This window comes from Catellatospora sp. TT07R-123 (assembly GCF_018327705.1).
Classification (GTDB): Bacteria; Actinomycetota; Actinomycetes; order Mycobacteriales; family Micromonosporaceae; genus Catellatospora.
This window is the reverse complement of the sequence record NZ_BNEM01000001.1, coordinates 3033739-3090197: the sequence shown is the minus strand read 5'-3', so window position 1 is coordinate 3090197 and position 56459 is coordinate 3033739. Positions and strand designations below refer to the sequence as shown.

The 56459-nt window shown below is 72.6% G+C and carries 51 protein-coding genes (2 of these 51 only partly in view); 18 read left to right on the top strand and 33 right to left on the bottom strand.

Translation table 11 applies throughout. The features are described from left to right. On the bottom strand, window positions 1–125 hold the start of the coding sequence (locus Cs7R123_RS13155; RefSeq protein ID WP_212826461.1) for a hypothetical protein. The gene continues 1150 nt to the left of window position 1, outside the view; 125 of the gene's 1275 nt are visible here — the first part of the coding sequence; its start codon is at window positions 123–125; the stop codon falls past the left edge of the window. Window positions 126–182: 57 nt separating this feature from the next. Between Cs7R123_RS13155 and Cs7R123_RS13150 the strand changes: the two genes are divergently transcribed. Together Cs7R123_RS13150 and Cs7R123_RS13145 are read left to right on the top strand one after the other, a co-directional pair. Then, the gene (locus tag Cs7R123_RS13150; RefSeq protein WP_212826459.1) at window positions 183–1832 is read left to right on the top strand and encodes a hypothetical protein; all 1650 of its coding nucleotides are present in this window, start codon (window positions 183–185) and stop codon (window positions 1830–1832) included. 181 nt (window positions 1833–2013) lie between these two features. Further along, window positions 2014–3555, top strand: coding sequence for an AMP-binding protein (locus Cs7R123_RS13145; protein WP_212826458.1), 1542 nt, complete (start codon window positions 2014–2016; stop codon window positions 3553–3555). A 46-nt stretch (window positions 3556–3601) separates the two neighbouring features. Here Cs7R123_RS13145 and Cs7R123_RS13140 read toward each other — a convergent pair whose 3' ends face one another. The 3 genes from Cs7R123_RS13140 to Cs7R123_RS13130 form a co-directional block, all read right to left on the bottom strand. Then, window positions 3602–4792: a macrolide family glycosyltransferase gene (locus Cs7R123_RS13140; protein ID WP_212826456.1), complete on the bottom strand. Its 1191-nt coding sequence runs from the start codon at window positions 4790–4792 to the stop codon at window positions 3602–3604. A 2-nt stretch (window positions 4793–4794) separates the two neighbouring features. After that, the gene (locus tag Cs7R123_RS13135; protein ID WP_212826454.1) at window positions 4795–6030 is read right to left on the bottom strand and encodes a cytochrome P450; all 1236 of its coding nucleotides are present in this window, start codon (window positions 6028–6030) and stop codon (window positions 4795–4797) included. Between the two features lie 78 nt (window positions 6031–6108). Next, window positions 6109–6717: a GNAT family N-acetyltransferase gene (locus tag Cs7R123_RS13130; RefSeq protein ID WP_212826452.1), complete on the bottom strand. Its 609-nt coding sequence runs from the start codon at window positions 6715–6717 to the stop codon at window positions 6109–6111. Between the two features lie 94 nt (window positions 6718–6811). On the opposite strand from Cs7R123_RS13130, the gene Cs7R123_RS13125 reads away from it, so the two are divergent. The 4 genes from Cs7R123_RS13125 to Cs7R123_RS13115 all read left to right on the top strand — a co-directional run bounded on the left by Cs7R123_RS13125 (window position 6812) and on the right by Cs7R123_RS13115 (window position 9685). Further along, window positions 6812–8194, top strand: a complete 1383-nt coding sequence (locus Cs7R123_RS13125) for a pyridoxal-dependent decarboxylase (RefSeq protein ID WP_212826450.1) — start codon at window positions 6812–6814, stop codon at window positions 8192–8194. Between the two features lie 9 nt (window positions 8195–8203). Then, complete coding sequence (gene ppgK, locus Cs7R123_RS13120) at window positions 8204–8938, top strand: polyphosphate--glucose phosphotransferase (RefSeq protein ID WP_212826448.1); 735 nt, start codon at window positions 8204–8206, stop codon at window positions 8936–8938. A gap of 167 nt (window positions 8939–9105) precedes the next feature. Further along, complete coding sequence (locus Cs7R123_RS40720; RefSeq protein ID WP_280517292.1) at window positions 9106–9228, top strand: hypothetical protein; 123 nt, start codon at window positions 9106–9108, stop codon at window positions 9226–9228. A gap of 94 nt (window positions 9229–9322) precedes the next feature. Then, window positions 9323–9685, top strand: a complete 363-nt coding sequence (locus Cs7R123_RS13115; RefSeq protein WP_212826446.1) for a hypothetical protein — start codon at window positions 9323–9325, stop codon at window positions 9683–9685. Between the two features lie 120 nt (window positions 9686–9805). Here Cs7R123_RS13115 and Cs7R123_RS13110 read toward each other — a convergent pair whose 3' ends face one another. Both Cs7R123_RS13110 and Cs7R123_RS13105 read right to left on the bottom strand, forming a co-directional pair. Continuing rightward, window positions 9806–11032 carry a cytochrome P450 gene (locus tag Cs7R123_RS13110; RefSeq protein WP_212826444.1) on the bottom strand — a complete coding sequence of 409 codons (1227 nt, stop codon included), beginning with the start codon at window positions 11030–11032 and terminating at the stop codon, window positions 9806–9808. A 1-nt stretch (window position 11033) separates the two neighbouring features. Beyond that, a complete protein-coding gene (locus Cs7R123_RS13105; RefSeq protein WP_212826442.1) occupies window positions 11034–12275 on the bottom strand; it encodes a GDSL-type esterase/lipase family protein in 1242 nt (413 codons plus the stop codon). Between the two features lie 390 nt (window positions 12276–12665). Between Cs7R123_RS13105 and Cs7R123_RS13100 the strand changes: the two genes are divergently transcribed. The 4 genes from Cs7R123_RS13100 to Cs7R123_RS13085 all read left to right on the top strand — a co-directional run bounded on the left by Cs7R123_RS13100 (window position 12666) and on the right by Cs7R123_RS13085 (window position 18248). Further along, window positions 12666–14222, top strand: a complete 1557-nt coding sequence (locus Cs7R123_RS13100; protein ID WP_212829133.1) for an AMP-binding protein — start codon at window positions 12666–12668, stop codon at window positions 14220–14222. After that, the gene (locus tag Cs7R123_RS13095) at window positions 14222–16096 is read left to right on the top strand and encodes an MFS transporter (RefSeq protein WP_212826440.1); all 1875 of its coding nucleotides are present in this window, start codon (window positions 14222–14224) and stop codon (window positions 16094–16096) included. Before Cs7R123_RS13100 ends, Cs7R123_RS13095 begins: the two co-directional genes overlap by 1 nt. Beyond that, window positions 16086–16787 (top strand): SGNH/GDSL hydrolase family protein, encoded by a 702-nt coding sequence (locus tag Cs7R123_RS13090; protein WP_212826438.1) that lies wholly within the window; start codon window positions 16086–16088, stop codon window positions 16785–16787. The genes Cs7R123_RS13095 and Cs7R123_RS13090 overlap by 11 nt, the downstream gene beginning before the upstream one ends. A 414-nt stretch (window positions 16788–17201) precedes the next feature. Next, the gene (locus Cs7R123_RS13085) at window positions 17202–18248 is read left to right on the top strand and encodes a S1 family peptidase (RefSeq protein WP_374706940.1); all 1047 of its coding nucleotides are present in this window, start codon (window positions 17202–17204) and stop codon (window positions 18246–18248) included. On the opposite strand, the gene Cs7R123_RS13080 is transcribed toward Cs7R123_RS13085, so the two are convergent. The 15 genes from Cs7R123_RS13080 to Cs7R123_RS13010 all read right to left on the bottom strand — a co-directional run bounded on the left by Cs7R123_RS13080 (window position 18242) and on the right by Cs7R123_RS13010 (window position 33062). Then, the gene (locus Cs7R123_RS13080) at window positions 18242–18418 is read right to left on the bottom strand and encodes a hypothetical protein (protein ID WP_212826436.1); all 177 of its coding nucleotides are present in this window, start codon (window positions 18416–18418) and stop codon (window positions 18242–18244) included. The two genes, Cs7R123_RS13085 and Cs7R123_RS13080, sit on opposite strands and share 7 nt — an antisense overlap. A 22-nt stretch (window positions 18419–18440) precedes the next feature. Next, window positions 18441–19418, bottom strand: coding sequence for an alpha-ketoacid dehydrogenase subunit beta (locus tag Cs7R123_RS13075; RefSeq protein ID WP_212826434.1), 978 nt, complete (start codon window positions 19416–19418; stop codon window positions 18441–18443). After that, window positions 19418–20395 (bottom strand): thiamine pyrophosphate-dependent dehydrogenase E1 component subunit alpha, encoded by a 978-nt coding sequence (locus Cs7R123_RS13070; protein WP_212826432.1) that lies wholly within the window; start codon window positions 20393–20395, stop codon window positions 19418–19420. Before Cs7R123_RS13070 ends, Cs7R123_RS13075 begins: the two co-directional genes overlap by 1 nt. Further along, window positions 20392–21402 carry a methyltransferase gene (locus Cs7R123_RS13065; protein WP_212826430.1) on the bottom strand — a complete coding sequence of 337 codons (1011 nt, stop codon included), beginning with the start codon at window positions 21400–21402 and terminating at the stop codon, window positions 20392–20394. The genes Cs7R123_RS13070 and Cs7R123_RS13065 overlap by 4 nt, the downstream gene beginning before the upstream one ends. A gap of 81 nt (window positions 21403–21483) precedes the next feature. Next, window positions 21484–22272: a DUF3050 domain-containing protein gene (locus Cs7R123_RS13060; RefSeq protein ID WP_212826428.1), complete on the bottom strand. Its 789-nt coding sequence runs from the start codon at window positions 22270–22272 to the stop codon at window positions 21484–21486. 36 nt (window positions 22273–22308) lie between these two features. Continuing rightward, entirely contained in the window at window positions 22309–23211 is a 903-nt protein-coding gene (locus Cs7R123_RS13055; protein WP_212826426.1) for a phytanoyl-CoA dioxygenase family protein, read from the bottom strand. 41 nt (window positions 23212–23252) lie between these two features. Further along, a complete protein-coding gene (gene hppD / locus Cs7R123_RS13050) occupies window positions 23253–24362 on the bottom strand; it encodes a 4-hydroxyphenylpyruvate dioxygenase (protein ID WP_212826424.1) in 1110 nt (369 codons plus the stop codon). A 335-nt stretch (window positions 24363–24697) separates the two neighbouring features. Then, window positions 24698–25963, bottom strand: a complete 1266-nt coding sequence (locus Cs7R123_RS13045) for a beta-ketoacyl synthase (RefSeq protein ID WP_212826422.1) — start codon at window positions 25961–25963, stop codon at window positions 24698–24700. After that, window positions 25963–27579, bottom strand: a complete 1617-nt coding sequence (locus tag Cs7R123_RS13040) for a class I adenylate-forming enzyme family protein (protein WP_212829131.1) — start codon at window positions 27577–27579, stop codon at window positions 25963–25965. The genes Cs7R123_RS13045 and Cs7R123_RS13040 overlap by 1 nt, the downstream gene beginning before the upstream one ends. Next, the gene (locus tag Cs7R123_RS13035; protein ID WP_244871797.1) at window positions 27576–28190 is read right to left on the bottom strand and encodes a hypothetical protein; all 615 of its coding nucleotides are present in this window, start codon (window positions 28188–28190) and stop codon (window positions 27576–27578) included. The genes Cs7R123_RS13040 and Cs7R123_RS13035 overlap by 4 nt, the downstream gene beginning before the upstream one ends. Further along, complete coding sequence (locus tag Cs7R123_RS13030; protein WP_244871796.1) at window positions 28187–29338, bottom strand: beta-ketoacyl synthase N-terminal-like domain-containing protein; 1152 nt, start codon at window positions 29336–29338, stop codon at window positions 28187–28189. The genes Cs7R123_RS13035 and Cs7R123_RS13030 overlap by 4 nt, the downstream gene beginning before the upstream one ends. Then, window positions 29331–29573 carry a hypothetical protein gene (locus Cs7R123_RS13025; RefSeq protein ID WP_212826421.1) on the bottom strand — a complete coding sequence of 81 codons (243 nt, stop codon included), beginning with the start codon at window positions 29571–29573 and terminating at the stop codon, window positions 29331–29333. Before Cs7R123_RS13025 ends, Cs7R123_RS13030 begins: the two co-directional genes overlap by 8 nt. Further along, a complete protein-coding gene (locus Cs7R123_RS13020; protein ID WP_212826419.1) occupies window positions 29573–29830 on the bottom strand; it encodes an acyl carrier protein in 258 nt (85 codons plus the stop codon). The genes Cs7R123_RS13025 and Cs7R123_RS13020 overlap by 1 nt, the downstream gene beginning before the upstream one ends. A gap of 82 nt (window positions 29831–29912) precedes the next feature. Next, complete coding sequence (locus Cs7R123_RS13015) at window positions 29913–31313, bottom strand: class I adenylate-forming enzyme family protein (RefSeq protein ID WP_212826417.1); 1401 nt, start codon at window positions 31311–31313, stop codon at window positions 29913–29915. Window positions 31314–31472: 159 nt separating this feature from the next. Continuing rightward, a complete protein-coding gene (locus Cs7R123_RS13010) occupies window positions 31473–33062 on the bottom strand; it encodes an MFS transporter (RefSeq protein WP_212826415.1) in 1590 nt (529 codons plus the stop codon). Between the two features lie 275 nt (window positions 33063–33337). Here Cs7R123_RS13010 and Cs7R123_RS13005 point away from each other — a divergent pair, with 275 nt between their 5' ends. Beyond that, window positions 33338–34636 carry an acetyl-CoA carboxylase biotin carboxylase subunit family protein gene (locus Cs7R123_RS13005; protein WP_212826413.1) on the top strand — a complete coding sequence of 433 codons (1299 nt, stop codon included), beginning with the start codon at window positions 33338–33340 and terminating at the stop codon, window positions 34634–34636. A gap of 57 nt (window positions 34637–34693) precedes the next feature. Beyond that, entirely contained in the window at window positions 34694–35599 is a 906-nt protein-coding gene (locus Cs7R123_RS13000; protein WP_212829128.1) for an alpha/beta hydrolase, read from the top strand. Window positions 35600–35626: 27 nt separating this feature from the next. Here the strand turns inward: Cs7R123_RS13000 and Cs7R123_RS12995 are convergent, their stop codons facing one another. Then, window positions 35627–36343, bottom strand: coding sequence for an SRPBCC domain-containing protein (locus Cs7R123_RS12995; RefSeq protein ID WP_212826411.1), 717 nt, complete (start codon window positions 36341–36343; stop codon window positions 35627–35629). Window positions 36344–36347: 4 nt separating this feature from the next. Next, window positions 36348–36998 (bottom strand): helix-turn-helix domain-containing protein, encoded by a 651-nt coding sequence (locus Cs7R123_RS12990; protein ID WP_212826409.1) that lies wholly within the window; start codon window positions 36996–36998, stop codon window positions 36348–36350. A gap of 321 nt (window positions 36999–37319) precedes the next feature. On the opposite strand from Cs7R123_RS12990, the gene Cs7R123_RS12985 reads away from it, so the two are divergent. After that, window positions 37320–37952, top strand: a complete 633-nt coding sequence (locus tag Cs7R123_RS12985) for a hypothetical protein (RefSeq protein WP_212826407.1) — start codon at window positions 37320–37322, stop codon at window positions 37950–37952. Here Cs7R123_RS12985 and Cs7R123_RS12980 read toward each other — a convergent pair. From Cs7R123_RS12980 to Cs7R123_RS12965, 4 genes are all read right to left on the bottom strand, one after another. Further along, window positions 37949–39244 (bottom strand): PLP-dependent aminotransferase family protein, encoded by a 1296-nt coding sequence (locus tag Cs7R123_RS12980; RefSeq protein ID WP_244871794.1) that lies wholly within the window; start codon window positions 39242–39244, stop codon window positions 37949–37951. The two genes, Cs7R123_RS12985 and Cs7R123_RS12980, sit on opposite strands and share 4 nt — an antisense overlap. Window positions 39245–39262: 18 nt before the next feature. Then, a complete protein-coding gene (locus Cs7R123_RS12975) occupies window positions 39263–40381 on the bottom strand; it encodes an alpha-hydroxy acid oxidase (protein WP_244871793.1) in 1119 nt (372 codons plus the stop codon). A 423-nt stretch (window positions 40382–40804) separates the two neighbouring features. Next, window positions 40805–41470 (bottom strand): ABC transporter ATP-binding protein, encoded by a 666-nt coding sequence (locus tag Cs7R123_RS12970; RefSeq protein WP_212826405.1) that lies wholly within the window; start codon window positions 41468–41470, stop codon window positions 40805–40807. 40 nt (window positions 41471–41510) lie between these two features. Continuing rightward, the gene (locus Cs7R123_RS12965; protein ID WP_212826403.1) at window positions 41511–42533 is read right to left on the bottom strand and encodes an FtsX-like permease family protein; all 1023 of its coding nucleotides are present in this window, start codon (window positions 42531–42533) and stop codon (window positions 41511–41513) included. Between the two features lie 151 nt (window positions 42534–42684). Between Cs7R123_RS12965 and Cs7R123_RS12960 the strand changes: the two genes are divergently transcribed. Together Cs7R123_RS12960 and Cs7R123_RS12955 are read left to right on the top strand one after the other, a co-directional pair. Next, entirely contained in the window at window positions 42685–43863 is a 1179-nt protein-coding gene (locus tag Cs7R123_RS12960; RefSeq protein ID WP_212826401.1) for a sensor histidine kinase, read from the top strand. Then, window positions 43860–44480 (top strand): response regulator transcription factor, encoded by a 621-nt coding sequence (locus Cs7R123_RS12955; protein WP_212826399.1) that lies wholly within the window; start codon window positions 43860–43862, stop codon window positions 44478–44480. The genes Cs7R123_RS12960 and Cs7R123_RS12955 overlap by 4 nt, the downstream gene beginning before the upstream one ends. A gap of 21 nt (window positions 44481–44501) precedes the next feature. Here the strand turns inward: Cs7R123_RS12955 and Cs7R123_RS12950 are convergent, their stop codons facing one another. The 5 genes from Cs7R123_RS12950 to Cs7R123_RS12930 all read right to left on the bottom strand — a co-directional run bounded on the left by Cs7R123_RS12950 (window position 44502) and on the right by Cs7R123_RS12930 (window position 50258). Beyond that, complete coding sequence (locus Cs7R123_RS12950; RefSeq protein ID WP_212826397.1) at window positions 44502–45752, bottom strand: sugar ABC transporter permease; 1251 nt, start codon at window positions 45750–45752, stop codon at window positions 44502–44504. Then, entirely contained in the window at window positions 45749–46579 is an 831-nt protein-coding gene (locus tag Cs7R123_RS12945; protein ID WP_212826395.1) for an ATP-binding cassette domain-containing protein, read from the bottom strand. Before Cs7R123_RS12945 ends, Cs7R123_RS12950 begins: the two co-directional genes overlap by 4 nt. Window positions 46580–46606: 27 nt before the next feature. Then, entirely contained in the window at window positions 46607–47692 is a 1086-nt protein-coding gene (locus Cs7R123_RS12940) for a sugar ABC transporter substrate-binding protein (RefSeq protein WP_212826393.1), read from the bottom strand. Between the two features lie 137 nt (window positions 47693–47829). Next, a complete protein-coding gene (locus tag Cs7R123_RS12935; protein WP_244871792.1) occupies window positions 47830–48768 on the bottom strand; it encodes a M23 family metallopeptidase in 939 nt (312 codons plus the stop codon). A gap of 305 nt (window positions 48769–49073) precedes the next feature. Continuing rightward, window positions 49074–50258 carry a cytochrome P450 gene (locus Cs7R123_RS12930; RefSeq protein WP_212826391.1) on the bottom strand — a complete coding sequence of 395 codons (1185 nt, stop codon included), beginning with the start codon at window positions 50256–50258 and terminating at the stop codon, window positions 49074–49076. A gap of 257 nt (window positions 50259–50515) precedes the next feature. Here Cs7R123_RS12930 and ppdK point away from each other — a divergent pair, with 257 nt between their 5' ends. Beyond that, window positions 50516–53143: a pyruvate, phosphate dikinase gene (gene ppdK / locus Cs7R123_RS12925; protein WP_212826389.1), complete on the top strand. Its 2628-nt coding sequence runs from the start codon at window positions 50516–50518 to the stop codon at window positions 53141–53143. A gap of 92 nt (window positions 53144–53235) precedes the next feature. Next, window positions 53236–53583 (top strand): VOC family protein, encoded by a 348-nt coding sequence (locus tag Cs7R123_RS12920; RefSeq protein WP_212826388.1) that lies wholly within the window; start codon window positions 53236–53238, stop codon window positions 53581–53583. A 177-nt stretch (window positions 53584–53760) separates the two neighbouring features. Here the strand turns inward: Cs7R123_RS12920 and Cs7R123_RS12915 are convergent, their stop codons facing one another. Further along, a complete protein-coding gene (locus Cs7R123_RS12915) occupies window positions 53761–55146 on the bottom strand; it encodes a carbohydrate-binding protein (protein ID WP_212826386.1) in 1386 nt (461 codons plus the stop codon). Window positions 55147–55438: 292 nt separating this feature from the next. Here Cs7R123_RS12915 and Cs7R123_RS12910 point away from each other — a divergent pair, with 292 nt between their 5' ends. Next, window positions 55439–56459: the 5' portion of a deoxyguanosinetriphosphate triphosphohydrolase gene (locus Cs7R123_RS12910; protein ID WP_212826384.1), read on the top strand. 197 nt of this gene lie beyond the right edge of the window; only the first 1021 of its 1218 coding nucleotides appear in the window; the start codon lies at window positions 55439–55441; the stop codon falls past the right edge of the window.

Sequence of the window (56459 nt, the reverse complement as noted above, 5' to 3'; positions counted from 1 at the left end):
GCGACGACCTCGGCGTCGGTGCGGTCCAGCGGTCCGGCCGAATGCGACCGTACGAACTGGACTCCGGTCAGCGCGGTCAGCAGCAGCGCGAACAGGATGATCGACACACGCAGGACCCGGCGCACGCTGGGATGCTATGCGACCGGGTGCTTCCGGTGGGGGCGGATGCCTACTATCAGCCGGTGACCGGTGGCGTGGACTCTGTGGATCTGCTGGGCCTGATCAGGTTGGCCGCCAGCGACTACGACAGCATGGATCGGCTGGAGGCGGTGCTGCTGCCGCCCGACGGCGGGGTGCACCCGCAGGCGCCGATGCTGGTGGCACCGATCATCGCGTACGCCGCGGACCCGGCCGCGCTGCTGCCCGACCAGCTGCTGCGCCTGCTCGTCGACGTCGTGACCCACGAAGGGGGCGAGGCCGCGCACGGTCAGCTGCGCTTCTTCGCGGTCAACCTGCGGGCGCTGTCCGACGTGGACGACTACTGGGTCGCCGAGACCGCGACCGCGCTGCTCGGCTTCTGCGGCCCCGATCCGGCACTCGCCGCCATGCTGCGCGAACACGCCGACGACGAGCTCGACCTGTACCGCCGCGTCACCCCGCTGGTCGCCGCCGCCCGGCTGGACCCGGCCGCGGCCGCGGGCTGGCTGCCCGCGCTGCTGGCCCCGGGACAGCCCGCCACGGTGCGCGTCGCCGCCGTGTTCGCGCTGCGGGAGGCCGGGCTGGCGCCGGCCGACGGGGTGCCGGAGGCGCTGGCTGAGGGCTGGGCCGCCGACCCCGACGCGCTGCGCTGGGCGACCCTGCGGGCCTCGCTGCGCGGGCTGCTGGCGTACGCGGTCGGCGGCGACCCCGGCCGGACCGCCGCCGTGCTGACCACCATCGCGCGCACCGGCACCGAGCAGGCCCGCTGCGACGTGGTCGACGCCGTCGCGGCGCTGCCGGGCGAGCTGCCCGCCGCCGTGGCCGACCTGGTCGCGGTGCTGCTCGACGACGAGGGCGAACGGGTGCGCAAGCGGGCGTACGCGCTGGTCGCCGACGACGACACGCTGACCATGCGGCACGCCGACTGGCTGGTGCAGGCGATCGAGCGCGGCCGCAACCGCCGCTCGGCGCTGGGCGCGCTGATCCGGGTCGGCGACAAGCGCTGGCGCGACTGGGCGGTGGAGTCGCTGCGCGGCGGCTGGACCCCGCACAACCTGCCCGAGGCCCTGGCCGCGCTGCCGCCGGAGCCGGCCCTGCACGAGGCGGCGCTCGGCCGGGTGGTGCACCTGGCCACCGCGATCGACGCCCGCCACACCACCAAGTACGTGGCCCAGCAGCGGGAACTGCGCGGGCTGCTCGCCCTGCTCCCGCCCGCGATGACGGTGGCGCCGCTGGCCCGGCACCTGCCGCAGACGACGTTCCCGGCCCGGCTGTGGCTCGCCCAGCACCTGGCCGTGGCGGGCCAGGACGACCCGGTCGCGATCGCGGCGCTGGCCGCGATCGCCAACGGCGAGGTGATGTACCTGCGGCTGCTGTGGCTGGCCGGCGGCGACGCCGAGCCGCTGCGCGACGCGCTGGCGGTGGCGCCGCGCCTGGACGTGTTCGCCGCGGTGGTGGCCGCCGAGGTGTTCGGCGACGCCGACCCGGATGTGGCGCAGCGGCTGCGCGAGATCCGCGACGGCGGCGGCGACGTCCGCGACCGGTTCGCCGCGGCCGGGGCGCTGTGGGAGCTGACCGGCGACGCCGCCGAGGTCGTGGCGACGGTGCGGGAGGCCCTGGACGCGCCCTCCCGGCGGACCCGGGAGAAGGCCGCCGAGCTGGCGGCACAGGTCGGGCTGCCGCCGGGCGTATAGTTCGAGAGCGCTCCATACCACATATGTCGATGTTGTGGCGTCCACTGAGGAGCCAGCCGTATCGCCATTGTCGATCCATGGCCGCGATCTCGTTACCGGAGTAAGTTGCCGGATCGAGCGCGCGCCTCGCCAGCGTCGACAGGCTGCGCGGCCAGGTCGAGGCGAGACGGGAGGCTCCGTCGTGGAGCTGGACAACTATGCCGCCCAGGCACTGGTGGTCTTCGACGGATACGGCGAGGCCGAGGCGGTCGTCCACGGCGGGCGGCGGCTGACGTACGCCGAGCTCGCCGCCGGGACCCGCGCCATGGCCGCGCTGCTGTACGATCACGGTGTGCGCTCGTCCACGGCGGTGGCGGTCCTGGCGGGCAACCCGCCGGAGTCGGTGCAGGCCCAGCTCGCGCTGCACCTGCTGGGAGCACGCTCGGTGTGGATCGCGCCGAACGCCCCGCCGCGCCTGTGCGCCGACTACCTGAACCTGGCCGACGTCGACGCGTTCGTCTACGACCCCCGCACCCACGCGGCGCTGGGCGAGGAACTGGCCGAGCACGCCGGTGACCTGCACATCTTCAGCTTCGGCGCGGGTGTCGGGCTGGACCTGACCGCCGCGCCGCCGGCGGGCGCCCCGCCGACCGTGCCGCCGCCGGGGCGGGAGCCGCAGTCGCTGTTCCAGACCGGCGGCACCACCGGCCGCCCGAAGCTGGTGCACCACCGGCACGCCTTCTTCCAGGCGGTGCGCGCCGCCGCCGACGGCTACCAGGCCGCGGGCGGCCCGGCGCTGCGCCACCTGGCCGTGGGCGGGTTCTGGCACTCCAGCCAGCAGGCCGCCGCGATGATCACGCTGTGGACCGGCGGGCTGCTGGTGCTGCACGACCGGTTCGAGCCCGGCTCGTTCCTGGACACCGTCGAGCGGGAGCGGATCAGCAGTGCGATCCTGCCGCCGCCGATGCTGGCGCGGGTGCTCGACGACCCTCGCCTGGCCACCGCCGACACCAGCAGCCTGGTCACGCTGTCGTGCGCGGGCAGCGCGGTCTCGCCGGTGCGGCTGGCGCAGGCGATCGAGCGGTTCGGCCCGGTGGTGCGCCCGGTGTACGGCATGAGCGAGGCCACCTTCATCACCGCGTACCCCAACGTGACGGCCGATCCGGCGCGCCCGGACCGGCTGGCCTCCTGCGGGCGGCCCTATCCGGGGGTGCGGGTCGAGGTGCGGGACGACCGGGGCCGCCCCGTCGACACCGACACCGTCGGCGAGGTGTGGGTGTCGGCGCAGCTGATGACGGCCGGATACTGGGGCCAGCCCGAGCTGACCCGGCAGACCATCGTCGACGGCTGGCTGCGCACCGGCGACCTGGGCCGCTTCGACACCGACGGCTACCTGTACCTCGTCGACCGGGCCAAAGACATGATCGTCACGGGGGAGACCTCGACGAACGTGTACTCCCGGACGGTCGAGGACACGCTGAGCCGCCACCCGCAGGTGCGCGCCGCGGCCGTGATCGGCGTGCCGCACGAGCGGATGGGCGAGGCGGTGTACGCCTTCGTCGTGCCCGCCCCCGGCGCCGGGATCACCCCGGCCGAACTGCGCGAGTGGGCGGTGGCCGAGCTGAACGAGCTGTGGGCGCCGCACGTGGTGGAGTTCCTGGACGACCTGCCGCTCACCGAGGTCGGCAAGGTCGACAAGAAGGCGTTGCGCGCGCGGCGGGCGCCGTCGACCGCCGCGCGCTGACCCGGCGGCCCTGTCGCCGGCCGGTAAAAGTAAGGAATCCTTACAGTCAAGCGACCGGGACCGGCAGCTCCGCCTCGATCAGGTCCGCGGCCAGGGTCGCCCCGCCGCAGGCGCGCACCTCGTGGCTGAGCCGGTGCAGCTTGTGCCGCATCGCCGCGTCGCCCGCGACCGCGTCGGCCGCCCCGCGCAGGTAGGCCGGGGTGAGCAGGGCCGGGTCCAGCGGCCGGGCTGCGCCCAGCTCCGCCAGCCGCAGCGCGTTGACCTGCTGCTCCGGCGTCTGCGGCAGGGTCAGCATCGGCACGCCCGCCCGCAGCGCCTCCAGGGACCCGCCCATGCCGGCGTGCGTGACGAAGACCCGCGCGTGCCGCAGCACCTGCAACTGCGGCACGCTCTCCGCCACGTGCACGTTGGGCGGCACCGGGCCGACCTCGGCCGGGTCGGTGCGCGACCCCAGCGACAGCACCACCTGCCAGTCCGTGCCCGCGAACGCGTCGACGCAGGTGCGGTAGAAGCCCGGCAGCCGGTTGTAGACGGTGCCCAGCGACACCAGCGCCACCGGGCGGTCCGGCTCCGGCGGCTGCCACGGCTGCTGGAACGGCCGCTCCCCGACGCACGGCCCGACGAAGCGGTAGCGCCCGTCGAAGTTCAGGTGCCGGAACTGCATCAGGCGCGGGTACAGCATCAGGTGCCGGCGCGGCTCGTACGCGCGGACCTCTTCGGGGTCGCAGCCCTGCTCGGTCGCGAGGGCGTCCAGGCGCCGCTGGTGCTCGTCCAGCCCGGCCTGCCCGGCGGCGGCCAGGCCCAGGTGCTTGCCGATGGACCACTGCGGGTTGGCCGCCATGAACGTCCACAGCTGCACCGCCGGGATGCGGTGCTTGACCGCCAGCATGCGGGCCGCGAACGCCTGCGTGTGGTAGACCAGCAGGTCCGGCCGGTCGGCCAGGCAGAGGCATTCGAACTGCGGGAAGGTGGTCCGCGCCTCGCGCAGGAAGCCGCCGCGCATCGTGTTGAAGTAGTCGACCGGCCGCGGCGGCAGCAGCCCCGGGTCCGACTCGTCGGGCAGGCTCGACTCGTACGGCACCACGGTGGCACCCATCGCGGTGACCACCTCGGCCCGCGCCTGCCCGGTGGCGTAGCTGACCCGGTGCCCGCGTCGCACCAGCTCCGCCACGATGGCCAGCGTCGGGAACACCTCGCCGATGGTGGGTGCGTTGAGGAACGCGATGTGCCAGGTCATCATCAGTCCTTGCCGCTGCCCACGGTCACGGGCAGGGTGTCGTAGCCCAGCAGCATCAGCGCGCGCCGGTCGCCGGGCGGGGCGGCCAGGGCCAGGTCCGGCAGTCGCCGCAGCAGGTGCGGGAACACCAGTTGCCCCTCGATGCGGCTCAGCGCCGCGCCCAGGCAGAAGTGGGCGCCCGCGCCGAAGCTGGCGGGCTGGCTGTCGATGCGGGACGGGTCGAAGGCGTCCGGGTCGGGGTAGCGGCGCGGGTCGCGGTTGGCGGCCCCGAGCAGCACCAGCATCATCGCGTCCGCGGGGATGCGCACCCCCTCGATCTCCGCCTCGCGCGCGGCCCAGCGCACCACGAAGTGCACCGGCGGCTCGAAGCGCAGGATCTCCTCGACGTATCCGGCGGCCAGGGCCGGGTCGTCGCGCAGCGCGGCCAGCAGGTCCGGCCGCTGGAGCAGCAGGACCAGGCCGTTGCCGAACAGGTGGGTGGTGGTGACGAAGCCGGCGTTGAACACCGTGATCAGGTTGGCCAGCAGCTCGGTCTCGTTGAGCAGGTCCGCGTCCTCGTCGGCGATCAGCGCGCTGACCAGGTCCTCGCGGGGTTCGGCGCGGCGCGCGGCGACCAGGTCCGCGAAGTACGCCATCAGCTCGCCCGCGGCGGTGTCGGCCCGGCGCAGGTTCTCCTCGGTGCGCCCGCCCAGCTCCAGCACGGCGCCGAAGTCCAGCACCCGCTGGCGGAACCAGGACCGGTCCAGCTCGGGGACCCCGAGCAGCTCCCCGACGACGTTGCTGGGCAGCGGGAACGCGAACTCGGCCATGAAGTCCACCGCCGTGCCGTCCGCGCTGCGGGCCAGCATCCGGTCGATCAAGTCGTCGGTCATCCGGGTGATGGCCGGGCCCATGCTGTGCAGGCTGCGCGCGGTGAAGGCGCGGCTGAACCGGCGGCGCACCCGGGTGTGGTCGGGCGCGTTGGTGAAGAACATCGAGGCGCGCAGCGTGGTCAGCGACGGGTGCGCGCGCCACTCGGGCATGCTCCGGTCGAGGTGGCGCGCGTCCACGGTCAGGAAGTCCGGCGAGCGCAGCACCTGCTGCACCGCGTCGTAGCCGTGCACCACGACGTCGTAGCGCTCGTCCTCGCCGCCGACCAGGGCCAGGCCGCCGAGGGTGTGCAGGTGCGCGTAGAAGGGGTAGGGGTTTGCCCGCCCCTGCGCCGAGCGCAGGGGCTGCAACGAGATGCCGCCGGTCATGATGTAGGACAGTTTTTAGATGTATCGCTGAGGTAACAAGCGACCATCGGACCGTCTACAGTGGCGGAAAGTGCGAATTCAGCTCAGCTTCAGGCCGAGGTAGGTCAGCACCCCCGCGTCCGGGACGTCGATGACGTGCAGGCCGATCCGGTCGTAGAAGGCCCGCGCGGCCGTGTTCTCGGTGACCATGCCCAGGTGCACCGCGGGCACCCCGGCGGCGGCCAGCGCCCCGGCCAGCGTGTCGACGAACCGGCGGCCCCAGCCCTGCCGCTGGTACTCCGGCAGCAGGTCGATGTGCAGGTGCGCCGGGTAGCCGGCCAGCGCGTCCACGACCATCCGCTCCGGCCAGTGCAGCAGCCACCGCATGACCTCGTCCGGCGTGGCCGGTTCGCCGTCCAGCGGCGGGTAGCGGTCGGCCACCAGCGGCAGCCACTCGTCGCGGAAGCGCTCGGTGAACCGCTTCGTGTCGCCGGTGGCGATGATGTAGCCGACGGCCCGGTCCTGCTCGTCGGCCAGGACGAAGGCGAACTGCGGGTCGAGGTGGACGTACGGGCCCGCGAAGATCTCGGGCAGGATGCCCGGGTCCGCGTAGTGCGGGCGGGCGTCGCCGCCGTTGTGGGCGGTCAGGATGCAGATCTCGTAGACGGCGTCGCGATCGGAGGAACGGTACGGGCGGATCTTCGGCATGATCGCGACGCTAGCGTGAGAGCGCTCCCAGTCGCAGCCACGAATCGCGAAGTGGCGCTCGGCGGGCCGTCCGGGACGCGGCAGACTGGGACCCATGACCGCTCGCCCGGAGCAGTACCAGGCCGCACTGGCCCGCGCCGCCGCCCACGCCCACGACTGGCTCGCGGCCGTGCCCGACCGGCCCATCCCGCCCCGCGCCGACGCCGACGAGCTGCGCGAGCGCCTCGGCGGCCCGCTGCCCGCCGCCCCCACCGACCCGGCCGAGGTCGTCGACCTGCTGGCCCGCGAGATCGAGCCCGGCCTGATGACGATGCCGTCCGGCCGCTTCTACGGCTGGGTCATCGGCGGCACGCTGCCCGCCGCGCTCGGCGCCGACTGGCTGGTCAGCACCTGGGACCAGAACAGCGGCATGCGGTACGCCACCCCCGGCACCGCCGCGGCCGAGGAGGTGGCGGGGGACTGGCTGCTCGACCTGCTCGGCCTGCCCGCCGGGTCCGACGTCGGCTTCGTCACCGGCGGCACCATGGCCAACTTCACCGGCCTGGCCGCCGGGCGCCAGCAGGTGCTCACCGACGCGGGCTGGGACCTCGACCGCGACGGCCTCACCGGTGCGCCCCGCGTCCGGGTGCTGGTCGGCGCCGAGCGCCACGCCACCGTCGACCTCGCCCTGCGCTACCTGGGCCTGGGCGCCCCGACCCCGGTCGAGGCCGACGAGCAGGGACGGCTGCGCCTGGACGCCCTCGAACGCGAACTGGCCGCCGGGTCCGGGCCGACGATCGTCTGCCTCCAGGCGGGCAACGTCCACTCCGGGGCGTACGACCCGATCGGCGCCGCCTGCGAACTCGCCCGCCGCCACGGTGCCTGGGTGCACGTCGACGGCGCGTTCGGACTGTGGGCGGCCGCCGCCCCGTCGACCCGGCACCTGCTCGACGGCCACCACCTGGCCGACTCCTGGGCCACCGACGCGCACAAGACCCTCAACGTGCCGTACGACTGCGGCATCGCCGTCGTGGCCCGGCCCGCCGCGCTGCGCGCCGCCTTCGGCACCCGGGCCAGCTACCTGGTCCACGCGGGCACCGAGGGCCCCGGTGACCCGCACGAGCGCGTCCCCGAGCTCTCCCGGCGCGCCCGGGGCGTGCCCGTATGGGCCGCGCTGCGCTCGCTCGGCCGCGACGGCGTCGCCGACCTGGTGGACCGGCTCGCCCGCAACGCCCGTGCCCTGGCCGCCGGACTCGGCGCGATCGAGGGTGCCCGCGTCTGCAACGACGTCGTGTTCACCCAGGTCTGCGTGAGCTTCGGCAGCGACGAGCGCACCCGCGCGGTGACCGGGCGGCTGCTCGCCGACGGCACCGCCTGGATGTCCGGTTCGCACTGGCAGGGCTGTGACGTGCTGCGCGTGTCGGTCAGCAACTGGTCCACCGACGACGCCGACGTCGCCGCCTCGATCGAGGCCGTACGGCGTGCGGCGGCCGCATAGACTGGCCGCATGGCGATCCTCGGCATCGACATCGGCGGCTCCGGCATCAAGGGCGCGCCGGTCGACCTCGACCAGGGCGGCTTCGCCGAGGAGCGGGTGCGGTTGGAGACCCCGCAGCCCTCGGACGTGACCGCCGTCGTGGCCACGGTGGCGGAGGTCGCCGGGCGGTTCTCCGGCGTGGAGCGGGTCGGGGTCACCTTCCCCGGCGTGGTCCAGAACGGCGTCACGCGCACGGCGGCCAACGTCGACCACTCGTGGCTCGGCGCGCCCGCCCGCGACCTGTTCACCGAGGCCCTCGGCCTGCCCGTGGTCGTGCTCAACGACGCCGACGCGGCCGGGATCGCCGAGATGACGTACGGCGCGGGCAAGGGCCGCAAGGGCGTCACCATCATGCTCACCTTCGGCACCGGCATCGGCAGCGCCGTCTTCATCGACGACCGGCTGGTGCCCAACACCGAGCTCGGCCACATCCAGCTGCACGGCAGGGACGCGGAGCTGCACGCCTCGGCGCAGGCCCGCGAGGTCGAGGACCTGGGCTGGAAGGAGTGGGCCAAGAACGTGCAGGACTACCTGCGCGAGCTGGAGCGCCTGCTCAACCCCGATCTGATGATCATCGGCGGCGGGGTGAGCAAGAAGGCGGAGAAGTTCCTCCCGCACATCGACGTACGCACCCCGCTGGTCCCGGCCGCCCTGCTCAACGACGCCGGCATCGTCGGCGCCGCCCTGGCCGCCTCCCAAGCCTGACCCCCGCCTCCGGGTGGGTGGGTGATCGTCGTCTTCGGTCAGGATCTGCCGCTGAAGCGGGCGTTTTGACCGCTGACGGCGATCAACGGAACGTGATCGCGGGTTTCGGGCGGGATCGGGCGTGGGGACGGGCGGGGTGGGGGAGGATCGGTCGGGAGGGGGCGTGCATGCGGATCGGGAATGTCGAGGTCAGGCCGCTTGGGGGCGCCTGGGGCTGCCTGGCGATGATCGTGATCTCGCTGCTGCTGTCGGTCCTCTGCACGATCGGGCTCAACCTGATCGGCCGCTGATTCCGGCCCCGTTCCCCACGCGCGGCCGCCATCGGCGGCGGACAATGTGCGCAGGTGCCCGCCTCGCCCGGGGTGGGCTGGAAGGGGAGCGGTTATGTCCATCGGCGACCGGATGACCCTGCGCAACCTGTACCTGTACCTGGTCTGCCTGATCACCCTCATCATCTCGCTCTTCGCCGCGGTGAGCCTGGTCCGCGGCACGGTCGAGCTGCTGTACCCCGACCCCGGCTACGGGTACGGCTACATCGCGCCCGACAGCAAGATCAGCCCGGAGGAGCAGCAGCGGCTGGAACAGCAGGCCAAGGACTCGCAGCGGCGCAACTCGGTGCTCGGCCTGGTCAGCTCGGGCACGATGCTGCTGATCGCGGTGCCGGTGTACATCTACCACTGGCGCCGCATCCAGAGCGAGCTCCCGCCCCGCCCGGCGGTGACGTCGGGCGAGCCCCCGGCCGTCTGAGCCGAGCGGCAGTTTCGGGGAAAGTGCGGGAATCTTGGCCCGCATTCGTGCACTTTCCCCGAAACTGCACGATCCCGCCCGCCGTCCGCCCCGTCCGCCCCCCGGGGAGGGCGGCGGGGGTCAGGCGAGGGTGACCCAGAGCTGGTCGTGGCCGCGCAGCATCAGCTGGCGCGGGGTGCCGGGGGGTTCGGCGAGGCTGATGTCGGCGAACCGGTCGAGCAGCATGGTGAGCCCGCGCTGCCCCTCCAGCCGGGCCAGCGCCGCGCCCAGGCAGTAGTGGGCGCCGCCGCCGAAGCTGAGCGTGGAGGCCTCGGTGCGCGTCGGGTCGAAGACGTCCGGGTCCGCGTAGTGCGCCGGGTCGCGGTTGGCGGCGGCAAGCAGCACCAGCACCCAGCTTCCCTTCGGGATCTCCACGCCCGCCACCTCGGTGTCGGCGGCGGTGTATCGCACCGAGAAGTGCGTGGGCACCTCGTAGCGCAGGATCTCCTCGACGTACTGGGGGGCCAGGGCCGGGTCGGCGCGCAGGCGGGCCAGCTCGTCGGGGCGGTCGAGCAGCAGGGTCAGGCCGTTGCCCAGCAGATGCGTGGTGGTGACGAACCCGGCGTTGAACACCACGATCAGGTTGGCCAGCAGTTCGTGCTCGCTGAGCTGGTCGCCGTCGGACTCCAGGGCCTGCACCAGCGCGGTGATCATGTCGTCGCGCGGGTCGGCCCGCCGCGCCGCGGCCAGCTCCCCGAAGTACGCGGTGATCTCCTCCGAGGCGGTGTTGGCGGCGGCGACGTTGGCCGGGGTGCTGCCGCCGAGCTCCAGGATCGCGCCCAGGGCCATCGCCCGGGGCCGGTACCAGGCGCGCCGCTCCTCGGGCACCCCGAGCAGCTCCCCGAGCACGTTGGCGGGCAGCGGGAACGCGAACTCCGCCATGAAATCCACCTTGCTGCCCCCGGCCGCCTGCGCGGCCAGGTGGTCGAGCAGGTCCGCGGTGAGCCGGTCGATCGCCGGCTCCAGCGCGTTGATCCGGCGCGGGGTGAACGCCTGGTTGAACATCTTGCGCATCCGGGTGTGCCGGGGCGCGTTGGTGAAGAACACCGAGTTCATGAAGACGGCCAGCGCCCGGTCGTCCGCCCAGGTCGGCGGCGTGCCCATGAGGGTCTCGTCCATCACCTTGAACGTGGCCGAGTCCCGCAGCACGTGCGCCGACGCGTCGTATCCGTGCACGACGAAGGCGTACCGGTCGCCGGGCGCGACCCGGCAGACCGGGCCGCGGGCGTGCAGTGCGGCGTAGAACGGGTACGGATCGCGCCGCACCTCGTCGGTGTGCAGCGATGCCAGCGAGACCTCGGCGGCCATGTCAGCGCAGGTCCTCGTCCTCGTCGAGCAGGAGCAGGTCGAGCGGGACGGCGTTGGCCATCGCCTCGTTGCCCTTGTCGTTGGGGTGGATGTGGTCGCCGCTGTCCCACTCGGGGCGCAGCTTCGACGGGTCGGCCGGGTTGCGCAGCACCGCGTCGAAGTCGATGACCGCGTCGAAGTCGGTGGTGGTGCGGATGTAGGAGTTCACCGTCAGCCGCACCGAGTCCAGCGTCGGCGTGTAGGCCACCACGCCGGGCGCCGACTCGAACGCGTTCCAGGGGCTCAGCGTACACATGATGATCTTCAGGCCGGACTGGTGCGCGAGCTGGGACATCGCCTGGAGGCGGGCGATGATGTTGTCGGCGTTGTCCTGGCTGAGCCAGACGTCGTTGATGCCCAGCTCCAGGATCACGGTGCGGACCCCGGTCTGCCCGAGCACGTCGAAGTGGAACCGCGCCGAGCCGTTCATGCCGAGCTCGTTGAAGCCGCCGTCGCTGCCGTTGAGGGTGAGCCGGTTGCCCGCCAGGCCCGAATTCAGGACGCCGGGGGCCTTGCCGCCCGGCGCCTCCTTGTTGAGCCGCCACCCGAGGTAGTCGGTCCAGCGGTGGTCGGCGTTGACGGTCGACCGGAACCCGTCGGTGATGGAGTCGCCCAGCACCACGATCGAGCCCTGGCCGGAGCGGTTGAGCACGTCGAGACCGGTCAGGTAGTACCAGTTGTTGCGGGTCTCGGGCAGCTTGGCGCCGCTGGCGTCGTTGGCGTGGTCGCCCTGGCCGATGAAGGACGTCTCGCGGGCGTACACGTGCCAGGTGGCCGGACCGGACGCGACCGGGACGTACAGGCTGACCGCGACGTCCTGCGACTTCGGCACCTCCATGTGCACCGGGTCGCTGACCGCGCTGCCGCCGGCCGGGATGGTGATGGAACGCTGCCCGCTGAACGTGGCGTCGATCGCCGAGCCGGGCTTGATGTCGCCGGGGCCCGCCTCGGGCCAGGGCAGCGCGACGGTGGCGTGCCCGATGGTCAGCGGCGCGGTGCCGAACCGGTTGGACAGCCGGATGCGCGCGGCGGTGCCGCCGACGGAGGTGTGCACGAACATCCGGATCGTCTGGTCGGCGAAGCCGTCCTTCGACTTGCCCGCCCCCGCGGCGGTCAGCGCGGCCGACCACGAACCGGTCCACCGCTCCGGTTCGGGTGCCACGGCCTTGCTGTTGGCGGTCGCGACCAGCAGGGTCGAGCCCACTGCCACGATCGTGACCAGGGCCATCAGGAGTTGGCGTTGCCGGGGGCTGTTCATGGTGGGCAGGCCTCTCGGTCACTGGGGGACAGTGCGAACGGCGGGCCGGTGCGATACGGGGGTCCATGCCCGTCGATCACCGGTGGGGCGCCAGACCGGCAGTGTAAGCCGCTTCGGGCGCAGGGGGGAACGGCCGGTCGGCCTGCCGATCCACACCAGACGTTTGCGTTGTCAAATGTCCCGATTGCAGATTAGATCGATGCGAAGTGCCAGTAGCCGATCCACCGACGCCCCGGTATCGTCCCCGCGTAGGCCGCGCCCCTACCGCGGGAAGTGGCTGCCACCAGCGAATCCGCTGGAAACCTGACCAAACAGGGGTGACGTCGCGTGGGCGAGCTGACCTTTGATCCCGCATCCAACTACGCCCGCCGGGCGTTGACGCTGTTCGCGCAGTACGGCGACGCCGAGGCGCTGGTAGGCGTCGACGGACACAGATACACCTATGCGGAGCTGCATGCCGAGGTGGTCGCGATGGCCGCCGCGCTGTGGCGGCACGGGGTGCGGCCAGGCAGCGCCATCGGCGTGCTCGCCCGCAACCCGTCCGAGTCCGTCTTCCTCCAGCTGGCCGCGCATCTGCTCGGCTGCCGCACCGCGTGGATCGCCAACAACGCCCCCGACCGGTTCCGCCGCGGCTTCCTCGACCTGGCCGAGGTCGACTTCTTCGTGTACGACGCCGTGCTGCTGGCCAAGATGGGCGGCGAGCTGGCCGAGCTCGCGGCGCCGCGCCCGGTGCTCTGCTTCGGCCCCGGCGGCGCCGGGCCCGACCTGACCGCGGACAAGGCGACCGAGCTGCCGTTCGATCCCGCCGAGGTCATCGCCGAGCCCAGCTCGCTCTTCCAGACCGGCGGCACCACCGGCTCGCCGAAGCTGGTGCACCACCGGCACACGTTCTTCGCCGCGCTGCACCTGCTGTCGGAGTTCTACCTGGCCAGCGGCGCGCCCCTGCTGCGCCACCTGCTCATCGCCGGGACCTGGCACGTCAGCGCGCAGACCGCGCTGTTCATGACCCTGTTCAGCGGCGGCACCGCGTTCCTGCAGGACGGCCTGGAATACCCGGTGTTCTACGAGACCATCGCGCGGGAGCGCATCAACAGCACGCTGCTCGCGCCGCCGCTGATGTACGTGCTGCTCGACGACCCGGCGTCGGCCGACGCCGACTTCAGCAGCCTGCTGACGCTGACCGTCTCCGGCGCCGCGGCCGCCCCGGCCCGGCTCACCCAGGCCATCGCCCGCTTCGGCCCGGTCATGCGCATCGTGTACGGCATGAGCGAGTCCCCGTTCATCACCGCCATGCCCAATCTGGACCACGACCCCGCGCACCCGGAGCGGCTGGCCTCCTGCGGCGTGCCCTACGGCGACGTCAAGGTCGAGGTCCGCGACGAGGACGGCAGGGTGCTGCCCGCCGGCGAGGTCGGCGAGGTGTGGGTCTCCGGATCGCTGCTGATGGCCGGGTACTGGGGCATGCCGGAGCTGACCGAGCAGACGCTGGTCGGCGGCTGGCTGCGCACCGGCGACGTGGGCCGCCTCGACGAGCACGGCTACCTCTACCTGCTCGACCGGGTCAAGGACATGATCGTGACCGGTCTGAGCAGCACCAACGTCTTCTGCCGCCCGGTCGAGGACGCGCTGGCGGGCCACCCGCAGGTGCGCGCCGCAGCCGTGATCGGCGTTCCGCACGAGCTGGAGGGCGAGTCCGTCTTCGCGTACGTGGTGCCCGCCGAGGGCGCCACCGTCACCGGCGACGAGTTGCGCGCGCACGCCGCCGCCGAGCTCAACGCGATGTGGGCGCCGCAGCAGATCGAGTTCATCGACGTGTTCCCGCTCACCGAGTCGGGCAAGGTCGACAAGAAGGCGCTGCGCGAGCGCTACCTCGCGGGCGTTCAGGAGGCATGATGTCCATCCCCGATACGCTGGTCGAGCCCGAGGCCGACGAGGACGCCCAGCCAGTCGGCACGCTGGCGGTGCTGGCCGCCGACGCGGTGTCCACACTGGCCACCCGGGTGTCGTTCCTGGCCGTGGCGTGGCTGGTGCTCGCCGCGCAGGACCCCGACCGCGCCGCGCTGGTCCGCGTCGGCATCGTCGGCGCCGCGCAGCTGCTGGCATACCTGGTGGCGGGTCCGCTGGGCACCCGGCTGGCCGACCGCAGCCGCGACACCGGCCCGGCCACCGTCGTGTTCGATCTGCTGTCGGCGGCGGCGCTGGCCGGGCTCGCGTTCTTCGCGCTGCCCACCGCCCCCGTCGCGGCCGTGGCCGGGCTGGCCGCGGGCGTCGGCGCGCTGCGCGCGCTCAGCGACCGCACCAAGGACGCGCTGCGCCGGGAGTCCGGCCCGGGTGCGACCCGGGCGCCGCGGTCGGACCTGGTCACCGGCGTCCAGTGGGTGCTGCTGGTCTGCGTCGGCGTGGCCGCGGGCGGCCTGGCCGTCTGGCTCGGCCCGGCCGGCGTGCTCTGGTGCACCGCGCTGGTGTGCGCGGCCGCGGCCGCGCTGACCGTGTACGCCGCGTCGGTGCGCACCGCGCCCGCGCCCGAACCGGTGTCCGAGGCGATGGTCGGCGAGGTGCTGCCGGCCGACCCGGGCACCCGCGCGGCCGCGAGCTCGCGCGACGTGGTCACCGAGCCGGTCGAGGTGCACGACGTCGACGGCGCCGACGAGCCCGTCGAGGCGACCGTGCCCGCCCAGCGGCAGCCCCAGCAGTCCGGCGGCCCGGCTGCGGCGCAGACCGCGCCCCAGTCCACGGTGGGCGGGCAGCCGTCGGCAAACCCGTACCACCAGGCGCCGCCGATCGCGCGGACCTCGCGCCGCGACCTGCGCCGCGGCGCCCTGGCGGAACTGCGCTCCGACGGCCTGGTGCGCCGCCTGGCGGCGGTGCTGTTCTGCACCAACCTGCTGGTGCAGGCAGGTGCCGTGATCCTGGTGCTGGTCTGGGTCGGCGAGGCCCTGCGCGAACCGGCGCTGCTCGGCCTGCTCGGCGGCGCGTTCGCCCTCGGCGCCGTCACCGGCGCGGTGGTGCTGTCGGGTCTGGCCCGCGAGCCGATGCGCTACCTGCTGGTGGCGCTGGGCTTCCTGGCCGGAGGCGGCACCCTGGCCGTGCTCGACGGGCTGCGGCCGGTGCTGCTGCTGGTCGTCGTCGTGTCCTTCCTGTCCGGCGCCACCATGTCGTCGGTGACGCCCGCGCTGGGCACGCTGCTGTCGCACCGGGTGCCCGCCCCGATCCGCAGCCGCATCGGCGGCTACGCGGCGGCCGTCGCCTACCTGGGCATCCCCGTCGGCACCGTGGCCGGCGGCTGGGTCACCGGCCGATACGAACTGCGCGTCGCGCTCGCCGTCGCCGTGGGGGCGTACCTGGTGGCGCTGCTGCTGCCGGTGTTCGTGTACCGCACCTGGCGGCAGCTCAACGTGGACGCCCCGGCGGTGCTCACGGGTGCGGCGCGGCTGCCCGCCCGGCTGGCGGTCACCCTCGCGTACGCCAACGGCCAGTGGCTGGTCGAGGTGCGCAAGGGACGCAACCTGCTCGGCGCCCGCCACCTGGTGAAGAGCTCCGAGGCGCTGAGCATGCTGACTCTGCTCGACGTGCCCGGCGTGCGCCGCAGCGTCGAGGAGGCGCTGGCCGCCGACCAGACCGAGGCGACGCGCCAGGCCGAGCGGATGCGCAACGAGCTGGCCGAGCTGGAGGCGAAGCTGGCGGGGCTGTCGGAGATGGCCGAGCTGAGCGAGGTGCGCCTGCCCGCCCAGCCCGACCCGCGCGGCAAGGCCAACCATGGCGGCTGACGGCCCGCTCGCCGGGTACGACCAGCTCGCCGAGGCCGCCGATCCGTACTGCCTGGCGCCGGGGGAGTCGGCGCGGCTGCTGGCCGGGCATCCGTGGAAGCGGTTCGCGGTGCTCGGCGACAGCGTCGCCTCCGGCGTCGGCGACCCGGTGCCCGGCTACGTCGAGCTGGCCTGGTGCGACCGCATCCGCGCCGAGCTCGCCGCGCAGCAGCCCGACCTGGTCTACCTCAACCTCGGCGTGCGCGAGCTGCGCGCCGCCGAGGTCCGGGCCACGCAGCTGGAGCGGGCGCTGCGGTTCGGTCCCGACCTGGCACTGGTCGTGGCCGGTGGCAACGACGCGCTGCGCAAGTCGTACCAGCCGGAAGAGGTGGACGACGAGCTCGCCGCGATGATCACGGCGCTGCGGGCCGCCGGGGCCGACGTGATCACGGTCGGCATGTTCGACGTGTCGTTCGCACCGTCGTTCCCGATCGCGGTGAAACCGCAGGTGGGCGGGCGGATGCGGATGCTCTCCGAGCGTACCGCCGCCCTCGGCGCGCGCCTGGGCACCCTGCACGTCGACTGCACCGGGCATCCCGCCGAGCGCGACCCGGACAGCTACAGCGCCGACGGCCTGCACGGCAACCTGCGCAGCCACGGCATCTGCGCGGCCCTCACCGTCCGCCGCCTCGGCACCCACCTGGGCCGCTGACCGCCGCGCTCCGCCACGCCGCGCCGCCGCCCGGTCCCGTCCCCGCCCCGCCCCGCCCCGTGCCCCGCGTCTGCCGACGCGGGGCGCGCTCGTGATCGGTGCAGTTTCGGGGAAAGTGCTGGAATCCTGGCCCCTTTTCCTGCACTTTCCCCGAAACTGCACGATCGCCCGGCGGCCGTGCGGCGGCGTGGGCGCGGGCGCCCCATGGGCGCGGGCGTGATGGTCGAGGGACGCAGCGGGAACGGCGGCGGTTCCCGCGTCACGCAACGTTGGCACATTCATCTATCGCCGCAAATATTGAAGATACTTGCTGTATTTGGAAGCATGTTGCCTTGACCGTTCTATGCCTAACCGGGCAAAGGCGGTCAGACCTCCGGCGCGCCACCCCACGCGCCACAACCCCGAGGAGGACCAGTGCAACTGACCACCCACCCGCTGCGCCGCCGCGCCACCGTGAGCGTCGCCGCCCTCCTGCTCGCCGGCAGCATGCTGGCGACCGCCCCGGCCCACGCCGCCCCCGCCCCGCTGTCGCCCACCGCCGCGGCGGCCCTGGCCGCCGACCTCGCGTCCCCCGGCGCGTTCCTCGGCGACGACGGCCGGATGGTCGTCACCGTGACCGACGCGGCCGCCGCCGACAAGGTCCGCGCCGCCGGCGGCGTGGCCAAGGTCGTCAAGCACTCGGCCGCCCAGCTCGACGCCGCCCGCGCCGACCTGGACCGGCTGGCCCGCATCCCCGGCACCAGCTGGGCCGTCGACCCGGTGAGCAACCAGGTCGTGGTCACCGCCGACAGCACCGTGACCGGCATGAAGCTGACCCGGCTCAACGCGGTCGTGGCCCGCTTCGGCGACGCGGTCCGCGTCGTGCACGAGGCCGGCACGCTCAGCCGCCTGCTCCAGGGCGGCGACGCCATCTACGGCGGCGGCTACCGGTGCTCCCTCGGCTTCAACGTCCGCGCCGGGAACACGTACTACTTCCTCACCGCCGGCCACTGCACCAACCTGTCGGCCAGCTGGTACACCGACTCGGCCCGCACGAACCTCATCGGGGCCCGCGTCGGCACCAGCTTCCCGGGCAACGACTACGGCCTCGTCCGCTACGACAACGCCGCCATCGCCCACCCCGGCACGGTGAACCTGTACAACGGCACCTCGCAGGACATCACCAGCGCGGGCAACGCCGTGGTCAACCAGACCGTGTACCGCAGCGGCAGCACCACCGGCCTGCACAGCGGCCGGGTCACCGCCACGGGCGCGACGGTCAACTACGCCGAGGGCACCGTGACCGGCCTGATCCGCACCACGGTCTGCGCCGAGGGCGGCGACAGCGGCGGCTCGCTGTTCGCGGGCACCGTCGCGCTCGGCCTGACCTCCGGCGGCAGCGGTAACTGCACCTCGGGCGGCACGACCTACTTCCAGCCCGTCACCGAGCCCCTCGCCGTCTACGGCGTGAGCGTCTACTGATCGGAAGCAGCATCGCGGCCGTCGGGCGTCTGCCCGGCGGCCGCTCGCTGTTCCCGCAGCATGCGGCGGCGCATGCGTGCGCGACGCTCGATGCGCTCCTCGCTGTCCCAGGTGGGATCGATCTCGTGGGCTGCCGCTTTAACGACTCGCCAGTGCGATGGTGCGGTCACGGCGGTTCCTCCACTCCGGTGTTCAACGGGGCGAGGACTTGTATACCTCCTGGATGGCGGTCAGGAGCTGGTCGGCGTGGGGCTGGACGGCGAGGTCGAGTTCGCGGGCGAACGGGAGGACCGCGCCGTCGGGCCGGGTGACCCGCTTGGGCGGCACCGTCAGCCGCATCTCCTCGGCCGCGGTGGCCAGGATCTCGCCCGCGATGCCGCACATCCGGTTGGAGTCGTCGATGACGACCAGGCGCCCGGTCTTGTGCACCGACGCCGCCAGCCCCGCCCAGTCGAACGGGTACAGCGTGCGCGGGTCGAAGACCTCCACCGAGATCTGGTCGGCCAGCTGCTCGGCGACGGCCAGCGCGTCCTGCACCAGGTGCCCGACCGCCACCACGGTGACGTCGGTGCCCTCCCGGTGCACCCGGCCGACCCCGAGCGGCACCGCGTCCAGTGCCGCGATGTCCACGTCGGCGCGTACGCCCAGGGCCTGGGCCGGGGCGAACAGCACCACCGGGTCGTCGTCGCGGATCGCGCTCAGGAACAGCCCGTACGCGTCCTCGGGCGTCGCGGGGACCACGGTCTTCACGCCGACGTGCGCGAACAGGCCGTACGGGTGGTCGGAGTGCTGCCCGGCCCAGCCGCTGCGCGAGCCGGAGCCCGGCACGAAGTAGGTGACCGGCACCTTCGCCTGCCCGCCGGTCATCAGCGAGAACTTGTGCGCCTGGTTGGCGATCTGCTCGAACACCAGGAACAGCAGCGACGGGATCTGGAACTCGATGACGGGCCGCTTGCCCGCCAGCGCGGCGCCGGTGGCGAAGCTGGTGAACGCCTGCTCCGACAGCGGGGTGTCGACCACCCGCTGCGGGCCGTACTTCGCCAGCAGGCCGGTGGTGACGTTGTTGACGGCGACGCCGATGTCCTCGCCGAGCACGCAGACGTGCTCGTCGCGGGCCATCTCGTCGTTCAGCGCCCGGGACAGGGCCTTGAGGTAGGACAGCTTCGCCATCAACGCACCGCCGAGTCGAGTAGTCCGATGCCGTCGCGGGTGCGCAGGCCGGTCGCGTACAGGTGGTCCAGGGCCCCGGCCGGGTCGGGGGCGGGGCTGTCCAGGGCGAACGCGACCGCCTCGGCCAGCAGCGCCTCGATCTCGGCGTCGATCGCCCCGCGTACGTCTGCGGGCAGGTCGAGCACGTCGAGCGGGTCGCGGGAGCGGCCGGCGGCCACCTCGTCGTCGCTGCGGTAGCGGACCCGGGCCTTGTGCTCCCAGGTGTGGTGGGCGTCGAAGCGGTACGCGGTGCACTCGATGAAGCTCGGGCCGCCCCCGGCGCGGCCGCGCTCGACGGCTTCGCGGGCGGCGTCGTACACGGCACGGGCGTCGGTGCCGTCGACGCTGACCGACGGGATGCCGAACGCCTCGGCGCGGGCGGTGATGGATCCCGCCACGGCCTGGGCCACGGTGAGCGTGGTGGCGTACCCGTTGTTCTCGCAGACGAACAGCACGGGCAGGCGCCACAGGGCGGCCAGGTTGAACGCCTCCAGCAGCACGCCCTGGTTGACCGCGCCGTCGCCGAAGAAGCTGACGGTGACCCGGTCGCTGCCGTCGTTGCGGTGCGCCCAGGCCGCCCCGGCGGCGATGGCGCCGCCCGCGCCGACGATGCCGTTGGCGCCGTAGATGCCCTTGCTGAAGTCGGCGGCGTGCATCGAGCCGCCCCGGCCCTGGTTGAGGCCCGTGGCACGGCCGGTGAGCTCGGCCAGCATGCGCACCGGGTCGGCACCCTTGGCCAGCACGTGGCCGTGGCCGCGGTGGGTGCTGGTGATGATGTCGTCGCCGCGCAGCGCCGCGCACACCCCGGCCGCGATCGCCTCCTGCCCGATGTACGGGTGGATCCCGCCGACGATGTGCCCCGAATGCACCAGTTCGATGGAACGCTCCTCGAACCGGCGGATCAGCCGCATGGTGCGGTACATCGACTCGTCTGTCATACCGGCCGCGCCTCCAGTGCTCCCGAGGTCGGCGAGCTGTCGGCCCGCCGTACCGCGACGATCTCGAATCCGGCCTTGACCAGCAGCTCGCGGTATTCGCCCTCGGTGCGGTCGTGGCCCTCCTGGGTGACCAGCATCAGCAGGTCGACGAGCCCGGCCCCGGGCCGGTTCGGGGTCTCCTGCTCGGGCAGCAGCTCCTCCAGCACCACGATCCGCCCGTGCGGCGGCACCGCCGCCCGCACCCGGGCCAGGATGCGCAGCGCGTTCTCGTCGTTCCAGTTGTGCAGCACCCGGGCCAGCAGGTATGCGTCGGCCCCGGCCGGCACGCCGTCGAAGAAGCTGCCCTCGTGGAACTCGACCCGGTCGGCCAGGCCCGCCTCGGCCAGCCGCGAGCGGGCGGCGAGGACGGCCTCGGGCAGCTCGGCCAGCACCGCGCGCAGGTCCGGCTGCCGCTCCAGCAGGCGGGCGAGCAGGTTGCCGTTGCCGCCGCCGACGTCGACGACGGTCCTGGCCCAGGCCAGGTCGCAGGCGTCCAGCGACGCGGGCGGCTGCTCGTCGGCCATGGACTGGTGGAACACCGCCGCGGCCTCGGGGTCGTCGCCCAGGTAGTCGTAGAAGCCCCGGCCGTAGACCGCCTCGAAGGCGGGCCGGCCGGTGTGCATGGTGTGCATGATCTCGGCGAAGGAGCGGAACACCTGGTCGCCCTGCATCAGCGCGTTGAGCCGGACCGAGCCGGGCACGTCGGCGCGCAGCAGTTCGGTGGTGGCGGTGAGGCCGTACACGCCGGGGGAGGGCTGGGTGAACAGGCCCATCATGGTCAGCGCGCGCAGCAGGCGGCCCAGCGCGCGGGGGTCGGCGCCGCACTGGTGCGCCAGCGCCTCGACCGGCACCGGCCCGGCGGCCATCAGGTCGGGCACCCCGAGCTTGACCAGGGCGTAGACGCCCTGGGCGACCCAGGAGCCGGAGAGGATGCCCAGTAGTTTGCGGCGGGCCAGTGCTTCGTTCACGTTCGCTCCGGTGCGGTAGATCGTGGCTCACAACCGGCGGGTGCCGGTTGTGAGCCACGATCGAAAAAGGGGGGTACGACCTCAGCCCGCGTTGATCGCGGCCAGGATGCCGGTCCACAGCTGCTGGCGCGCGGCCAGCGCGGCGTTGACGGTCTCGGCGGCCTGCGCCCACTTGGTGTCGTCGTCGCCGCACAGGTCGGTGACCATCTGCATGGCCATCGGCGTGTGCTCCTCGCCGTCGACCTCGATGTGGCGGGCCAGGTAGTCGACGAACGTGTCGAGCTTGCCGCCCTCCTGGTTCACCTTGATGACCTGCTGGAACATGTCCGGGATCAGGTCCTCGCGGCCGAACGCGAACGCCGCCGCCTGGCAGTGGATCGGCAGCGTCTCGATGAACTTGAAGGTGGTGCGCACGAACTCGGCCGAGACCGGGTTGACGTTCGCCTCGGTCAGCGCCGACTCGACCGTGCTGCCGGTGCGCAGCAGGTCGATGAAGTGGTTGATGACGCTGGTGTCGGCGCCGGCCTGGTCCATGCCGCCGACGTAGAGCTCGAAGTGGCTGATGAAGCCGCCCTGCAGCTCGTCGCTCTCCTCGACCAGCACGATGTCGTTGATGAGCCGGCGGCTGCCGGTGAAGCCGCTCGGAATCCACGGCACGGTGACGCTGGTCAGGTTGCGCTGCAGCGACTTCAGCAGGGACATGAAGTCCCACACCGCGAAGACGTGGTGCTGCATGAACGTGACGATCGCCTCGTGGTTGTCGAGAGCGGCGTACAGGGGGTGGGTGACGACCCCGGTGCGGGCGTCACTCACCGCCTCTTCGAGCCGGGTGATGCCCGGGTGTGTCTGACCCCAGTCGTAACGCGACATTGCTTTCTCCCTGGATATGTGGAGGGTTGTGTTCGATCACCGGCGCCAGAGGACCGGGCAGTAATCCGGGTCGGCGTAGTCGGGACGTCCGTCGGGGGTCGTGCGTACCAGCTCGTCGTGGTTGTAGCCGACGACGGTGCCGTCGCTGAGCGCGTACGGGCGGAACTCGTTCTCGCCGTCCTGCAGGTGCAGGGAGACGGCGCGACGTGGGCGGTCGCTGTGGTTGCCCGCACTGCCGTGGTACGTGCGGCAGTGGTGGAAGCTCATGTGGCCCTTGGGGATGATCATGGGGATCTTGCGGACCGTCGTGCCGTTGTACTCCGCGTTGCGGGTCAGCAGCACCTCCAGGTCCTCCTTGTCGCGCTCGGCGAAGTGCTTGGCGGTGGAGTCGTTGTTGCCGATCTCCTCCCACCGGTGACTGCCGTCGACCATGGTGATCGTCCCCATCTCCTCGCCGCAGTCGTGGAAGGGGATGAACGCGGTCAGCATCCGCTCCGAGGTCGACGACGCCCAGTAGTGGCGGTCGAAGTGCCACGGCACGATGTTGGTCGGCTCCTCCGGGCGCGGCGGCTTGAAGATCAGCGTCGACTGGAAGACGCGGATCTCGTCGGCCTGCGCCAGGCGCGCGGCGACCGCGCCGATCAGCGGCTTGCGCAGCAGCTTGGCCAGGCCGTCGTGCTCGTAGTGCACGTAGTCGTTGTGCCGCTGCACGGCACCGTGCGTGGGCTCCCAGTACGCCAGCCGCCGCGGCCGCATCGGCAGCGACCGGCTGCGCTCCCCGGCGTAGTACCGCTCGCTGGCGTCGACCAGCTCGTCCACCTCCGCGTCGGTGAACAGCTTCTTCGACAGGTACCAGCCGTGCTCGGCGTAGAACGCGACGTCCTCGTCGGAGGGCAGCAGCTCGCGCTCCTCGTCCGTCAGCGTGAACTGTTCACCCATGATGTGCTCCTCGGCGGTCGGGGTGGAGGGGGTGGGCCGGCTCATGCGGTCGCGAGCCCGGCGTGGTCGCGGGTGGCCGCCTGTTCGGCGGAGACGCCCAGCTCGCGCTCCTTGGCCTCGTACAGAGCCTTGATGTTGCTGCTGCCGAAGGTCAGAGCGCCGTGCCGTTCGATCAGCTCGAGGAACAGCGTGCGGCGTACGTGCATGGACTGCGTGAAGATCTGGTACAGCTGGCCGTAGTGGTCGGTGTCGACCAGCACGCCGAGCTGCCGCAGCTCGGCGATCGGCAGGTCGACGCTGCTCAGCCGCTGCTCCAGCGCGTCGAAGTAGGCCCCGGGCGTGCTGAGGAAGCCGACGCCGCGCTCGCCGAAGGTGCGCACCGCCGTGACGATGTCGTCGGTGCGGAACGCGACGTGCTGCACCCCGGCCCCGGCGTGCCAGGACAGGAAGTCGTCGATCTGGCCCGGGCGGCGGGTCAGGTCCGGCTCGATCAGCGTGAACGTGACCTGGCGCGACGGGCTCTGCACCACCTTGGAGTCCATGCCCTGGCCGCCGACCTCGATGTACTCCTCGAAGATCTCGGCGAACCCGAACACGTCCTGGTAGAACCGCGAGGTGGCGGACAGGTCCCCGGCCGGGACGCAGACCGCCAGATGGTCGATGACCTTGAGCAGGTCGCCGTCGAACGACTGCTCCGCCATGGTCATCTCGATCGCGCCGGGCATGAACTCCCAGCTGGCGCCGTGCCGTTCCACCAGCCGGTGGGTGACGTCGCCGAAGCCGGAGACGCTGGCGGTGACCACGCGGGTGTCCGCGTCGGCGTACTCGGCGGGGGCGGTCAGGGCCGCGGCGCCGCGGCCGACCACCTCGGCGTACAGCCCGGCGGCGTCGTCGGTCTCGAAGGCGACGATCGCCACGCCGTCGCCGTGGCGCCCCACGTACTGGGTGGCGGGATGGTCGGGCACGAGGCCCGAGGTCAGCACGATGCGGATGTCGCCGTGCTGGAGCAGCAGTGAGCGCTGGTCGACCAGGCCCGTCTGGGGGCCACCCTGCCCGCAGATGCGGAAGCCGAACGCCGTGCACAGATAGTAAGCGGTCTGGCGGGCGTCACCGACGTAGAACTCCAGGTGGTCGATGCCGAGAATGTTCATCCTTACCTACCTACCCCTTGGCGTGCGATGTCCGGTTTCGCGTTGCTTTCGGACTCGCTCCTCGCGCCGGGTGGCATGGGCTCGGATCGGGTCCTCCGGGGCATGGCTTCGCTCGGCCCACCACTTTCGCGGTGGGCCGATCATTCGCCATGCTCCGATTGGCCGTCGTGCCCCTGTGACGTCCGTATCGGCAGGTCGGCCCGGTGCCCCCGGCACCGGCTCCACTTACCTGTCGTCTGTCACGCTAGCTGCCCGGCTTTCTCGTCTCAATACCTAGCTACGCAAATATTTAATTGCGACAGTTTTCCGATTCCTCCGGCCGTTTTCAGGAGGTGCTAATCACCGAAACGGCTGAGTCGCGTGGTGGGTCGACCCAGGACAAGGCTCACATTATGTCCGCCGAATCCGAATGAATTGGACAGAGCAAAAGTGATCGCATTATGCCGGGCCTTGCCACGAATATGGTCGAGATCGCACGCCGGATCGGGGTCTTCGAGGTTGACGGTCGGGGGCAGGATCCCGCGCCCCACCGCCATCACCGTCGCGGCCGCCTCGATCACGCCGGACGCGCCGAGCATGTGCCCGGTGACGCCCTTGTTGGAGCTCACCGGCGGCATGGCCCCCGCGAACACCGCGTTGACCGCCAGCGACTCGGCGATGTCGCCGAGCTTCGTGCTGGTGGCGTGCGCGTTCAGGTAGCCGATGTCGGCCGGGGTCAGCCCCGCGTCCGCCAGCGCCCGGCGCATGCACACCGACTGGCCCTCGCCGTCCGGGCGCGGCGTGGTCGGGTGGTGGGCGTCGGTGGTGCCGCCCCAGCCGTGCAGCGTGGCGTACGCCGCCCGCCCGCGCGCGTCCGCGTCGGCGGCCCGCTCCAGCACGAACACGCCCGCGCCCTCGGCCAGCACCAGCCCGTTGCGGCGCCGGTCGAACGGGCGGCTGGCCGCGGTCGGGTCCTCCGCCCACCCCTTGGCCAGGGCCCGGGTGTTGCCGAAGGTGTCGGCCAGGGTCGGGAACAGCGGCGCCTCGCCGCAGCCCACGATCGCCACGTCCGCCTCGTCGTTGCGCAGGATGCGCATGCCCTCGGCGATCGACTGGGCGCCGGCCGCGCAGGCGGTGCCGATGGAGGAGCTGTAGCCGCGCAGGTCGTACTTGATGGCGATGCGGGCGGTGGCCATGTTCGGCAGCATCCCCGGCAGCAGATACGGGCTGACCCCGAGCCTGCCCTTCTGGGTCCGGATCACCACCTGCGACTCCAGCGTCGCCAGGCCGCCCGTGCCGGAGACCACCGTCGCGGCCCGGTACGGGTCCACGTCGCGCCCCACGACCAGGTCCGCGTCGGCCATCGCCAGCTCGGCGGCGACCAGCGCGTGCACGATGTAGCGGTCCAGCGTGCGCGACTCCGGGCCGGGCAGCACGTCGGCGGCGGAGATGTCGGGCCCCTTGCCCATCACCTCCAGCGACCCCTGCGCGGGGTGCCCCTCGGGCGTGCGCACCAGGCCGGAGCGGCCGGTGCACAGCGCCTCGAAGATCTGCTCCAGATCCTGCCCGACCGGGGTGACCAGGCCGATTCCCGTGACGACGATGTCAGGCCGGCGGTCCATCAGGCGGCACCCGTCAGCGCGCGCTCACGCAGCACCAGCTTGCGCACCTTGCCGGTGGCGCCGGTCGGGATGTCGTCGTCGTGCACCGCGGTGATCTTCCGCAGCGTCGGCGCGGCGTGCTCGCCCAGCGCGGCGGTGATCTGCGCGGTCCGGTCGGCGCCCGCGTCGGCGTCGGCGCGCAGCAGCAGCAGGACGTCGGTGACGACCACCCCGGCCTCACGCACCGCGACCACGGTGCAGTCGAGCACGTCCGGGCAGGTCGCGAGGATCTTCTCCTCCGTGTACGACGTGTGCAGCCAGTGCCCGCTGTCGAGCACGACCGAGTCCACCGCCCGGTCGACGTGGTAGTAGTAGCCGTCCTCGCCGTAGAAGACCAGGTCGCCCGTGAGGTAGTAGCCGCGCTGGCGGGTGCGGAACGTGGTGATCGAGTCGTTCCAGCAGCCCAGCATGACCGTCGGGGACTTCAGGCCCAGGTGGCCGACCACGCCCGCGGGCAGCGGCTCGCCTTCGGCGTCGAGCACCGCGACGTCGGCGAAGACGTGCGGGCGGCCGATGCAGCGGCCGTACCGCTCGGTGTCCTTGCGGTGGGTGATGTGGAACGCGGAGTGGCCCATCTCGGTCGAGCCGATGCCGTCGATGAACATCGAGCCGGACACCGTGGTCACGCCCTCGCGGGTCACCGTCTTGTGGCTGCCGACGTTGACCAGCGGGCGGATGTGCGCCTCGTGCGCGCAGTCGCCGGTGTTGAACCAGATCGCGACCGAGTCCATGTCGCGCTTGGTCAGGTCGTGGCGGGCCATGTCGGCCCAGGTCACCGCGAACCCGAAGACGCCGGTCGGCTTGAACCGCTCGATCGCGTCGAGCACGTACTCGCCGCGCTGCGAGGACAGGAACACCAGCTCGGCACGGTTGCACAGGGCCTGGTTGATGGAGAGGATGCCCGCGGTGTGCGCCGAGGGCAGCGCGCACAGGACCCGCTCGGTGCCCTGGGCGCGCGGCCCGGACAGCCGGATGCGGCGGGTCGCCTCGAACAGCGTGGTGTGCGAGTGCACGATCGCCTTGGGCAGGCCGGTGGTGCCGGAGGAGTGCGTGATCGAGATCGGGTCGTCCTTGTGGTGCCGGTACGGCTCGGGCGCCAGCGCCGGGTCGCCGCTGCCGGTGGTCGTGATGTCGCCCAGGATGCGCGAGCCGAAGTCGCGGCCCTCCAGGCGCTGCGCGTGCGGCGCGTCGACGAGCACGGCGGTGGCGCGCAGGCGGCGGATGTACTCGGTGGCGATCTCGCCGCTCAGGTTGCCGTTGAGCAGCGCCGGGATCGCGCCGATCCGGTTGCAGGCCAGGAAGGTCAGCAGCACGTCCGCCGAGGTCGAGGCGTACACCGCGATCACGTCGCGCCAGCCGACGCCGTGCTGGTGCAGCCAGGCCGCGCGGGCCGCGACGCGTTCGTCGAGCTGTCCGAGGGTCAGCGGCTGCCAGGCCGGGTGCCCGTCGACGTCGACATCGAAGGTGAGCCCTGGGCCGTTCGGATCGGCGCCGTGCGCCAGCAGCCGGGTGATGACGTTGCCGGCGCCCAGGTCGGCGTCGGCGGCCAGGATCGCCCGCAGGTTCGAACTCATCAGTTGACTCCTTCGTTCACTTCGGTACGCACCAGCACGGCCAGCGCGCGGTCGCGCTCGCCGTCGTCTGTGGCCTGCTCGGCCGCGATCACCAGGGCCGCGTCGGCGTCGCCGTCGGCCAGCAGCAGCCGCGCGGCGGACAGGCCCTCGGCCAGGGCCAGGGCCAGCGCGTCGCCGGGCCCGGCCGGGCTCAGGCACAGCACCGGCCCGCCCAGCTCCCAGCGCGCCGCGACGTAGCCGGCCACCGCGTTGGGGACGGCCTGGAAGAACAGCAGCGGGCCGAGCCGCTGGCCGGTGTCGACCGCCCTGGCCACGCTGAGCGCGGTGGCGACGTCGCCGGTGGTGGTCGAGATGATGACGGCGGTGGCCTGGCCGCCGGGTGCGGGCGGCTGCCCGTGCGCGCGGGTCAGGCAGCGGCGGGCGGCCTCGGCGACCAGCGGGCTGAAGCTGGACAGCACGAATCCGGCCAGCGCGGGCGGCTCGGTGTCGGCGTCGGACTCCGGCCACGCCCCGCGCGCCAGCTCGACGAGCTCGGCCAGCCCGGACGGCCGCGGCGCCGCCTGCGGCACGCGCTGGCGGGGGAGCAGGATCTCCGTGGTCTCGGGGGTGGTCACGGCGCACCCACCAGCAGCGCGGTGTTGGCGCCGCCGAAGGCGGCGTTGAGGCTCAGCGCGTACGACGGCGAGCGCTCCAGCGGTCCCTCGGTGATCACGTTCAGGGGGCAGTCGGGGTCGGGACCGAGGTAGCCCGCGTTCACCGGCAGCGCGCCGTGGCGCAGCGACAGCACCGTGGCGACCAGCTCCAGCAGCGGCGAGGCCTCCAGCGCCTGCCCGTGCAGCGACTTCGTCGAGCTCACCGGCACCGTGGCCGCGTGCTCGCCCAGCGCCAGCGCCAGCGCGGCCGCCTCGGCGGCGTCGCTCTGCGCGGAGCCGGAGCCGTGCGCGTTGACGTACCCGATGTCGGCCGGGGACAGCCCGGCCCGCGCCAGCGCCGCGCCGATCGCGCGGGCCAGCCCGGCGCCGTCGGGCCGCGGCTGCACCACGTGGTACCCGTCGCCCGCGCGCCCCCAGCCGGCCAGCCTGGCCAGCACTTCGGCGCCGCGCTCGGCGGCGGCGGCCGCGGACTCGACCACGACCGCGGCGACCCCGTCGCCCAGCAGCAGTCCCTTGCGCCCGGCGCTGAACGGCCGTACGGCGCCGTCGACGGCCAGTGCCCGCCCGGCGTCGAACAGCGCGAACTGGTCCGGGTCGACCAGGTAGCCGGCGGCGGCCACGACCCGCTCGGCCAGTCCGTTGGCCACCAGCGCGGCCGCGTCGGCGACGGCGCTGCTGGCCGCCACACAGGCGCTGGTGTACGTCCGCGCGCCCGGGGCCAGCCCCGCCTTGTCGGCCAGCGCGGCGGTGAACGCGCCGGTGCGGTGCCCGGTCACGTCGGGGCTGCTCACCCGCGACCCGGTCGGGTCGCCGTGGACCGCCAGCAGCAGCGTGGTGGTGCCCCGGGCGGCCGGGTCGAGCCCGGCGCCCGCGCACGCCTCGTCCACGGTGGCGAGCAGCTCGTCAAAGAGGACCGGCGCGCCGGGCAGCAGCGCACCGACTCCCACCCGGCGGTTCGACACGTCGAAGCGGGTCACCGGCGCGAACGCCGGCCGGCCCGCCGTCAGCCCGGCCAGCAGCGCGTCGGCACCCCGGCCGTACGCGCTGAGCACCGACAGGCCGGTGAGCACCACCGGCTGCCGGTCGCCACGGCCGGGCAGGTCAGCCACGGGCCTGCTCCGCGAACACCTCGGTCAGCACCTCGACGGCACCGGTCACCGACGTCATCCGCATCAGCGCCTCGTCCTCCAGATCGAGGCTGACCGTGTAGCGCTGCTCCACCTGGTGCACCAGCCAGGCCAGTTCGAGGGAGTCGATGCGCTCGCGGATCTGGTCCGGCGAGCGCTCACCGTACGTGGCGAGCATCGCGATGACCTCGTCGCGGCCCGGCACCGACCCGCTCATTACGCGCTCGCCAGGTTGCCGCGCTCGATGATGGCGTCGGCGAACTCGCCGACGGTCATCGCCGCCATCTGCTCGGCCTCCTCGTCGCTGAACTTCACGCCGTACGTGTCCTCGACGCGCACCGAGAGCTCGGCGACTGCCAGCGACTCCAGGTCGACCCCGGCGGAGCCGAGCGGGGTGTCGGCGTCGACGTCGTCGACCGGGTAGTTCATCTCGGCGATCGCGGCGATGATGAACTGGCGTACCTCGGCACTCATCGGATCTTCCTTCCCTTGTGGACGGCCCGGCGAGGACTCGTCCTGGCGGTGATGTCGAGCGCTGACGCGCGCTCGGGGCAGGTCACTCGGCGGTGCGCAGCACCGTGTGGTCGCGGACGAGCTTGCCGGTCGCCGTCCGGGGGAGCTGGGCGACGATGTGCAGCTCGCGGGGGCGCTTGAACGGGGCCAGCCGCTTGGCCAGCTCGCCCTCCAGCGCCGCGGCGGCCTCAGGGTCGGGCACCACGGCGTACGCCTCGATGCCCTGGTCGAAGATCACGACGGCGCCCTCGACGCCGGGCAGCGCGGCCAGGGTGTGCTCGACCTCGGTCAGGTCCACCTTGAGGCCGCCCACGGAGACCTGCGAGTCCAGCCGGCCCAGCACCGTGATCAGCCCGGTCTCGGGGTCGACCTGCCCGGCGTCCTTGGTGTTGAGCCAGCCGTCGGCCCAGCGGGTCGGGTCGACCAGGCCGATGTACGGAGAGCTGGGCGCGGACACCAGCAGCTGGCCGTCCTGCTCGCGCACGGCGAGGCCGGGCACGGGCATGAGCGAGGGGCGGTTGGCGCCGTACAGGTCGGTGGCGATGACCCCGACCTCGGTCATGCCGTACATGTTGCCGAGGATGATCCCGTAGCGGTCCACGAACCGCTGTGACACCTCGGCGCGCACCAGCTCGCCGCCGGTGGTCATGCGCTTGAGCTGCGGCAGCTTCGGCGGCTCGACCGCCGAGGCGAGCAGCTCGGTGTGGAACGGCACGCCCAGCAGGGTGGTCGGGGCCTCGCCCGCGGCGACGGCCTTGAGGATCGCGTCGACGGTCAGCCGCTCCGGCAGCACCAGCTCGGTGCCCGCGTGCAGGCAGTAGAGCAGGCCGCCGACCAGGCCCAGCACGTGCACGACCGAGGCCAGCAGCACCACGCGCTCGCCCGGCAGCGGCACCCCGTCGATGCGGGTGTACCGGTCGACCTCGGCGACGAGCTGCTCGGCGGTGCGGGCGATGACCTTGGACGGGCCGGTGGACCCGGAGCTGAGCTGGATGACCGCGTGGCCGGTCTCGGCGGGCCGCCCGGTCTCGCGGGCGGTGGCCAGGTCGGCGATGTCGTAGAAGGCGCGCAGCCCGCCCGGGACGGTGCCGGTGTAGCTCACCAGCACCTGCGGGGCGAGCCGGTCCAGGGCCCGCTCGGTCTCGAACGGGGTCAGCCGATGGTCCAGCAGCGCGACCTGGGCGCCGATGCGCCACGCGGCGAGCAGGTTCGCCACGTACGCCAGCGAAGGCGGGAGCTGGAGCGCGACGGAGCCGCCGCGGGCCAGCCCGAGCCGGGTCAGCGCGGCCTGGCGGTCGGCCACGGCGTGGCGCAGCGCGGCCCGGTCGACCGGCGCGCCGAAGTGGAGGCAGACGTCGCGGTCCGCGCCGCCGAGAAGGATCTCGTCGACCCAGTCCGCGCTGGCGGTCAGGGGTGCACCGGTGGCCCAGCCGTTGTTGCTCATGGAGAAGTCCCCGCCACAAAAGATCGGTGATTGTCGAACCGTGGACGGGTGCCCCCAACCGGCCTCGGTGAATCCGGAGACTACAAGCGAATCGACGTACTTGCAATGGTCGTTCAAGATCAGACGATTCCTGTTTGGACCAGGCAAAATTTGGACTTTCTATGGCAGATGCGGGGCCCGCAAGGTCGTCTCTATTTCCATCATCGTCGATTCCATCCGATCGAGTTCGGCCCGCTTGCGAAGAGCCCTGCGCTCGGCGGCGGCATGGTCGCGGTTCACCAGCTCGCGTACGGCCTCGTGCACCGGCGCCACGTCGAGCTGCGCCAGCGCGTGCATCGCCGCCTTCGGCGCGACCGGGCGCGGGCGCAGCAGCCGCCGGCCGCCCTGGCGGGCCTGCACCGACCACCGGCCGTCGACGTAGCTCAGGGTGACCCGGGGGCCGAAGGCGGCCGGGCCCAGCGCATACCCCCAGGGCAGCGCGCTGCCGTCGGTTTTCGGGCCGCGCGCCCCGGCGTCGTTGAGCTGGCGCCAGACCCGGTGCCGCACGATCGGCGCCAGCGACACCGCGAAATACAGCACCGAGGTGAGCAGCACGCCGTTGATCAGGCCGAGCTCCTGCACCATCAGGCCGCCGGCCAGGCCGCCCAGCGGGATCCCGGCGTACGAGATGGCGATGATGATCCCGCCCGCGCGGGCCAGCATCGGGCCGGGAACGCGCTGGTAGATGACGGCGCCGATGGTCGGATTGAGCGAGCACATGACGATGCCGCTGATGAACGTCACGATCAGGATCACGGTCAGGTTGTCCGTGATCGCGAAGATCAGGAACCGGGGCGCCCCGCCGACCATGTAGCCGAACACCACCGCCCGGTAGCGCGGCAGGTACGGCGCGAGCGTCGCGAACACGACACTTCCCACGATCATCCCGATGGCGTACGCCGCCGCCACCGACCCCAGCGCCACCGGCGAGTGCAGCACCGTCAGCACCCACATCGGCACGAAGACCACCGCGCTGGCCTGGTTGAACAGGTTCGTGAAGAACAACATGCTGGTGACCGCGCGCAGCAGCGGCTCGGAGCGGTAGTAGTCGAACCCGCCCTTGAGCGCCGCGAAGTACGGCTCGGCCTGCGGCTGTTCCTCCTTGGCGCCCGGCAGCGCGGCCGGATCGGGCACGAAGAACCACACCATCAGCGCCGCGACCAGGAAACTTGCCGCGTCGAGCCAGATCGCCCCGCGCGCGCCGAGCGCCGCGATCGCGACCCCGCCGACCGACGCGCCGATCAGGCCCGAGGTGCGCAGCACCCCCTCGCGGACCGACGAGACCCGGGTGAAGTCGGTGCCCGCGGCGTCCATCAGTGGTTTGAGCACGTTGTTCTTGGACCGGTCCGCCTGGGCGCGCAGCGCGCCGGTGGCGGTGACCAGGGCGATCAGCACGGGGAAGCCGAGCTGGCCGGCCAGCGCGGTCGCGCCGACGGCGGCGGCGCTGGCCAGGTCGGCCAGGATCGACGTCGGCCGGGAGCCGATCCGGTCCTGTAGTGGCGCGGCGAGCACGCCACTGAGGACGTACGCGAGCGCCTCGGCGCCCGCCACGGTGCCGACCTTGATCGGGCTGCCGGTGGTGACCAGCACCAGCCAGGGGATGGCCAGGAACGACATCCGGCCGCCGATGATCGAGATCGCCTCGGCGACGACGAGTCCGGGTATGGCGACACGGCGCCGATACGGGGTCGGCGCTGACGAGAGGCCCACGGTGCTCCTCCGGGTGAATCGACGCTACGCAAGGCATGGTGCCGCGTCGTGGCGGTTACCGACCATAGCCTTATCGGCAGCGAAGTCGATCCATCCCGCTGCCGCGTTCAACCGCGCGTGTTCCTGCATTGTGGACTTTTGCGGCCCGCCGGGGCGTATCGCCTGCGGACGGTGCCGCCCTGGACACGGGGCGTCGCCGTCGATACGGTGGCGATCGATACGGCCCGCCGATGATCCACGATCACGGATCACGGCCGGTGAGGAGGACGTGCGCCATGCGCCTGCTGATGATCGGCGTCGACCCGACCGCGCTGGAGGGTCTGCCTGCGACGGTCGACGTGACGGTCCTGATGGGAGCGCTCAACAAGGACCAGGGCGACCCGATACCCGACCGGGTGCGGACGGTCTTCGTCGACGACCAGAAGAACGTCGACTCGGCGCTCAACGGCCTGTACCGCGCCGGGTTCGGCGAGGGCAGCTTCGACGCCGTGTACGCCTTCGACGACCCGCAGCTGATGACGGCCGCCGCGCTCGGCGCCCTGCTCGGAGCCAACGCCGTCCCCGCGCCGACCGTGGCACTGTTCCGCGACAAGTCGCTGCAGAAGCGGCGCATCGCCGAAGCCGGACTGCCCGTCACCGGGTACGCCGTCATCGACGACATCCGCGAGCTGCCCGACGGCTTCACCATGCCCTTCGCCCGCGGCGTGCTCAAACCCGTCGCCGGCATGGCCACCCAGTCGACGTACGTGGTCGAGAACCAGGCCGACCTGGTCCGCATCAGCGCCCAGTGCCGCGCCGGCAAGGTCAGCGCGCGCAACTTCCTGCTGGAGGAGTTCGTCCCCGGGGACGAGTGGTTCGCCGACGGCATCATGTCCGACGGCCACATCCGCTTCCTGGCCCTGGGCCGCTACGCCCAGCCGTGCCTGAGCGCGGTGCAGCAGCGCTCGCCCGTGCAGACGTTCAGCTTCGACCCGACCGCCGACAAGTGGGCGTTCGACCTGGCCCGGCCCCTGATCGAGCAGTCGATCGCGGCCCTGGGGCTGGTCGACGGCATCTTCCACCTGGAGATGTTCCACCAGCCCGAGAACGGCCGGGTCGTGTTCAGCGAGTGCGGCGCCCGCCGCGGCGGCGGCCCGATCCGCGACCAGATCCGCTACAAGTACGGCGTCGACCTCGGCGAATACGGGCCGCTGGCGCTGCTCCAGCCGCTGCCGGAGATCCCGACCCGCATCCGCGAGGGCGTCGTGGCCTCCACGTTCCTGCCGCTCAAGCCGGGCGTCATCGTCGGCTTCCCGACCGCCGCCGAGATCGCGGCCCAGCCCGACGTCGCCCGCACCCGCCTCTACGTGCCGGTCGGCAAGCGGATCGAGGCCGCGGCCGCGAACACGTTCTACCGGATGGGCGAGGTCACCGTGCACACCGCCGACGCCGCCACCGCCGAGCGCCGCCTCACCGAGCTGGCCGCCTGGTTCACCGACCGGATCGACGTGGTGGCGCTCAACCCGACCCTGCGCGAGCTGTTCGCCGACCCCCGCAACGCGGGCTTCCAGTACGAAGCCGGGACGATCGACTAGACCGGCACGATCGATCAGACAGGAGAGACGGTGCCCCTGCACCCCCAGGTCCAGGAGATGCGCGCCCGACGCGAAGCCTCCGGTGCCCCGCAGCTCTACATGCTGTCGGTCGAGGACGCCCGCGCCGCCGACCTGGCCTCGATCCAGGCCGCGGGCGGCACGCCCGAGCCCGTCGCCGAGGTCGTCGACCGCGACATCGACGGTCCGGGCGGCCCGCTGCCGATCCGGATCTTCCGGCCGGTGCTCGGCGAGCCGCTGCCCGTGCTGGTGTACTTCTTCGGCGGCGGCTGGACGCTGGGCACCATCGACACCGCCGACGCGGTGTGCCGGACGCTGGCCAACGCCGCGGGCTGCCTGGTCGTGGCGGCCGGATACCGGCTGGCGCCGGAGCACAAGTTCCCCGCCGCGGTGCACGACTGCCACGCCGTCACCGCCTGGGTCGCCGCCAACGCGGCCGAGCTCGGCGCCGACCCGGCCCGCATCGCGGTCGGCGGCGACAGCGCCGGCGGCAACCTGGCCGCGTCGGTGACCCTGCTGGCCCGCGAGCACGGCCCGGACCTGGTCGGGCAGCTGCTGGTGTACCCGAACACCGACTACCGGTCGAGCACCCGGTCGCTGCGCGAGGGCACCGACCCGTACCTGTTCAACGCCACCTCGGTCACCTGGTACTGGGACCACTACCTGACCTCGCCCGCCGACGGCGGCGACCCGCTCGCCTCGCCGCTGCTGGCCGCAGACCACATCGGTCTGCCGCCCGCCCTGGTCATCACCGCCGAGTACGACCCCCTGCGCGACCAGGCCGAGCAGTACGCCCGCACGCTGTCCGACTCCGGCGTCCCGGTGACGCTCACCCGCTACGACGGCATGATCCACGGGTTCTTCTGCATGGCGGGGGACCTCGCGGACGGCCGCCGGGCACAGGAGGAGGCGGCCGCCCACCTCCGCACCTGGTTCACCACCTGACCTGACCCGGGCGGCCGGGTCCGCGGGTCAGGCGTAGACGCCCTCCAGCCACTGCTGCCAGGACTTCCGGGTCGCGTCGGGGTCGGCGCCGGGGGCGAACAGGTGGGCGGCGAAGCCGACCGGGGCGCCGAAGACGTTGCGGCCGAAGAAGCGGTACATCGTGTCGGCGCTGCGCAGGCCCAGGAAGTGCGGGTGCCAGTAGTCGACGACGATCTCGGCGGGGCCCTCGCCGGGCAGGTCCACGGTGACCGTGTCACCCTGCCGGGTGTCCGCGCCCAGGCCCAGCGCGGCGCGCAGGGTGTCGAACCCGGCCGGGTTCAGCGACGCGGCCGGGCCGTCGACCGAGGCGTACGCGACCGGGCGACGGCTGAAGTGCGCCAGGTACTGCCCGAGCGTGTGCAGGTAGAAGTCGGTGTGCTCGTCCGCGCCGTGGTACTGGTTCTCCCAGTTGTCGACGAAGATGCCGCTGTGGACGTACCTGAAGCGGACCGTGCCGTCCCCGGCGTCGTCGACGGTGTGCTCGACCTGGTTGAACCAGCCGTTGGGCGCCTCCATACGGCTGCACAGCCGGTGCGGCGGCTCCCACTCGGTGACGGTGCCGCCGAACGCGGCCTGCCCGCCGACGCGCGGCTCGAACTCCATCGGCCACAGCCACCCGCCGTTGCCGGTGGTGACGGCGTCCCAGTATTCCTCCGGTGACGTCGCCAGGGTGCCTTCGCGCACGATCTCGAACGTGCCGTCCATGTCGCTACTCCCTCGTGAGTTCGGGCGGTGCCGCCGCGGGCAGGGCCGTGGCGGCGGCGGTCTCCTCCGTCGGCGGCGGGACCAGGCTCGGGTGGAGCCCGACCACGAGCCGGTGGCGGCGGCCGCCGGGGCTGTGCTCGTCGTGATAACGCTCGACCAGGCCGGCCAGTGTCCTGGTCAGCTCCGCCGCGAAGGCGGCGCGGTCGGCGGCGGAGGCGAACCTGATCTCGCTGTCCACCGCGAACGTCGCCAGCGGCTGCCGCGCCGCGCGGGAACCGGTGATCAGTTCGCCGACCTCGCGCACCAGCCGGGCGCCCAGCGCCAGCAGCCAGCGGGCGGACAGCTGGTCGGGGGCCTGGGCCGGGTCGGGGGCGACCGGGGCGAGCGCGGCGGGCGAGATGACGTATGACGACGCCGTCGCCTGCATCACCCGCTCGGTCATGTTGCCCTTGCGCCGCTCCTCGACCAGCTCCACCAGCCCCACCCGCTCCAGCGCGTGCAGGTGGTAGTTGACCTTCTGCCGGGTGAGCCCGGTCCGGGCCGCGAGCGTGCTGGCCGAGGCCGGTTCGGCCAGGGCCGCGAGCAGCCGCGCCCGCACCGGGTCCAGGCAGACCTCGGCGGTCGCCGGATCGTCGATCACCGCCACATCAAGCATGCTTCCGACCCTGTCACCGACAACTTTTCTTGTCAAGCACGCCGAACTTGTCAGCTTTCCAGGGATTCGGCACGCCTCGCGGCGGTGAGGTCTCGCCCGCTATCGCCGATCATCGGCAGCTGGAGCCCTAAAGATCACCGTTTTCGGTCAAGGCGTGCCCTGATCGGCCACATCCCGACCGGAAACCGCGATCACCGGCGCCAACCCCGACCGGAAACCGCGATCATGCGCGGCGCCAAACGGTAGACGATATATATCGGCCGCCGTTATGATGCGACGAGCCGGAGGTGCGGGCGGAGATGCGGGCGGAGGAGGGGACGGGTGCGAGGTATCGGGAAGCGGCGGCTGATGGTGCTGGTGGCGGTACTGGTGTTGGGCGGGTGCGCCGCCGGGGAGACGGGGGGCGGCGGGCTCGTGACACCGGCGTCACCGGTGCTGCCGTCGCCCAACCCGAGCGCCTTGCCCGTGGGCGACACGATCCGCACGGGTGTCATGAACGCCGGAAGGGAGCTGGTCCTCTACTTCTGGGGCAGCGGGCGGCCGTACCTGGACGAGTTCTGGTACGGCCCGGACGGCCCCGCCGCCGTCGACTACCGGGTCACGTTCGCGGGCGGCGACGGCAGGCTGTTCCTCGACCTGCGCGAGATGACCGTCGGCCAGGGCACGCTGATCGACTTCGGCGCGGTCCGCGGCCCGCTCGACCGTCTGGTGTGCGCGGCAGCCGACGGGGCGACCGCAGCCAGCTTCGCCCCGTGGAGCGCGGACCCGACCGTGTACGTCTTCTGGCTGGTCCGCAGGGGCAGCCCGCTGCCGGAGCCGACCCCGGTCGGCGAAGGCCGCTGGGAGCCGCTGTCCGACGAGCACTACCCGCTGTGCACCGCGTACGGCGGGGACGGGCGGGAGCTGGGCAGCTCGCGGCTCAAGCCGCCCGGCGCCGAGCAGAAGGGCGGCTAGGCCGCGACGTTGTCCCGGATCATCGCGGCGAGGCGGCGTACGCCCTCCTCGACGGTGGCGGCGTCCAGGTAGCTGCACGACAGGCGCAGCGACCTGGTGCCGCCGTCGGTGTAGAAGAAGCTCATCGGCGTCCACAGCACCCCGTACCGGGAGGCGGACACCTCCAGCAGCCGCTCGTCGGCGGTGAACGGCACGTCGACCACGGCGAAGAACCCGCCCTCGGGCTGGTTCCAGCGCACTCCCACCTCGTCGCGCCACGGCGCGGGCAGGTGCCGGTCGAGCGCGTCGACCAGCCCGCGCAGGTTCTCCCGGTAGAAGGCGATCTTCTGCGCGTTGGCGGCCTTCAGGCTGCAACCGGACTCGACCAGGACGCCGCCGACCACCGCCTGGGCGATGGGGGAGGTGTTCACGGTGAGCATGCTCTTGATGGTGGACAGCTCCTCGGCCAGCAGCGTGGTCCGCCCGGCCTCGTCGACCACGGTCTGGTCGGCGACGAGGAAGCCGATGCGGGCGCCGGGGAAGACCGACTTGGCGAACGAGCCCAGGTAGACCACGCGCTGCCGGGTGTCGAGGGCCTTGAGCTTGGGCCGGGGACGGTCGTCGAGGCCGAACAGGCCGTACGGGTCGTCTTCGAGGATCAGGAAGTCCTCGGCCTCGGCCACGTCCAGCAGGCCCTGCCGGGCGGCCACGTCCAGGCACAGGCCGGACGGGTTCGAGAAGTCGGGCACCAGGTACAGCGCGCGTGGGGTGCGGCCGCTGTCGCGGACGGCGCGGGCGGTCTCGGCGACGCGGGCCGGGTCGAGCCCGCCGCGGCCCTCGGGCACGGGCACGACCTCGATGCCGAGGATGCGGGCGGCGCCGGTGATGCCGACGTAGCAGGGTTCGGCGGCCAGCAGCACGTCGTCAGGGCCCGCACACAGGCCCCGCAGCACCATGACCATGGCCTCCTGGCAGCCCGCGGTGACCGAGACCGCCTCGGCGGGCACGTCGATGCCGTCGTCGGTGGCGAGCATCCGCGCGATGAGCCCGTGGATCTGGCCGTTGGTGCGGCCGTACTGCATCAGGGCGCGGCGGATCTGGACCGGGTCGCTGCCCTGCTCGGCCAGGTACGCGACGTACCGGTCGAGGTAGCGGCCGATGTCGGCGGTGTCGTAGAACCCCTCGTACGGCCGCCCGGCGGCCAATGAGACGGCGTCGGGGTAGCGTCCGGCGACCTCGTTGAGGAAGTTCATCGACGCCGCGACCGGGTCGGTCACCGACACGTGCAGGCGCCGCCTGTCCAGCTTGACCATGACTCGCTGCTCCTTCGCTCAGACTTCCGGGCGTTCGCCGGGCAGGACCGCGTCGCGGCCGATGTCGGCCAGGGACGGCCGCCCGGTCAGCGCCATGGTGTGCTCCAGTTCGGCGGCGAGCAGCGACAGCACGTGGGTCACCGCGTCGGCGCCGCCCGCGGTGAGCGCCCACAGCGCGGGGCGGCCGACCAGCACGGCCTGGGCGCCCAGGGCCAGGGCGACGAAGACGTCGCGTCCGGTCCGTACGCCGCCGTCGAGCAGCACCGGGCAGCGGCCCGCCACCGCCGCGACCACCTCGGGCAGCGCGCGCAGCCCGGGGACCGCGCCGTCGAGCTGCCGTCCGCCGTGGTTGGACACGATGATCGCGTCGGCGCCGTGCGCGACGGCGCATTCGGCGTCCTCGGCGGTGAGGATGCCCTTGAGCACCAGCGGCAGGTCGGTGACGCCCTTCAGCCAGGCGAGGTCGGCCCAGGTGACCGTCTGGTCGAAGGTGAGCGCGGCGTGGGCGGCGATGGACGAGGAGCCCTCGCGGCGCTCGTGCGCGCTGGTCATCAGGGCGGGGTCGAGGTTGACCGCGCGGACGTCGGGGTCCACCGTGAAGTCGTTGCGCAGGTCGCGCAGGCGCTTGCCGATGCGCGGCGCGTCGACGGTGAGCACCAGGGCGCGGAAGCCGGCGCGCTGGGCGCGCTGGGCCAGTTCGGCCAGGGCGGGGCGGTGGCGCAGCCAGTACAGCTGGAGCCACAGCGGGCCGGTCGCGGCCGCCGCCATCTCCTCCAGCGTCCGGCTGGCGAAGATGCTGGCCACGAAGAGCGCGCCCGCCCGCCCTGCACCCGCGACGGTCGCGGTCTCGCCGTCGGGGTGGAACATCCGGTGGTAGGCGATCGGCGCGACGCCCAGCGGCGCGGTCAGCGCCCCGCCGAGCAGCTTGCGCGTGGTGTCGACCCGGGACACGTCGACCAGCGTGCGCGGCCGCAGCAGCGCGCGGTCGAAGCCGGCCCGGTTGGCGTCGACGGTGAGCTCGGCGCCGCTGCCGCCGTCGAGGAAGTCCCAGACGTCGCCGCGCAGGCGCGCGCGGGCCAGGGCCCGGTAGTCCTCGGCGCACAGGATCGACACCGCCACCTCCGCACATCGGTCCACGGTGGATCACACGCTAGTGATCTGATCGACGGCACACAATACCGGGGTCGTCCTCACAATGATCTTCGTCAGTGTGATTAATACGGCACTTTCAATCATTGGACAGCGGAAATGTCACTAGAATGACACTCATTACCGTCTATCTGGACACTTCGGAATGCGCTTTTAAAGATCGGTGAGTGGGCATCTTTCCTGCCGAGTCAACTATCGCTACGCTCCCCCTCATACAGGTTCACGGCCTCCGGCGGCAGACCATGCAGCCGTCGTCGGAACGTGGACGTCCCTCGTGACAGGACAAGGAGGTGTGTCATGGAGGTCTCCAAGGAGGTCAGCAAGGAGGTCAGCAAGCGCGAGGTCGACGGTCTCGTCGCGAACTGACTCTTTCGCCGGGGCGCGGCCGCCAGGCCGCGCCCCGGCGCCGCTTCAGGACAGCTCTCCGTCGCGCAGCGTCACCGTACGGTCAGCCCGGCGCGCGTGCGCCTGATCGTGAGTGACCAGCAACGACGCCACGCCGTGCTCGGCCGTGACGGCCCGGATCAGCTCGACCACGTCCACGCCCCGTTCGTGGTCGAGGGCTGAGGTGGGCTCGTCCAGCAGCAGCACGCGCGGGCGGCCCAGCAGGGCGCGGGCGATCCCGACCCGCTGGCGCTCGCCGCCGGAGAGCTGGTGCGGCCGCTTGTCCCGCCGCGCCGCCAGCCCGACCCGCTCCAGCAACTGCTCGGCCCGGCTCCGGGCCGCGCGAACCCGCTCCCCGCGCACGTGCGCGGCCAGCAGCAGCTGATCCAGTGCGGTCAGCGACGGCAGCAGGTTGGCCTGCTGGAACACGAACCCGATCCGCTCCCGGCGCAGCCGGTCCCGGGCGCCGCCGCGCAGCGCCCCCGCCTCGGCCCCGCCGACGCGCACCCGGCCGCCGTCGGGCGTGAGCAGCAGCCCGGCCACCGCGAGCAGGCTCGACTTGCCCGAACCCGACGGGCCCACCACGCTCACCAGCTCGCCGGGCGCCACCTGCAGGCTGACCCCGGCCAGGGCGGTCAGCCGCCGCTCGCCGTCCGGGTAGCTGACCCGGACCTCATCAAGCTCAAGACTCATGACGAGACCTCGCTCCGCGTGATCCGCTCGCCGCGCCCGCTCATCGGGCACCACCCAGGGCCGTGATCGGGTCGACGGCGGCGACGCGGCGCACCGCGACGACGGCGCCGAGCAGGCCCACCCCGACCATGGCCAGCAGCGGCGGGGCGATGGTGGCGGCGTCGGCGACGTACGGCACCGCGCGGGCGGCCAGCAGGCCGAGCCCCGTCGCGGCGGCCCCGCCGACCAGCGCCCCGGCCAGCAGCACCGCGGCGGCCTGGCCGACGGCGTCGCGCAGCAGGTAGGACCGCCCGGCGCCCAGGGCCCGGACCACGGCCAGGTCGGGGGTGCGCTGCACCGTCCATACCGTGAAGAAGGCGCCCACGACCAGGGCCGACACGACCAGCAGCAGGCCCCGCATCAGGTCCAGCGACCCCTGCTCGGAGCTGAAGCCGCCGACGGCGTCGCGGGCTTCGGCGCGGGTGCGCAGCACCGTGCCCGGCACCGGCGCGGCCGGCGGCGCGGCCAGCGCGGCCGCGGTCACCGCGTCGGTGCGGGCCAGCTCGCGCCAGGCGGGCACCGGCAGGTACACCACCGGCAGGTGGCTGAACGACAGCGGCGCGGCCAGCGCCGACACCGGCTGCGGGCGCCCGCCCAGCAGCACCGTGTCGCCGGGGGACAGGCCGAGGTCGGCGGCGAGGTCGGCGGGCAGCACCAGGCCGCCGGGCGCGCCGCCGCGCAGCGGCGGCAGCAGCGCGGCGTCGGCGCCGAACGCGGTGACGGCGACGGTCCGGCCACCGGCGGCCAGCCGGGTGGTGCTGATACCCAGGGGGTACGCCCCCAGCGCGGCCACCTGGTCGGCGGTGAGCGCACTGGTCGCGAACGACACCTGCTCCCCGTCGGCGGGCTGCTGGAAGGCCAGATAGGCGGTGGGCAGGGCGTCGACCGCGGAGACGGCGGCGGCGCGCAGCCCCGCGGTCAGCCCGGTCAGGGCGACGACCATCAGCGTCATCAGCGCGACCACTCCACCCAGCAGGGCGAACCGGCCGCGCGCGAAGCGCAGGTCACGTATGGCGATGAACACGCGACCCAGCCTCGCCGCCCGCGCCCGCCCCGCCATCGGACCGCCGACGGGACCTCGGGAGGCGAAGGTCGCACGCCTTTCCCCGTCGAAGGTTGTACGTCCGCCCCGGCCCGGCTGGCTACGCTCGGTCACATCATGAGCAGGTCACACCATGGATAGGGCGCCGATCGACGCGCCGGAACTGCTGCGCCGCGCCGAGCACGTCCTGTTCGCGGCGCTGCTGCTGGTCGGCGCGGGCCAGTCCGTGCACGACGGGCGCCACCCGGTCGCCGTCGTGTCGGCCACGCTCGCCGTCGCCGCCTGGTACGCCGTCGGCATGGCCCTGTCCCGCCGCGCCGCCGGGCCCCGGCTGGCCGTGCTGTGGCTGGCGGTGCTGACCGCGCTGTGGGCGGTGCTGGTCACCGTCTCGATCAGCTTCGTCTGGCTCGCGTTCGCGCTGTTCCTGCTCTACCGCCAGCTGCTGCCGGACCGGTGGGCGCTGCCCGGCGTCGCGGTGCTGACCGCCGGCGCGATCGCCGCGGTCGGCCTGCACCGGGGCGGCCTCGACGCCGCCGCCGTGCTCGGGCCGGTGTTCGGCGCCGCGGTCGCGATCGTCAGCACCTCCGTCTACCGGCAGCTGCGCCGCGAGAGCGAGGCCCGCGCGGCCCTGGTCCGCGAGCTGACCGAGGCCCAGCAGCGGCTCGCCGCGACCGAGCGCCGGGAGGGCATCCTGGCCGAGCGGGAGCGGCTGGCCCGCGAGATCCACGACACCGTGGCGCAGAACCTGTCCAGCATCATCCTGCTGCTGCGGGCCGCCCGCGACGTCGCCGACGCCCGCCCGCAACTGGACACCGCCGAGCGGGCCGCGCGGGGCGCGCTGGAGGACACCCGCCGCCTGGTCCGCGCGCTGACCCCGGTCGAGCTGGCCGGGCGCCCGCTGCCCGAGGCGCTGGAACGGGTCGTCGCCGACCTGCGCGACTTCGGGGTGCGGGCGCGGTTCGTCCTCGACGGCGAGCCGTGCCCGCTGCCGACCCCGGTGGCGGTCGCGCTGCTGCGGGTCGCGCAGGGCGCGCTGGCCAACGTACGGGCGCACGCCGCCGCCGACCAGGTCGTGGTGACGCTGACGTTCCAGCCCGGCGCGGTGCGCGTCGATGTCGCCGACGACGGGACGGGCTTCGACCCGCAGCGGCCCGGGGGCGCCTCCACCGGCACCGGCCTGGGCCTGGCCGCGATGAGCGGGCGCCTGGCCGAGGTCGGCGGCACGCTGGTGGTGGAGTCGGCTCCCGGCCGGGGCACCGCGATCAGCGCCACCGCCCCGCTCCCGGTCGAACCCGCTCAGGAGGCGTCATGATCACTGTGCTGGTGGTGGACGACCACCCCATCGTCCGGGCCGGGCTGCGGGCCACGCTCGCCGCCGACCCCGGCCTGTCCGTCGTCGGCGAGGCGGGTGGCGGCGAGGAGGCGATCCGGCTCGCGGGGGAGCTCCAGCCGCAGGTGGTGCTGATGGACCTCCAGCTCGGGGCCGGGATCGACGGCGCGCAGGCGACCGCCCGGCTGCGCGGGCTGGACCGTCCGCCCCGGGTGCTGATCCTCACCACGTACGACAGCGACGCCGACATCCTGCGCGCGATCGAGGCCGGGGCGATCGGTTACCTGCTCAAGGACGCCGACCCGGACGACCTGCGGGCCGCCGTACGCGCCGCGGCGGCGGGGGAGACCGTGCTCGCCCCGTCGGTGGCGACCCGGCTGGTGTCGCGGGTCCGCTCGCCCGGCACCAGCCTCACCCCGCGCGAGGCCGAGGTGCTGCAACTGGTCGCGGCCGGTCACTCCAACTCGGCGATCGCCCGCCGGCTGTTCATCACCGAGGCCACGGTCAAGTCGCACCTGGTCCAGGTCTTCGCCAAGCTCGGCGTCGACAACCGCACCGCCGCGACCGCCGAAGCCCGCCGCCGCGGCATCATCCGCTGACCCCGCCCCGCCGCGCGGGGGTCAGCGGCCGTGGGAGGTGCGGGAGCGCTGGACGACCGCGTCGATGACGACGGCGGCCAGTAGGACGGTGCCGGTGACGATGAGGCGTACGTCCGAGGACAGGCTCAGCAGCTCCAGGCCGTTGGCGATCGCGCCGATGACCAGGGCGCCCAGCAGCGGGGCGTACCGGCGGGTGCGGCCGCCGAACAGGCTGGTGCCGCCGATGACCGCCGCCGCGATCGCGTTGATCAAGGTCTCGCCGCTGCCGGACTGCTGGTTGGCGAAGCCGAGCCGCATCGCGGCGACCACGCCGCTGACCGCGGCCAGGGTGCTGCACAGCGTGAACACCGAGATCCGGATCACGTTGACGTTGATGCCCGCCCGCCGGGCGGCCTCGATGTTGCCGCCCACCGCGAAGATCTTGCGGCCGTACGCCGTACGCCGCAGCAGCCAGTCGAAGAAGACGACGACCACGACCATGAACACGAAGGTCCACGGCACGCCCCGGTCCAGGTACAGCTTGGCCACGACCACCTGGAGCAGGACGAAGAGGATCACCGCGACGGTGATGGGCAGCCACAGCGGCATGACCGGGAGCTCGGCCGAGACGCGCCGGCGGCGGGTCATCAGGTTGAACAGCAGGTAGAGCAGGGGAATCAGGGCGGCCAGCGCGATGGCCAGCCAGCGGGGCACGAACGAGAACTGCGCCAGCTTCACCAGCGTGCCGACCGGCGGCAGGTTGATGGTGCCCTGCTCGCCGAGGATGCGCAGCTGCACGCCCTGCCAGGTGAGCAGGCCGGCCAGGGTGACGATGAACGACGGCACGCCGACCTTGGCGAAGATCGAGCCCTGGATGAGGCCGATCACCGCGCCGGCCAGGACCGCCAGCAGCACGGCCACCCAGGGCCCCATGCCGTCGCGTACGTGCGTGACCAGCAGCACCGCCGCCGCCACGCCGCTGACCGAGCCGATGGACAGGTCGATCTCGCCGAGCATGAGCACCAGGGTGATGCCGGTGGCCATGATGCCCAGTGCGGCGATCTGGAGGCACAGGTTGACCAGGTTGAACGCGTTGAGGAAGGTCGAGTTCAGGCTCTGGAACACGATGACGATCAGGATCAGGCCGATGATCACCGGCAGCGACCCGATGTCGCCGGTACGCAGGGTCTGCAACCAGCCGCCGACGGCCTCCTTCGGGGAGGACAGCTCGGTCGCCGGGGTCGGCGGCGCGACCGCCGGTCCGGGGCCGGGATCGGTGACCGGATCGGTCATGACGCACCGCCTTCCGCGTCGCCGCGCTCCGCCGTCCGGCCGTGCTCCGCCTCGCGCAGCCGTTCCATCCGCTCGGTCACCACGTTCTGGGTGGCGCCGGTGATCGCGGCGATGATCTGCTCGTTGGTGACGTCGGCGGTGCGGAACTCGCCGTTGTTGCGCCCGAGCCGCAGCACCGCCACCCGGTCGGCGACGGCCCGTACGTCGACCATGTTGTGGCTGATCAGCACCACGCCCAGGCCCCGGTCGCGCAGCCGCTCGACGAGGTTGAGCACCTGCGCGGTCTGCGCCACGCCCAGGGCCGCGGTGGGCTCGTCGAGCAGCACCACCTTGGGGTCGCCCAGCAGCGACCGGGAGATGGCCACGGTCTGCCGCTGACCGCCGGACAGGGCGGCGACGGGCAGCCGTACGCTCGGAATCCGCGCGGACAGGTCGCGCAGCAGCTTGCCGCTGCGCCGCTCCATCTCCACCTCGTCGAGGCTCGCCCCGCGCATCAGCTCGCGTCCGAGGAACAGGTTGCCGACGACGTCGAGGTTGTCGCACAGTGCCAGGTCCTGGAAGACGGTGGCGATGCCGAGTTCCTGCGCGGCGTGCGGGGTGTCGACGCGCACGTCGGTGCCGTTGAAGGTGATGGTGCCCCCGTCGGGCGGGCCCACCCCGCAGATCACCTTGACCAGGGTCGACTTGCCCGCGCCGTTGTCGCCGACCAGGGCGACGACCTCCCCGGCGTGGACGTCGAGGTCGACGCTGGTCAGTGCCTGCACCGCCCCGAACCGCTTGTCGATGCCCCGCAGCGACAGGATCGGCCTGCTGGACGTGGTGCTCATCGCAACCCCCCTCCGCGCGTCGGCGGGTCAGGACAGCCCGGCCGCCTGGCACGCGGCGGCGTACGCCCCGGTGCAGATCTGCTGCACGGTGTAGAGGTTGTCCTTGACCACGGTGTCCTTGATGTTGTCCTTGTTGACGACCACCGGTTCGAGCAGGAACGAGGGGATCGCGCCGGAGCCGTTGTCGACCGTCTTGCCGGCGGTCGGCTTGTTGCCCTTGACCAGGTCCACGGCCAGCGTCGCGGCCTGGTCGGCCTCGGGCTTGAACGCCTTGTAGACGGTCATGTACTGGTCGCCGGAGACGATGCGCTGGATGGCGGCGAGCTCGGCGTCCTGGCCGGTGGTCGGCGGGACGGGGTTGATGCCCGCGGCGCGCATGGCGGCGATGGCGCCACCGGCGGTGCCGTCGTTGGCGGCGTACACCCCGGCGAAGCCGTCCTTGCCGAGCTGGGCGATCTGGCCCTCCATGAACTTCTGCGCGTTCTCGGGCTTCCACTCGGGCGTGAAGTAGTCCGGGGTGGGCACGGTCTTGAAGCCGGAGTTGTCGAGCGCGCTGTGCGCGCCCTTGTTGAACTGCTTGGCGTTGTTGTCCGTCGGCGATCCGTTGATCATGACGATGTCGCCGGAGGTCTTGCCCAGCTCCTTGAGCCGGTTGACCAGGGCCTCGCCCTGGAGCTGGCCGACGCGCTCGTTGTCGAACGAGATGTAGTAGTCGATCGGCGCGTTCTGGATCAGGCGGTCGTACGAGATCACCGGGACGCCCTTGGACTTGGCCAGCGAGGCGATGGTGCCCGCGGCCGCGCCGTCGACGGGGTCGAGCACCAGCACCTTGGCGCCGTTGTTGAGCGCCGCCTCGGCCTGCTGCTGCTGGCGGCTCTGGTCCTGCTGGGCGTTGCTGTAGATGACCTCGCAGTCGGGGCACAGCTCCTTGACCTTGGCCTCGAACAGCGGCCGGTCGTGCTGCTCGTACCGGGTGGTCTGCGATTCGGGCAGCAGGAGGGCGATCTTCCCGCCGCCGGAGCCGCCGCCGGTGTTCGAGCCGCTCTCGCACCCGGCGACGGTCAGGGCCAGGAATGACGCCGTGGCCACGGCGAGCAAGTCGCGCTTCCTCATGCGAACCTCCTTCACGGAATACGACAGATCGTATTACTCACACATTCAGTGCAAGTAGGTTCGCGAAATCCCATACAGTTCGGCCCGGACCGCTGGGGGGCGATCCGGGCCGAACTTCGGGGGGTGGGTGTTGAGGTCTAGCAGCCGCTGATCGCGATGCCGTGGTCGCGCAGCCAGGGGGCGGGGTTGATCTGGTTCCACATGCTGCCCTCGTGGATCTCGAAGTGCAGGTGCGGGCCGGTCGAGTCGCCGGTCGTGCCCTCCAGGCCCAGCACGTCGCCGGGCTTGACCTCCTGGCCGACCGACACCATGTCCTGGGACATGTGGGCGTAGTGGCTCAGGTAGCCGTTGTGGTGGTCGACCACGACCGAGATGCCGTAACCGCTGTACGCCCAGCCGGCGCTGACCACGGTGCCGGCGCCGACCGCGTGGATCGGGGTGCCCGGGGGCATCGCGAAGTCGATGCCCTTGTGCACGGTGCCCCAGCGCGCGCCGAAGCAGGAGGTGACCTGGGCGCCGGGCAGCGGGATGGTCCACAGCGGCTTCGGCTTGGGCTTCGGGGCCGCGGCGGGCTTGGCCGCGGGCTTCGGGGCGGGCGCCGGCGTCGGCTTCTTGACGACCGTCGGCTTCGGCTTGGGCTTGGCGACCGGCTTGGTCGGCGTCGGCTTCGGCTTCGCGGGGGTGGGCGAGGCCGACGGCGACGGCGAGGCCGACGGGGAGGGGGACGCCGACGGCGACGGGCTGGCGGCCGGGCGGTCGGCGCGGCTCGCGCTGTCGGCGGCGATGGCCTGGCGCTCGGCGAGCGCGTCGGCCAGGAAGCCGGTGACCGCCTTGGGGGTGATGGCGACGCTCGGTGCCGCGTCGACGGCGGCCGGCTGGGCCTCGCCGGGGGCGGCCTGGTGGAGCAGTGCGAAGGCACCGGCCCCGGCCAGGGCCGAGGTGGTGACGGCGACCAGGGCCGTACGTGAGTGACGGGCGAGGCCACCACGGAGGCGGTCGGTCAGGCCGGCGACCTGCGCGCGGCTCCTGTCGGACAGTCCGGGGGCGTTGTGCTTGGCACGTCGAAAGTACTTCACGGGGGTGGGGGCCTTTCGTTGTCGTCTTTGCCAACGAGGAAGGCCATCGTGCCTGGTCAGTGAGCCGACTCACCAGCCCTAGGGGGAATCCCTTGCCCTGGTAGGCGAGAGTTCCTCCCCTTCTGGTCCTGTTGCGTCCAGTAAGGGCGGGCTTGACACCATGTGATCTGACTCACACCAAGCCCGTTTTGGTGGCATTTTGAGCCGGCGGTGATCCCGTCCGGATAAGCGGCCGGCTCTCGATCGGGGCTCCGAAGGCCCCCGTGGCGCCCCGATCGAGTAGCTCAGCGAACAGTCAACGTAACTCAGCGTAGAACTACCGGCAACCCTTCCAGGGCCCGCAGCAGCACCCCGCCCTTCCAGCCCAGCTCGTCCAGCGGGCGCGTCGCGCGCATCTTCGGGAACCGGGTGAGCAGGTCGTTGATGGCGATCTGCGCCTCCAGCCGGGCCAGCGGCGCACCCAGGCAGTAGTGCAGCCCGTGCCCGAAGGCCAGGTGCTGGTTGTCGGTGCGGGCCGGGTCGAACCGGTCCGGGTCGCCGAAGGCGTCCGGGTCGTGGTTGGCCGACAGCAGGCTGACCATGACGACCGCCCCGGCCGGGACGACCACCCCGTCGAAGTCGACCGGCTCCTTGGTCAGCCGCACCGTCGCCGTCTTGACCGGGCTCTCGATCCGCAGGAACTCCTCGATCGCCGCGGGCAGCAGCGACGGGTCGGCGCGCAGCCGGTCAGCCTGCTCCGGGTGCCCCAGCAGCAGGTGCATGCCGTTGCCGATCAGGTTGACGGTGGTCTCGTGCCCGGCGATGAGCAGGAGGAACACCATCGAGGTCAGCTCGTCCTCGGTCAGCCGGTCGCCGTCGTCGGTCGCCGAGATCAGCGCCGACATCAGCGCGTCGTCGGGCTCGGCGCGCCTGGCCGCGATCAGCTCGCGGACGTAGCCGACCATCGCCATGATCGCCTTGCCGGTCTCCTCCGGCGGTGCGTAGGCGCCCGCGACGATCGTGTTCGACCAGTTCCGGAAGCTCTCCCGGTCGGCCATCGGCACGCCCAGCAGCTCGCAGATGACCTGTAGCGGCAGCGGGAAGGCGTACGCGTCGAGCAGGTCTGCCTCGTCGGCGCCGTCGAGGCCGGCCAGCAGCTCGTCGGAGATGCGCTGCACGGCCGGGCGCAGGTCGGCCACCCGCCGGGGCGTGAACACCGACGAGACCAGGCGCCGCAGCCGGGTGTGGTCCGGCGGGTCCATCGACAGCATGTGCTTGCTGACCGCGTTGTGGATCTCGTCGGGGAAGGCCGGTGCGCCGCCGAGCCGCATCGGGCCCAGGTCTTTGGTCAGGCGGGGGTCGGACAGCGCCTTGCGGGCGTCGTCATACCGGGTGACGAACCACGCGGTGCTGTCGGCCGTCAGTGCGATCTCGTGGACGGGCGCCTCTTCGCGCAGCCGGGCGTAGACGGAATGGGGCTCGCGGGTCGCTTCTGGACCGAACGGGTGCATGCTCGGACGCTACCAACCCGTAGTGCGCCGTGGCTGCCCCGTTCACACATGACGGTGAATGTCCGGGGCGGGCGCGGGCGGCGCGCGCCGTGCGCGGTCGTGCGCATGGGAACGCTCCCGCAAAACCGGATGAACGGCGCACCTGTCCCTGCTGTGCCTCTGGTCACGAGCTCCTCCTACGTTTCCTGACCCGGCGTTAAGGTCCCGCGCAAGACTGGTCGTGGTGGCAGCGCCGCCCATGATGCTGGAGGATCTCGATGACGAAGTACGTGTACGACTTCGCCGAGGGTCACAAGGACCTCAAGGATCTGCTCGGCGGCAAGGGCGCGAACCTGGCGGAGATGGTGCGGCTCGGCCTGCCCGTGCCGCCCGGGTTCACCATCACCACCGAGGCCTGCCGGGAGTACCTCACCGCCGGGCAGCCGCCGGCCGAGCTCGCCGAGCAGGTCGACGCGCAGCTGGCCGCACTGGAGCGGACCATGGGCCGGACCCTGGGGCAGGCCGACGACCCGCTGCTGGTGTCGGTGCGCTCGGGCGCGAAGTTCTCCATGCCCGGGATGATGGAGACCGTCCTCAACGTGGGCCTGACCGACGCCAGCGTCGGCGGGCTGGCCGCGGTCAGCGGCAACGAGCGGTTCGCCTGGGACTCCTACCGCCGCCTGATCCAGATGTTCGGCAAGACCGTGTGCGACGTGCCCGGCGAGGCGTTCGAGCACGCCCTCGAAAAGCTCAAGGGCGGCCGGGCCGACGTCGAGCTGAGCGCCGGCGAGCTGCGCGAGCTGGTCGCCGTGTTCAAGGCGATCTTCGCCGAGCACACCGGCCGCGACTTCCCGCAGGACCCGCGCGAGCAGATGGACCTGGCCGTACGCGCCGTCTTCGACTCCTGGAACGCACCGCGCGCGGTGATCTACCGCCGCCAGGAGCGCATCCCGGCCGACCTGGGCACCGCGGTCAACATCGTGGCGATGGTCTTCGGCAACCTCGGCCCCGACTCGGGCACCGGCGTGGCGTTCACCCGCGACCCGGCCACCGGCGCCACCGGCGTCTACGGCGACTACCTGGCCGACGCCCAGGGCGAGGACGTGGTGGCGGGCATCCGCAACACGGTGCCGCTCCAGGAGCTGGAGCAGCGCGACAAGGCGTCGTTCGACCAGCTCACCGGCATCATGCACACGCTGGAGCAGCACTACCGCGACCTGTGCGACATCGAGTTCACCATCGAGCGCGGCAAGCTGTGGATGCTGCAGACCCGGGTCGGCAAGCGCACGGCGGCGGCCGCGTTCACCATCGCCTCGCAACTGGTCGACGAGGGGCTGATCGACCTGGACGAGGCGCTGCGGCGGCAGAGCGGCGCCCGGCTGGCGCAGCTGATGTTCCCCACCTTCGCCGCGGACGCCATCGGCGAGCCGATCGCCAAGGGCGTCGCCGCCTCGCCGGGCGCCGCTGTCGGCCACGCCGTGTTCGACTCCGCCCGCGCCGTCGAACTCGCCGCCAAGGGGGAGAAGGTCATCCTGGTCCGCCGCGAGACCAACCCCGACGACCTGCCCGGCATGATCGCCGCACAGGGCATCCTGACCAGCAAGGGCGGCAAGACCTCGCACGCCGCCGTGGTCGCCCGCGGCATGGGCAAGACCTGCGTCTGCGGCGCCGACGCGCTGACCGTCGACACCGCCGCCGGGCAGTTCACCGTGAACGGCACCACCGTGCGCGAGGGCGACCTGATCTCGGTGGACGGCACCACCGGCGCGGTCTACCTGGGCGAGGTCCCGGTGCAGCCCAGCCCGGTGGTCCGCTACTTCGACGGCGCCCTCGCCCCGGACAGCGATCCGCTGGTCGGTGCCGTGCACCGGCTGCTCACCCACGCCGACTCCCGGCGGCGGCTGGCCGTACGCGCCAATGCCGACACCGGCGAGGACGCCGCCCGCGGCCGCCGCTTCGGCGCCCAGGGCATCGGCCTGTGCCGCACCGAGCACATGTTCCTCGGCGAGCGCCGCGCCCTGGTCGAGCGGCTGATCCTGGCCGAGGGCGCGCAGGAGCAGGAGGAGGCGCTGGCGGCGCTGCTGCCGTTGCAGCGCGACGACTTCGTCGAGATCTTCAAGGCGATGGACGGCCTGCCCGTCACCGTCCGCCTGATCGATCCGCCGCTGCACGAGTTCCTGCCCCCGCTGGAGGAGCTGGCCGTCGCCGTCGCCACCGCCGAGCAGCCTGACCCGCACCAGGAGAAGCTGCTCGCGGCGGTGCACCGGATGCACGAGCAGAACCCGATGCTGGGCCTGCGCGGCGTACGGCTCGGGCTGGTCATCCCGGGGCTGTTCGCGATGCAGGTGCGGGCGATCGCGCAGGCGGCGGTCCAGGTCCGCGCCGAGGGCGGCGACCCGCGCCCGGAGATCATGGTCCCGCTGGTCGGCGCGGTCCAGGAACTGGAGGCGGTACGCCTCGACGCCGAGCGCATCCTCAAGGAGGAGGACCTGGCCGGGATCCCCGTAGGCACGATGATCGAGGTGCCCCGGGCGGCGCTGACCGCCGGCCAGATCGCGGAGGCGGCCGACTTCTTCTCGTTCGGCACCAACGACCTGACCCAGATGGGCTGGGGCTTCAGCCGCGACGACGTCGAGGGCTCGTTCTTCGGCCGCTACCTGGAGCTGGGCGTGTTCGGGGTGTCGCCGTTCGAGACCATCGACCGCGACGGCGTCGGGCGGCTGGTGCGCATCGCCGTCGCCGAGGGCCGCCAGGCCCGCCCCGACCTCAAGATCGGCGTATGCGGCGAGCACGGCGGCGACCCGGACTCGGTGCGCTTCTTCCACGAGGTGGGGTTGGACTACGTGTCCTGCTCGCCGTTCCGGGTGCCGGTGGCCAGGTTGGAGGCCGGGCGGGCGGCGCTGTGACGGAGTTTCACGTCGGCCGGCGCCACCTGTAGCAGATCGGGCATTCGGGGCGTACGCTGGCCGCACTCTGTCCACACCGGCAGGAGGCGGCGATGGGGCTGCACTGGCATGGCACCGCAGTGGACGCCGGGGACCCGGCGCGGCTGGCCCGCTGGTGGGCGGAGGTGCTCCACTTCCGCATCCTGGAGGAGCGGCCCGACGTGGTGGCCATCGCACGCGACGAGGGGTCATACCCCGGCATGCTGTTCGTGCGGGCGGCGCCCGCACGCGCCGGGCGCAACAGCCTCCAGCTCGAACTGGCCTGCGACGACCTGGCCGCCGACATCGAACGCCTGGTCGACATGGGCGCCCGCCACGTGTCGGCCGCCGCCGCCCACACCCCCTGGACCGTCCTGGCCGACCCCGAGGGCAACGAGTTCCGCGTCCTGCCCCCCGCATAACCGGCCGCGCCCCGCCGCATCACCGGCCGACTTGCCGGGCAATCGGGCGTATTCATGGCCCTGACGTGCCCGATTGCCGGGCAAGTCGGCCGGTCATCGCGCGGGGGCCGCGGTGGACGCGGTGCGGGGCGGGCGCGGCCTTCGCGGCCGCGCCCGCCCCCTCCACACCGTGTGAGATCAGTGCCGGAACTGGAACCAGTCGATGTTGACGTAGTCGGCGGGCTGGCCGCTGGTGAAGGTCAGGAAGACCGTGTGGGTACCGGTCACCGCGCCCACGTTCGCCGGGATGCTCTGCCAGGTCGTCCAGCCGCCGGTGTTGGCGATGGCGAAGCTGCCGATCGGGGCGTTGGACCGGTTGTCGATCCGCACCTCGACCAGGCCGCTGACGCCCCCGGCCGCGCCGGAGGCCGCCCTGGTGACGAAGTCGAGCGGGCGGGTCGACCCGAAGTCCACCCCGTCGAACTGGAGCCAGTCGCCGTTGCCGATCGAGGTGACGTAGGTGCCGCTGGTGGTGGTGCCCGCCTGGGCGTTGCGGCTCTCCGCCTGGATCTGGGCGTACGCGTCGCGGTTGCCGGTCGGCGGCGGGCTCGACGACGCCGACGGCGACGGCGGGATTGTGGTGCCGCTGGTGTACACCGCGATGTAGTCCACCTTCATCGGCTGCCCCGACACCGTGCTGCCGGTCGGCGTCGCGCCCCCGGCCAGCGCGTTGGGGAACGCCCCGCCCATGGCCACGTTCAGCAGGATGAAGTAGCCCGCGTGCGAGGTCATCGTCGACCAGTACGACCCGACCTGGCTCTGGTTCACGGTGTGGAACAGCGTCCCGTCGACGTACCAGCGCAGCTGCTGGGCGCTCTCATTGGTCCGGTCCCACTCGAACCGGTACGTGTGGAACGCCGACTGGCAGCTGCTGCCCGGGCAGGCGCGGTTCGCGCCGATGCCGGTGGTCTCGTTGCACGGGCCGCCGGGGTTCACGCCGCAGTGCAGCACGCCCCAGACCGCGTTGATCCCGTTGACGTTCTCCATGATGTCGAACTCGCCGATGCCCGGCCAGTTCCAGTAGTTGCCCCGGTAGGGGGCGCCCAGCGCCCAGAACGCGGGCCAGTAGCCGGCCGCGCTCGCGCCGGTCACGTTCGGCATCTGGATGCGGCCCTCGATGCGCAGGATGCGCCCGGCGGCGGGCTTGAAGTCCGACCGCACCGACTCGATGCGGCCCGAGGTCCAGCTCGAACCGCTCTTGATCGGGGTGATGACCAGGTTGCCCGCCCCGTCCTGGCGCAGGTTCGACGTGCTGTTGGTGTACGTCTGCACCTCGCCGGTGCCCCAGTTGGCGGGGCCGCCCGCGTACTGCGTGCCGGTGTCGATGATCCAGTTGCCGGACGAGGGGAGCGTGTTGTTGGCGCCGTTGAAGTCGTCGCTCCAGACCAGCGACCAGCCGGAGGGGGTGCCGGGCAGGGATGCCTGGGCGGGCAGCGCGTTGGCCGCGCCGAGCGCCGTGACGACCAGGCAGGCAGCGCCTGCCGACAGGGCCGCCAGGCGGCGCCTGGAGAATCGCGTACTCATCAGGGGGTCTCCTCGGGGGAGCGTCAGCCGGGTGTGAGAGCGCTCTCTTGGACATGTACTTAACGCGCTCGCAACAAATAAGTCAACCTATGTCGATGCCAACCTCGCCGCCGCGCTGCTCGCGCTGCTTGCGGGGGCGGCGTTCGTGCAGTTTCGGGGAAACTGCTCGAATCCGCCCCAAGATTCCAGCACTTTCCCCGAAACTGCAGCCTGCCGGCTCGGTCGTCCGGTGGACGGGTGAGGTTCATCCGTCCTATGCGAACCTGACTCGGGGGCTGCGTACGCTGGGTTGATGGTTGATCCCAGCGAGCGGTTCGCCCCCGAGCCCGGCAAGGACACCGGATCCGGGCGCAGCCCGTACGAGCGCGACCGGGCCCGAGTGCTGCACTCGGCCGGGTTCCGGCGCCTGGCGGCCAAGACCCAGGTGCACACCGCGGGCAGCGGCGACTTCCTGCGTACCCGGTTGACGCACTCGATCGAGGTGGCGCAGATCGCCCGGGAGATGGGTGCCCGCCTGGGCTGCGATCCCGACGTCGTCGACGTCGCCGGGCTGGCCCACGACCTCGGGCACCCGCCGTTCGGCCACAACGGCGAGGACGCCCTCGACGAGGTGGCCCGGCCGTGGGGCGGCTTCGAGGGCAACGCGCAGACGCTGCGGGTGCTGTCGCGGCTGGAGGCCAAGGTGGAGGGTGCCGGGCTCAACCTGACCCGGGCCTCACTGGACGCGACCTGCAAGTATCCGTGGCCGCGCCGGGCGGGCACCCGCAAGTTCGGGGTGTACGCCGACGACCGCCCCGTCTTCGACTGGGTGCGCCAGGGCGCCCCCGATCCTGACCGGCGCTGCCTGGAGGCGCAGGTCATGGACTGGTCCGACGACGTGGCGTACTCGGTGCACGACGTCGAGGACGGGTTCTTCTCCGGCTTCATCGCGCTGGGACCGCTGCTGACCGACGCCGACGAGCGGGCCGCGCTCTGCGCCGACGTGGCGAAGGTGTACTCGTCGGAGTCGACCGCCACCCTGAACGAGGCACTGGTCGAGCTGCTGGCCGATCCGGCGGTGGCGCCGCTGGCGGCCTACGACGGGTCGTACCGGGCGCAGATCGCCCTCAAGGCCTGCACCAGCGCGCTGACCGGCCGATTCGTCGCCGCCGCGCTCGACGCCACCCGGGAGGAGTACGGCGACGGCCGGTTGCGCCACTACGACGCCGATCTGATCGTGCCGACCGCCGCCCGGATCAGATGTGCCCTGCTCAAGGGCATGGCCCTGCGGTACGTGATGCGCCGCCGGGGCATGGAGCCCTGGTACACCGAGC

What these genes read in the sequence shown, in the direction of transcription:
- Cs7R123_RS13060 (WP_212826428.1), bottom strand. Translation starts at nt 22,272, where the DNA reads ATGTCGCGTTACGACTGGGGTCAGACACACCCGGGCATCACCCGGCTC.
- Cs7R123_RS13140 (WP_212826456.1), bottom strand. Translation starts at nt 4,792, where the DNA reads ATGACCTGGCACATCGCGTTCCTCAACGCACCCACCATCGGCGAGGTG.
- Cs7R123_RS12955 (WP_212826399.1), top strand. Translation starts at nt 43,860, where the DNA reads ATGATCACTGTGCTGGTGGTGGACGACCACCCCATCGTCCGGGCCGGG.
- ppdK (WP_212826389.1), top strand. Translation starts at nt 50,516, where the DNA reads ATGACGAAGTACGTGTACGACTTCGCCGAGGGTCACAAGGACCTCAAG.
- Cs7R123_RS13125 (WP_212826450.1), top strand. Translation starts at nt 6,812, where the DNA reads ATGACCGCTCGCCCGGAGCAGTACCAGGCCGCACTGGCCCGCGCCGCC.
- Cs7R123_RS12980 (WP_244871794.1), bottom strand. Translation starts at nt 39,244, where the DNA reads ATGGTCAAGCTGGACAGGCGGCGCCTGCACGTGTCGGTGACCGACCCG.
- Cs7R123_RS13090 (WP_212826438.1), top strand. Translation starts at nt 16,086, where the DNA reads ATGGCGGCTGACGGCCCGCTCGCCGGGTACGACCAGCTCGCCGAGGCC.
- Cs7R123_RS13115 (WP_212826446.1), top strand. Translation starts at nt 9,323, where the DNA reads ATGTCCATCGGCGACCGGATGACCCTGCGCAACCTGTACCTGTACCTG.
- Cs7R123_RS13135 (WP_212826454.1), bottom strand. Translation starts at nt 6,030, where the DNA reads ATGACCGGCGGCATCTCGTTGCAGCCCCTGCGCTCGGCGCAGGGGCGG.
- Cs7R123_RS12920 (WP_212826388.1), top strand. Translation starts at nt 53,236, where the DNA reads ATGGGGCTGCACTGGCATGGCACCGCAGTGGACGCCGGGGACCCGGCG.
- Cs7R123_RS13005 (WP_212826413.1), top strand. Translation starts at nt 33,338, where the DNA reads ATGCGCCTGCTGATGATCGGCGTCGACCCGACCGCGCTGGAGGGTCTG.
- Cs7R123_RS40720 (WP_280517292.1), top strand. Translation starts at nt 9,106, where the DNA reads ATGCGGATCGGGAATGTCGAGGTCAGGCCGCTTGGGGGCGCCTGGGGC.
- hppD (WP_212826424.1), bottom strand. Translation starts at nt 24,362, where the DNA reads ATGAACATTCTCGGCATCGACCACCTGGAGTTCTACGTCGGTGACGCC.
- Cs7R123_RS13045 (WP_212826422.1), bottom strand. Translation starts at nt 25,963, where the DNA reads ATGGACCGCCGGCCTGACATCGTCGTCACGGGAATCGGCCTGGTCACC.
- Cs7R123_RS13055 (WP_212826426.1), bottom strand. Translation starts at nt 23,211, where the DNA reads ATGGGTGAACAGTTCACGCTGACGGACGAGGAGCGCGAGCTGCTGCCC.
- Cs7R123_RS12940 (WP_212826393.1), bottom strand. Translation starts at nt 47,692, where the DNA reads ATGAGGAAGCGCGACTTGCTCGCCGTGGCCACGGCGTCATTCCTGGCC.
- Cs7R123_RS13095 (WP_212826440.1), top strand. Translation starts at nt 14,222, where the DNA reads ATGTCCATCCCCGATACGCTGGTCGAGCCCGAGGCCGACGAGGACGCC.
- ppgK (WP_212826448.1), top strand. Translation starts at nt 8,204, where the DNA reads ATGGCGATCCTCGGCATCGACATCGGCGGCTCCGGCATCAAGGGCGCG.
- Cs7R123_RS12995 (WP_212826411.1), bottom strand. Translation starts at nt 36,343, where the DNA reads ATGGACGGCACGTTCGAGATCGTGCGCGAAGGCACCCTGGCGACGTCA.
- Cs7R123_RS13025 (WP_212826421.1), bottom strand. Translation starts at nt 29,573, where the DNA reads ATGAGCGGGTCGGTGCCGGGCCGCGACGAGGTCATCGCGATGCTCGCC.
- Cs7R123_RS13130 (WP_212826452.1), bottom strand. Translation starts at nt 6,717, where the DNA reads ATGCCGAAGATCCGCCCGTACCGTTCCTCCGATCGCGACGCCGTCTAC.
- Cs7R123_RS12990 (WP_212826409.1), bottom strand. Translation starts at nt 36,998, where the DNA reads ATGCTTGATGTGGCGGTGATCGACGATCCGGCGACCGCCGAGGTCTGC.
- Cs7R123_RS13020 (WP_212826419.1), bottom strand. Translation starts at nt 29,830, where the DNA reads ATGAGTGCCGAGGTACGCCAGTTCATCATCGCCGCGATCGCCGAGATG.
- Cs7R123_RS13110 (WP_212826444.1), bottom strand. Translation starts at nt 11,032, where the DNA reads ATGGCCGCCGAGGTCTCGCTGGCATCGCTGCACACCGACGAGGTGCGG.
- Cs7R123_RS12970 (WP_212826405.1), bottom strand. Translation starts at nt 41,470, where the DNA reads ATGAGTCTTGAGCTTGATGAGGTCCGGGTCAGCTACCCGGACGGCGAG.
- Cs7R123_RS13000 (WP_212829128.1), top strand. Translation starts at nt 34,694, where the DNA reads ATGCGCGCCCGACGCGAAGCCTCCGGTGCCCCGCAGCTCTACATGCTG.
- Cs7R123_RS12950 (WP_212826397.1), bottom strand. Translation starts at nt 45,752, where the DNA reads ATGACCGATCCGGTCACCGATCCCGGCCCCGGACCGGCGGTCGCGCCG.
- Cs7R123_RS13015 (WP_212826417.1), bottom strand. Translation starts at nt 31,313, where the DNA reads ATGAGCAACAACGGCTGGGCCACCGGTGCACCCCTGACCGCCAGCGCG.
- Cs7R123_RS12915 (WP_212826386.1), bottom strand. Translation starts at nt 55,146, where the DNA reads ATGAGTACGCGATTCTCCAGGCGCCGCCTGGCGGCCCTGTCGGCAGGC.
- Cs7R123_RS13075 (WP_212826434.1), bottom strand. Translation starts at nt 19,418, where the DNA reads ATGGCGAAGCTGTCCTACCTCAAGGCCCTGTCCCGGGCGCTGAACGAC.
- Cs7R123_RS12945 (WP_212826395.1), bottom strand. Translation starts at nt 46,579, where the DNA reads ATGAGCACCACGTCCAGCAGGCCGATCCTGTCGCTGCGGGGCATCGAC.
- Cs7R123_RS12960 (WP_212826401.1), top strand. Translation starts at nt 42,685, where the DNA reads ATGGATAGGGCGCCGATCGACGCGCCGGAACTGCTGCGCCGCGCCGAG.
- Cs7R123_RS12930 (WP_212826391.1), bottom strand. Translation starts at nt 50,258, where the DNA reads ATGCACCCGTTCGGTCCAGAAGCGACCCGCGAGCCCCATTCCGTCTAC.
- Cs7R123_RS13070 (WP_212826432.1), bottom strand. Translation starts at nt 20,395, where the DNA reads ATGACAGACGAGTCGATGTACCGCACCATGCGGCTGATCCGCCGGTTC.